This is a genomic window from Amycolatopsis sp. NPDC049688 (genome assembly GCF_040674975.1).
In the GTDB taxonomy this organism is placed as follows: Bacteria; Actinomycetota; Actinomycetes; order Mycobacteriales; family Pseudonocardiaceae; genus Amycolatopsis.
In genome coordinates this window covers 1293294-1350964 of sequence record NZ_JBFANY010000001.1, presented here as the reverse complement: position 1 = coordinate 1350964, position 57671 = coordinate 1293294, and the positions used below count along the sequence as shown (strand labels likewise).

Below are 57671 nucleotides of genomic sequence, written 5' to 3'. Positions count from 1 at the left end.
CGGGCACCACAGGGACACCGAAAGGCGTGCTGGTCCCGCACCAGGCGACGGCCCGGCTGTTCCGGCCGGGCACCTTCGCCCGCTTCTCGGCGGACACCGTGATGCCGCTGGCCGCGCCGGTGCCCTGGGACGCGTTCTCGCTCGAGCTGTGGTCGGTGCTGCTCAACGGCGGGACGAGCGTCATCGTCGACGAGCCGTTCCTGTCGGCGGCTTCGCTGCGCGACGGGATCAGCCGCCACGGCGTCGACACGGTCTGGCTCACCAGCAGCCTGTTCAACATGATCGTCGACGAGTCCCCCGAAGCGTTCCGCGGGCTGGACCAGGTCATGATCGGCGGGGAGCGGCTCTCGCCGGGGCACGTCACCCGGTTCCTGCGGCGGCATCCCGGGATCACGCTGCTCAACGGCTACGGACCGGTCGAAAGCACGGTCTTCGCCACCACCCACCGCATCACGCCGGCCGACTGCGACCGGCCCGGCGGGATCCCGCTCGGCAAGCCGGTCCCGGGCACCGGGGTCCACGTGCTCGACGGCGTCCGTCCCTGCGCGGCCGGCGAGACCGGCGAAATCTGCCTCGCCGGCGACGGGCTGGCCCTGCGGTACCTGGGCCGGCCGGAACTCACCGAAGCGAAGTTCACCACCGTCCCGATCGCGGGCCGGCCGCTGCGGCTCTACCGGACCGGCGACCTGGGCGTGCAGGACGAGGACGGCGTGCTGCACTTCCGGGGCCGCGCCGACCGGCAGGTCAAGATCCGCGGGCACCGCGTCGAACCGGCCGAGGTGGAACGCCAGATCGAGCGGCTGCTGCCGTCCGTGCGCACCTGCCGCGTCCTGGCCCGCCGTGACGACGGTGGCAGCGTCCGGGAGCTGCTGGCGTTCTGCGTGCCCGCCGTGCCGGACGGGGCGATGGCGACGCTGCGAGCCGCCCTGCTCCCCCACCACCGGCCGGCGGCGGTGCTCGCCGTCGACGCCTTCCCGGTGACGCCCCAGGGCAAACTCGACGAGCGGGCGTTGCTCGCCATGGCCGGGAAGCCGGCCGAGGTGGAAATCGCCGCCGAGCACGACGACCCGCTCGTCCGCCTGGTGGCGGAAACCTTCGGCGCGGTCCTCGGCCGCCCGGCCGTGCCCGCCGAGGTGCCCTTCACCGACCTGGGTGGCGGCTCGCTGGACGCCGGCCGGGTGTGCGCCCGGCTGACCGGCCGGCTCGGCCGCGCGGTGCCGGTGTCCCGGCTCTACCAGCACCCGACCGCGCTCGCGCTCGCCGGCTGGCTCGGCTCGGACGAGCCGCCCGTACCGGCCCTTCCGGCCGACGCGGACGCCGGGACACCGCTGACACCGATGCAGCTGGTGTTCCTGACCCGGCAGCTGCGCGACCCCGACGACCGGACGTCGCACTGCCTGCTCACCTGGGTGCTCGAAGGCGAACTCGACCACGCGGCCCTGGAAGCGGCCATCGCCGAGGTCCACCGGCGGCACGAGCCGCTGCGGGCCGCCTACCTGCCCGACCCCCGGCCGGCCGCGCAGGTCGTCGACATCGAGCCGCCGCCACTGGAACTCCTGCCCCGCCAGCCCGGCGTCGAGGCGGCCGTCGACGCGCTGCGTGCCCTGCTCTCCGAACCCCTCGACCCGACGGACGGTGACGTCTGGCGGACCGCGCTGGCCGAAGTGGACGGTGGTGCCGCCGCCGTGTTCGGGTGCGTGGTCCACCACATCGCCTTCGACGGCCGGTCGGAATCGGTGCTCGCCCGCGACCTGGCGGCCGCCTACGAAGCCGCGCGGAGCGGAACTCGAGCCGCCGCACCGGAACCGGTGACCTTGGCGGCCGCGTACCGCGCCTACGCGGCCCGCCTCGACGGCGCCACGGCGCACCACGCGTACCTGCGCGAGGAATTCTCCGGCGCGCCCGACCTGCAGTGGCCGGCCGGCGCCACCGAACCCGCGGCCGGCTGCGTCGTGGAAATCCCCCTGTCCGCCACGGTCGTGGCCGGGGTGGACGCGCTGGCCGCCGCGTCCGGGGTCAGCCGGTTCGCCGTGCTGCTGACCTGCTACGCCACCAGCCTGGCCGAAGTGACCGGGCAGGACGACTTCGTCGTGGGCGTGCCGGTGGTCCAGCGCGACGCGCCGGTCCTGGAACGCGCCATCGGGTGTCACATCACGATGCTCGGCCTGCGGTTGCGCGGCACCACGCCGGACGGGGTCCAAGCGGTCGGGCGGCTCGCGGAGCGGGCCTTCGCCGCCCAGGACGTCCCGTTCCCGGACCTGCTGCGGATCGCCGGCACCCGGCCGGGCGACCGGCACCCGCTGTTCCAGACGGTGTTCGCACTGCAGGACAACCCGGCCCCGGAGCTCCGGCTCCCCGGGCTGAAGACGACGTTCGTGCGCCAGCCTTACCTCGACCTGCCGCTGGAACTGCACACCGAGCTCTGGCCCGCCCCCGGCGGCGGCCTGCTGGTGACCGTCCACTTCCGGCCCGAAGTGGTTCCGGAGGTCACGGCGCAGGAAATCGCCAAGCGCTTCGCCGACCGCACGCACACCCTCCGTTCAGGACAGGCGCAATGACGACGCTCACGGCCCACCCCGACGCCCTCGCCGACCCGCGGACCCACGCCGCGGGCGAAGCCCCCGCGATCTGGCAGTGGATGCGCGAACACGCCCCGGTGCACTGGCACGAACCCGGCCGCCTGCCGGGGTTCTGGTCGCTGACCCGCTACGACGACGTCCGCGCCGCCTACCGCGACCCGCAGACCTTCAGTTCCCGCAGCGGGGTGCTGCTGCGGCCGGCCGAGCTGGGCCAGGACCCCGGTGGCGGGATGACGCTGGCCCTCACCGATCCCCCGCGGCACAAGCAGCTGCGGGCGATCGTCGCCGACTGGTTCACCGCACGTTCGGTCCGCGGGCTGGAGGACGCGATGCGGCAGGCGGCCGGGGCCGTCCTCGACCGGGCGCTCGAACACGGCGAATGCGACGTGGTGCACGACATCGCGGGCCGGCTGTCGATCTACGTCATCGGGCACATCATGGGCGTGCCCGAAGAGGACCACGAAACGCTCTTCCGGTGGACCAACGAGGCGTTCGCGGCGCACATTTCCCTGGCCGCGCACCAGGAGCTGATGCGGTACTTCATCGCGCTGATGGACCGGCGGATGGCGGACCCGGGCGACGACCTGGTGAGCATGCTCATCGGCGGCACGATCGACGACCGGCTGCTCACCGAAGAAGAGATCCTGCTCAACTGCGAGAACCTGGTCGGCGCCACGGAAAACGGCCGGCTCGCCCTGGCCGGCGGCATCCTCGCGCTGCTCCGGTACCCCGGGCAGTGGCAGCGGCTGGTCGCCGACCCGGGGCTGCTGCCCACCGCGGTCGAAGAGATCCTGCGGTGGACGTCCAGCGCGACCCACAGCATGCGCACCGCGACGGCGCCGGTCGAGGTCGGCGGCCAGCGCATCGAAGCCGGCGACCGGGTGGTGCTGTGGGTGCCGTCGGCCAACCGCGACGAGACGGTCTTCCCCGAACCGGACCGGTTCGACATCGCGCGCAAACCCAACCGCCACCTGGCTTTCGGCGGCGGCGAGCACTTCTGCCTCGGCGCCGTCCTGGCCCGCGCGGAGATGCGGATCCTGTTCGGCGAATTCCTCGCCCGCGTGGCGGAGTTCGAGCCGGCGGGCCCGGTGCAGCCGGTGGCCTCGATCAACGTGGGCGGCCCGGAGACCCTGCCGGTCCGGCTCACCGGGAAATAGCCGCCGGCCCGGGCGCCCCACGGGGCTCCCGGGCCCGGCCGCCGTCAGAGGAACTGGCCGCTGGCCAGGTAAGGCGCCGGTTCCGGCAGGCCCCGCAGCGCGAGGTAGCCCTCCTGGCCGATGTCCAGCCGCGCGGCCAGGCCGACGTCGACCGCCCACTCGTTGGCCGTCGTGATGCAGTTGACCAGGGTCTCCCCCGAGGACGACGCCAGGCTTTCCCACAGCAGCTTTTCCGCCGTCTCGCGGTCGGCCGCCGCGAGGAGGGCCGGGCGTCCGCTGCCGTCGATGTACACGTACCCGCGGTTCCGCGAGACGACCAGGCGGTTGTTGTCCAGCAGGTACTTGTGGTCCGGGCCGTGGCCGGCGCCACGGCGCTGCTCGTCCAGCTCGTCCATCCAGCCGAAGTCGCCTTCGCCGCCCTCGTGCAGGCCGGTGACCGCCGGGAGGGTGGCGCGGTCGACCGTGCCGACCATGCGCATCTGCGGGTACAGCGAGAAGCCGGCCAGCCGGTAGCGGCGGGTCGCCCCCGGGTGCACGGTCGAGGAGAACAGGCCGGCGCGGTCGCCGGCGTGCGCCAGCGTGGCGTCGATCAGCCGCTTGCCGATGCCCTGCCCCTGGTGGCCCGGCAGCACGCCGTAGGTCGCGAGGTACCACACGCGGCCCCGGTTCTGGGAAATCGCGAACCCGACGATTTCGCCGCCGTCTTCCGCGACCCAGCAGCCTTCCGGATCGACCTCGAGGAAGTAGCGCATCCGGTCGATCCACTTCTTCGTGCCCTCTTCCGACCGCGGTTCCGGTTCGGGTTCGCTGACCCGGCGGTCACGCGCGTCCGCTTCGAGGAAGACGGCATCGGAAGTGCGTTCGGCTTTCGGCAGATCTTCGACCCGCAGCAATCGCACCGCTGGCTGATTCACGCGCGCAGCTCCTCATTCCGGTCGGCCGGCCGGTCGGGGAAATCCCGCACCGTGCGGATCGGGCCCCACAACAGGATCAGCGAGCAGCATACCAGCGCGCCGGTCATGATCCACATGGTCGGGCGGAGGCCGATCCGGTCACCGAGGAAACCACCCAGAATCGCGCCGACCGGGATCGTGCTGTATTTGATGAAAGTCGTCGTCGCCACCACCCGGCCGAGCAGGTGCGGCGGGCAGTACGCCTGCCGGAAACTGTCCAGGGAGATGTTTCCCGCCACCAGGCTGCCGTCCACGGCGAGCAGGCCGACGAAGAAGAAAAGAACACCCAGATCGGGGCTTGCCAAGGGCATCAGCAAGCCGAACGGCGTGGCGACGAACCGGCCGATCAGGAATCCGCGCGCGCTCCCGAACCGCCGCACCAGCGGCCGGACGACGAACGCGCCGAGGATGCCGCCGACCCCGCCCGCGGCCACCAGCAGGCCGACGACGCCGGGGCTGACCCCCACCGTCCGGATGAGGAACGCGACGTAGATCGACTGGTACCCGTCCAGGGCGAGGTTCGCCATGGCGCCGTACAGCACGATCGGCTTGAAGTACTCGTCCTTGAGGACGAAGTGAAGTCCCTCCCGCATTTCCGTGCGGAGCCCGGTGCGCGGCCGGCTGCGGGTGTCCTCGGGCACCGGCGTGCGGATCCGTGTCATGCACAGCGCCGACAGCAGGTACGCGCCCGCGTTGACCAGCACGCCGGTGGCCGCGCCGAACGCCTGGGCGATGAGCCCGCCCGCGCTCGGCCCGACCATCAGCATCGCCGACTCGCTGCCCTGCAGCTTCGCGTTGCCCTCCATCAGGTCGCGTTCCCCGACCAGCAGCGGGAAGTAGGCGTGGTAGGCGGTGACGAAGAAGACCGTGGCGCCGCCGGTCACCAGCGCCACCACGAGCAGCTGGCCGATCGTCAGCGCGTCCGCGTACCACGCCAGGGGAACGCTGATCAGCAGCGCGGCCGACAGCAGGCCGCACGTGATCATCACCGGCCGCTTCGGCAGCCGGTCGACCCAGGCGCCGGCGGGCAGCCCGATGAGCAGCCACGGCAGCCACACGGCGGCGGCGAGGAAGCCGAGCATCAGCGGGCTCGAATCCAGCACCGTCACCGCGACCAGCGGCAGCGCCAGCCCGGTCGCGTTGCTCGCGAAGACACTGCTGGTCTCGCCCGCCCAGAAAAACCGGAAATCCCGTTGCGCGAACAGGCTCCGGCGCGGCGCGCCGCCGTCGCCCGGTTCCCCCGCCCGGTCGGCCGTTTCATGCATGAACAGACACCTTAGCCGGGGAATTCCCGGTTCGCCGCGGATTCAGGGACGGTCGATGCTGGCCGGCCACTTCGCCGGCTCGTCGACCCGGGAAACGAGCGGGATGTCCCGGATGTCGCCGTGTTTCAGCACCCACAGCAGGAAGCGCTCGACACCCATGCCGAACCCGGCCGTGCGCAACGGCTTTTCGTACTTCATCTGCACGTACCAGGAATACTCGTTTTCCGGGACGTCGTGCATGGCCAGCGCCTTGCGCACCTGTTCGCCGGTCGCGTGCCGTTCCCCGGAACCGACGACCTCGCCGATGCCGAACAGCAGGTCGGCGTTGCGCGCGCTGCGGTGCCGGTCGTCTTCGAAAGCCTGGTAGAACGGCACCACGAGGTGGTCGAAGTGGGTCACCCAGGTGAATTCGCCGACCTGCCGCATCAGTTCCAGTTCGCCGGCCCGGGTGAGGTTCCGCCCGGCGTCGCCGGTGACGACGTACCGCGGGTCGTTGCCCAGCACGCGGACCGCTTCGTCGAACGTGACGCGCGCGAACCGGTCGTGGGCCACCATCCGCTCGAGGTGCGAAACGTCGCCGCGGCCGGCCGCCAGCCGGCCGCCGTGCCGGTCGAGGATCGCCGCCGCCAGCGCCTTGACGTACCCCTCGACGTAGTCGATGAGGTCCTCCAGGCCGCCGGGGATTTCGGCTTCGCTGTGGGTGAACTGGCCCAGGTGCGTCGGGTCCGGGACCTCCCGGCGGAACGACGGCATGATCGTGTACCCGCCGCGCGCGGTCAGCTGGCAGCCGTACTCGAGCAGGAACTGCATGGAGTCCGGCAGGTAGGTGTCGACGCCGTTGACCGTCACCGGGACCGGGTTCGTGTCGCTGCCCAGCCCGGACGGGCAGGTGATCGTCCGGGTGGTCAGGGGCAGGTACAACGCCTTGAGCCCGCGGGACCCCGCGTACTCCACCGTGGCGGTGAGGATCGTGTCGTGCAGGTCGGTGACGAGCCGGTACCACGGTGAGCGCACGGCTTCGAGGAACGCGCCGTAGGTGTTGCCGTAGGTGCCCGGAGGCGTCAGTGCGGTGTCCGTGATCGACAGAGACAAGGCAGGTACTCCTGTCGTGTGGTTCATACCGGCTGCTGGCTGCGCGGGCGGATGTTCTGGTTCGCCCGGAAGACGTTGCCCGGGTCGTAGCGCGCCTTGACCTCCGCCAGTTTCGCGTAGCGGACGTCGCCGTAGACGTCGAGCACTTTGCCGTCGGGCTCGTCCTGGAGGTAGTTGACGTAGGCGCCGCCGCGGCCGGGTTCCGCGACGCGGGCGATCGATTCCCGGGCCCAGGCGGTGTTTTCCGCGTCCTGGGCCGGATCCAGCCAGTGCGCCGACACCGTGCAGATGTACGGCGCGTCCCGGCCGGGGAACGCGGACTCGGCGTCGGGGACGTCGAGGATGGCACCGCGCAGGTATTCGAAGTCGATGGCGGACAACGGCGACCGGATGTCCGCGCAGGCGGCGGCCAGCCCGGCGGCCGGGAGCTGCCCGAGGTAGCAGGACTTCGTGTAGTACCGGTGGCCGTGCGGCTCGCTGTGGTCGCCGAGGGCCTGCAGCTGCGCGTAGGAGAGCACGCGCTCCCGGGACGCGGCCGGGCGCACGGGTTCGAACAGCGCCGCGTTCGCGGCCGGGCCGTCGCCCGGGTCGCCGAGCCACGCCGCCGTGAGCGCGAGGACGGGCGTACGCCGCAGTCCGGCCGGGATCCAGTCGTCGTCACCCGCGATCTTCAGGCATCCGACGGCGTGCTGGTCCGGCCCCTGCGCTTCGGCGAACCCCGCGTACCGGCCGAGCGCCGCGACGGCGTCGTCCAGCGGGTAGAGGCCGACCCTGTGGTGGACGGGCCCCACCGGCCGCAGCCGCAGGGTGAACCGGGTGACGACGCCGAAGTTGCCGCCCCCGCCGCGCAACGCCCACAGCAGGTCCGGGTGCTGCGCGGTCTCGACCACGCTGCCGTCGGCCAGGACCACTTCGGCCGCGAGGACGTGGTCGCAGGTGAGCCCCCACTTGCGCGCGAGCCAGCCGTAGCCGCCGCCGAGCGCCAGCCCGGCGAGCCCGGTGTGCGAGACGACCCCGGCGGGGCACGCCAGGCCGTGGGGTGTGGTGGCGGCGTCGACGTCCCGCAGCAGCGCTCCGCCCTGCGCGTGCGCCACGCGGTCTCCGGGCTCGACGACGACCTGCCGCATCAGCGAAAGGTCGATCAGCACGGCGTCGTCCGCGACCGCGGTGCCGGCGACGTTGTGGCCGCCGCCGCGGACGGTCACCGGCAGGCCGGCGGCCCCCGCGAAGCGCAGGGCCGCGCGCACGTCCGCGGTGCGGGTGCACCGGACGATCACCGCGGGTTCGCGCAGGTGCATCGCGTTCCAGACGCGGCGCACTTCGTCGTAGGAGGGATCTTCGGAGGTCAGGACCGGGCCGTCGCAGTCCGCGCGCAGGCCGGCCACGCCGGGGGTTCGTCCCGCCACCGCCGTCACCCGACCGGCCGGGGCTCGGGGGCGCGGCCGTTGACGCGGTGGCCCGCTTCGTGGATCCCCGTCATGATCTCGATGACCCGCTCGGTGAGGTGACGCCGGTGGTCTTCCGGGGCCGGGTACCAGCCGGGGCAGTTGTTGAACTCGATGATCTTGTGGCCGTCGGGGGTGGGCAGGAAGTCCAGCCCCGCCATGGTGACCCCCATGACGCGGGCCGCGCGCGTGCTGACCTCGACCAGCTCGGGCGGCGGCGTGACCATGTGCACGGTGGCGCCCTGCTTGGCGTTGCTCTTCCAGCCCGTCGCCCGGGGCACCCGCCGCATGTTCAGCGGGGCCTCGTCGCCGACGACCGTCACCCGCAGGTCGCCGTCGGGGTGCGGGTAGTACGGCTGGCAGACCAGCCGCTCGTACTTCGCCAGCAGGCCGTCGACGAGGGCGCCGTCGTGGCCGAGGTCCCGCACGCGTTCCACGTCCGCGCCGCCGAGGCCGAACGACGGCTTGACCACGACCTCACCCCAGTCGGCCAGCGCGGCGGCGACGTCGGCCGGGTTCCGGCAGCACCGCGTCGGCGCGATGGGCAGCCCGGCGGCACCGAGCCGCTGCAGCGCCAGGAGCTTGCTCTCGGCGTTGAGGTAGACGTCGGCGGGGTCGAGCACGGTCACCCCGGGCACCTGGCACAGCAGCCCGTAGCGCTCGTGGTCGGACTGCGCCTGCTCGTACCGGATCTGCGCCCGCGAGATGATCAGGTCGAACGCGGCCGCCGGTTCGCCGTCGATCGTCGTTTCGACGGCGCCGGCGGTGAGGTCGCAGGACACGTCGTCGAGGAAGAACACGCTCGTGTCGTGCCCGAGGTCCCGCCCGGTCCGGGCGAGCTCGGGAGAATCGGGATCCTCCTGATCCCACGCCACGATTCCGATGCGCATCGACTGCCCCCTTGACCAGGTAGCGCACATTTGGCAATTAGTTGCCAAGATTGTGCCATCAGTTTGTCACGCTTGCGGGCCGGTTGGCAAGCGGACCGGCCGTCGTTCGGCGACGGCGCTGATCGCGACGATGACCACGGTGATCGCACCCCCGAAGCCGATCGCCGCGGCGGGCGAAAGGGCGCGCAGCGCGAGCGCCGACGCGGCGGCGACCACGCTGTAGCCGATGCCGGTGGCGGCGTACATGATCGAGTAGCCGGCGGCGTGCGCGACCGCGGGCAGCCGTTCCCGCAGCGACAGGTTCCGCGTCACCAGCACCGCGGCCTGGAACAGCCCGCCGACCGCGAGGGTGGCGCCGATGCCGGCGACGCCCGGCAGGACCGCCACCGCGCTCAGCGCGGCCGTGGTGACCACCAGGCACACCAGGCTCTGCCGGGACGCGCTGCCGGGCCACCGCCGCCTGCCGTAGACCACCCCGCCGGCCACGCTGCTCACCCAGAACACCACCAGCAGCGGGCCGACCGTGGCGACGCTCAGCCCGCGCGACTCGATCAGCGCGGGCAGGACGAGTTCGATCGTGGACACCATGGCCATCGACGCGGCCGCGGTGAGGTAGACCGGCCACGGCGCGGCGAGCGTCTTCGCCGTCACGCGCACGGCCGGGCCGGTGTCGTCCGGGACGCCCTCCGGCAGCCGGAAGACGACCAGGCCGAACGCGAGCAGGTTCAGCGCCCCGGCGACCGCCATCGGCGCACCCGGACCGGCGCCGACGGCCAGGAACGCCACCACCGCCGGCGCGCCCGCCCAGATCAGGCCGTTGAGCATCACCTCGGCGCTGAGCACCTTGGCGACGTCGTCCTCGGGCACCAGCCGGGTCAGCAGCGCCCGCAGCCCGCCGGGCGACGCCGCGGGCGCGAAGCCCGCGACGAAGGTGAGGGCCACGACGACGGCCGTCGGCAGGGCCGGCCCGAAAGCCAGCCCCAGGTAGCAGGCGGCGGCGACACCGAAGGCGAGCAGCAGGTGCGCCTTCGTCCGCTCGGCCCGCAGCCACAGCCCGAGCACGGGTGCGCCGATCACCTCGGCCAGCACCCAGACCGCGGCCAGGGTGGCCCCGAAGGCGTAGCCGCCGGGCAGGCCGCGGGCCAGGAACACCAGCGCCAGCGGGGCCATGGCGATCGGCAGCCGGGCCGCCACCGCGGTCCCGGCCCAGACGAGCACCGGCGCGGTCGCGATGCTGCGGTATCCGGTCGTGCCCATCCGCGCTCAGTGCGGGAAGAGCTCGGCCACGGCCTGCTCCAACCGCTCGGCCTCGGCGAGGTCCCGGCCGACCAGGCACGCTTCCCCGCCCGTGCCGTCCGCGTGGGTGCCGTGGACGGGGACGATCACCCCGGTGCGCGTCGCGGGGTCGTACGCCAGCCCGGCGGCGGCCAGTTCGCGCTGGGCGACGGCGAAGGCCGGGAACGCGCATTCGCGTTGCTCGACCAGGCAGCGGTCGGTCAGGTAGTCCCGGCCCACGACCCGTTCCCCGATCGCGAACAGGTGCGTCGACCCGCCGTACCGGCCGTTGAACTCGTTGAACAGCACCCGGCCGTCCGGGGTCAGGATCGCGTCGACGTTGACCAGGCCGCGGTATCCCATCGCCCGCATCGTCCCGGCCAGCGCTTCCAGGTGCACCAGGAACGCGCCGAACGCCTCGGTGCCGGAGTCGGGCGGCGGCACCGGGATGATCACGCCGTCGCAGACGGGGTTCATCCGGATCCGGCCGTACCCGAAGATCCGCACGGACTCCTCGGTGATCGCCGCCTCGCCCCAGATCGGCACCGAGCCCGCCGCGTACTCCTCGAACACCGCGCGCCGGCGCTGCCCGCCGGTGTACCACGGCCAGCGCCGCGTCAGGTGCTCTTCCAGCGCCGCGCGGTCGGCGACGACTTCGTGGTGGGCCGCGCCGATCGCCTCGACGCCGGCCGCGCTCAGCACCTCGTTGCCCAGCCCGCCGCTGCTCACGTCCTGCTTGGCGATGGCTGCCCGGCCGGTGCGGAGCAGGTCCCAGACGAAGTCCACCGCCTCGGCCGGCGTCTCGGTGACGATCCCTTCGGGGATCGGCAGGCTCGTCCCGGCGGCGACCGCGCGGAAGGTGACCTTGCTGTTGAGCAGCTCGTTGCCGCCCTGGTCCATGAACCCGAAGCCGGGCGTGCCCTTGTCGAGCCCGAGCTGCCGGATCAGCCGGTTGACGTAGCCGTCGAGGTAGAACGGCTCGGCCCGGTCGATGCCCCGGTCGCGGACGATCCCGCGCAGCCGCTCGACGAAGTCGGCGTTTTCGAACCGGTCGCGGGTCAGGACGTCGCCGCCGCGGCCCGGCGGGGGCACGACGATCTCCAGCGCTCCCGCGGCCAGGCCGGCGAGTTCCGTGGCGTAGGCGAGGAAGTCCGGGTCGGGCTCGACCGCGAGGACGACGACGTCGCCGGGTTCCGCGCCCCAGATCATGCGTTGCGCCTGGCTGCCGGCGTGCCGCAGCGCCTCCGGCGGGATGTTCGCCAGTTCCGCTTCGTTGCCCCAGTTGCCGATCACCAGCCTGGCCATGGCCGACCCCCTGTTTGCCGTGCCGCCGAACCCGTCGCGCTGATCGACCCTGCCACAGGTTGCCAGCATTGGCAATTCCCGGGCCGGGCGGTCGCGCCGGAAACTTGCCATCGTGTTGCCAAGGAGGCAATCTGGATTCCGCATCCCCGAGCCGCACCGGAGGAAAACCCGTGTCGAAACTCCTCGTCGGCAACTGGTCCCACGAAGCCGAGCTGGCGAACCTGGCCGTCCCCGAGCGCTCGCACATCGGGAGCCAGGGGCAGCGGATGCTGTGGAGCGCCCGCCCCGGTGACGTCGTGGTGCTGCCCAGCGCGCCGGACGCCCGGTTCCTGTCCTACGTCACCGGCCTGCTCGGCTTCCCGGCCGAAGCGCTGCACGTGGTGGTTCCGCCCGCGGGGCACCTCGGCCCCGTGCTGACGCGGGATCGCCTGACCGGCACCGCGTTCCTCGCGGAACTGGCCGAGGTGGCCCGCGACCGCGGGGTCGACCGCGTCGAAGCGTTCTACTTCGACGGCTACGTCAACCGGCTGGTCCGGCAGCTCGGGCTGGAGAAGGGCACCCCCGGCTTCGGGTTCCTGGAGCAGGGCGGGCACGAGCTGCTCAACAGCAAGGTGGCCTTCCGCGCGGTCGCGGCCGGGATCGGGCTGCCGGTCCCGGACGGCGTCGTGACCGACCGGCCCGAGGACGCCGTGGCCTACCTCGCGGACCTCTTCGCCGCGGGACGCCCGGCGATCGTGAAGAAGGACGTCCACGTGGCCGGGATGGGCAACGAGGTCCTCACCCCGGTCGGCGACGTCGAAGCCGTCGGCACCCGGCACCGCACCGTGCTCACCGGGCACGAGGCGCTCGTGGCGCACGTGCACCGGCGCTGGCCCTGGTACACCGACGGGAACCGCCGCCGGGTGGTGCTCGAGGAGTACGTGCCGGAGTCGGCGTCGCTGTGGGGCGAAGCCGAGATCACCGAGGACGGCGCCGAGGTCTACGGCTACGGCCAGGTCCGGATGAAGCCGGTGATCGACGGCGTGGTCATCCCGGCGACGCGGCGCAGCCCCGACGACCCGTTCCTGACCGCGCTGGGAACGCTCGCCGGGGTCATGGGTGCGATGGGGTACCGCGGACCGGTCAACATCGACGCGATGCTGACCCCCGGCGGCCGCCTGCTCTTCAACGAGTTCAACGCCCGTTTCGGCGGCTCCACGCACCTGTTCCGGATCGGGCAGCGGGTGGTCGGCGGCCGCTACCTCGAAGACCGCTGCCTGGTCGAGCGGCGCAGCTGCGCCGTTCCCGCCTTCGAGCAGGCGATGGCCGAGCTCACCCGGCGAGGTCTCGCCTACGACCCGGCGACCCGGACCGGCGTGGTGATCCCGGTCTACGGCACCGATCCCGGCGGGACCGGCGGCGAGGCGTGCCTGATCGCCGAGGACGCCGGCGCCGCCCAGGCACTCGAACACGAACTGACGGCCGCGTTCCCGGGCTGACCCGGGCGCTTCCCGCCGATCGAACCGGAGGTTCGCCGTGTACTGCACCGCCATCGCCGATCTCGCCGCCCTCGGCCGCCGGCTGCCCGACTACCTGCGGGTGACGTGCACCGACCGGACCGTGCTCGTCGACGTCCCCGAAGCCGAGTTCCGGATCAGGATCATCCGCGCCGGGGCCGAAAAGATCGCGAAGTTCTTCGCCATCTTCCGCGAGGACGCCCCGGCGGGCGGCACCTGGTGGTCGGAGTGGACGGCCACGCTGCCGCCGGGCGCGCCCGCCGCGGAGGTGAGCGAGGCGCTCGCCGCGCACATCACCCGGCAGCGCCGGCACTTCACGCGGTTGCTGCTGGAGGCCGCGCCGGTCAGCGGATCGGCCCCGTGACGCCTTCGACGTGGTGCCGGTGCCACAGGGCGAAGCAGATCAGCACCCACAGCCGGCGCCAGTCGAAGTCCGCGCCACGCCGGTAGTCGCGCAGCATGGCCAGGGCCGCGTCCCGGTGGACGTAGGCCCCGATCTGCGCTTCTCCGAGCACGGTTTCCGCGAAGTCGTACAGCTCGTCGCGGAGCCAGAACCGGATCGGCACCGGGAACCCGAGCTTGGCGCGGCCGGCGACGGCGGGCGGGACGAGGTCCGCGACCGCTTCCCGCAGGGCCACCTTGGTCGTGTCCGGGCCGATCTTTTCGCCCGGGGTCAGTGGGGCGGCCGCGGCCAGCACCCGCCGGTCGAGGAAGGGCACCCGCAGTTCGAGGCCGTGGGCCATCGTCATCCGGTCGGCCTTGGTGAGGATGTCCCCGGGCAGCCAGAGCGCGAGGTCGACCGACTGGCGGACCGCCACCGGGTCCAGGCCCGCCTCGGCCGCCCGCCGGCGCAGCGGCCCGGCCAGGTCCTCGGCCGAACCGTCGGTCAACGGCGTGATCGACGCGAGTTCCGCGGGCGCGTAGACCTGGTCCGCGCCCAGGTAACCCGGTCCCGCCTCGCGGTAGACGTGGTAGCCGCCGAACAGCTCGTCGGCGCCTTCGCCGGAGAGCACGACCTTCACCTGCTTGCGGGCTTCCCGGGCCAGGAACCACAACGCGACCGCGGCGGCGTCGGCGAACGGCTCGTCGAACTGCGCCAGGATGCCCGGCAGGTGGGCGGCGAACTCGTCGGCCCCGATGACGTAGGGGTTGGCCTTCAGCCCGAGCGCGTCCGCGGTGGCGAGCGCGTGTTCGATCTCGCTGTAGCCTTCGCGGCCGAACCCCACCGTGAACGTCTGCAGGTCGCTGCGGTGGGCCGACGCGAGGGCGCACACCGCAGCCGAGTCGACCCCGCCGGACAGGAACGAGCCCAGCGGGACGTCGCTGCGCAGGTGCGCGGCCACCGAGTCCGCCAGCGCGTCGCGGATGCGCCGCGCCCGGTCCGGTTTCGCCCGGGATTCCGGGCGCAGCACGGGTTCGGCGTACCGCTGCACCCGGAGCCCGTCATCCGCGCCGAAGGTGAGGTGGTGGCCCGGCGGCAGCACGCTGATCGCGGGCGAGAGCGTTTCGGGGCCGGGAACGAACTGCAGCGTCAGATACCGGCGGACGGCGGCGGTGCCGACCGGGCCGTGCGCGCCGGGCCGGGTGAACGCTTTCTTCTCCGAAGCGAACCGCAGCAGCCGGCCGTCGAGGTGGTAGAGGAACGGCTTGATGCCGAAGGGATCCCGGGCGGCGAACAGCGTGCGGTCCTGGGTATCCCACACGGCGAAGGCGAACATCCCGCGCAGCCGGTCCAGGCACGCCGGCCCGTGCGCGGCGAACAGTTCCAGCAGCACTTCGGTGTCACAAGCGGACTTGAGCGTCACCCCGGCGTCCGCGAGTTCCCGGGCGAGCGCCGGGGCGTTGTAGATCTCGCCGTTGAAGACGATCCGGTAGCGGCCGTCCGCCGAGGTCATCGGCTGGTGCCCGGCGGGCGACGGGTCGACGATCGCCAGCCGGCGGAAGCCGAGTACCACGCCGTCGCCGGTGTAGCGGCCTTCGTCGTCCGGGCCGCGGTGGGCCAGCCGCCGGGTCGCCTCGCTCACCCACGTCTCCTCCGCCGCCGCCAGCGGCGCCGGACCGGTCACCCCGCTGAAACCGCACATGTCCCCTCCTGTGTCGTCAGGTCGCGGAACCGACCAGGCCGGCCCGCACGGCCGGCAGCAGCTCGCCGACGCCGTAGCGCAGCACGTCCGTGGCGGGCAGGCCGGTTTCGCCGGTCAGGCGCCGCAACGCGGCCCGGGCCTCGTCGTCGCCGAGCCCGGCGGTCACCACCGACAGCCCGATCACCCGCGGCGCACGGTCCGGATCGGCCCACCGGGCCGCTTCCTCGTTGATTTCGATGGCCCGCCGCAGCGAAGGCAGCGCGACCTGGGGCAGCAGCCCGAGCGCGGTGCGCCGCAGGTCGTGGCACAGCACCATGGCGTCGGGCCGGGTGCCGTGCAGCAATCCGAGCGTCACGCCCGAGTAGCGGGGGTGGTTGAGCGCGCCCTGGCCTTCCACCAGCACGACGTCGTGCTCCTCGGTGGCCCGGAAGACGGCGTCCTCGACGGTGCTGTTGAGGAAGTCGGCCATCAGGCCGTCGACGGCGACCCCGCCGCCCGAGATCATCATCCCCACCTGGCCGGTGGCGAGGAAGGCGGCATCCGTGCCGCCGGCCCGCAACGCCCGCTCCAGCTCGAGCATCGTCGTCATCTTCCCGCTGGAGCAGTCGGTGCCCACGGCCAGCAGTGTGCGGCTGCCGGGGCGGTGCTCCCGCAGGTGCACGATCGGGCGGCCGTCGGCGTCGAACGGCGTGAAGTACTTGTCCTCCGGCGCTTTCCGCAGGTCGTGCACCACCGCGCCGGTGCGCCGCGCGACGGCGGCGAGGTCCGGGTCCGCGGAGATCAGGAAGTGCATCCCGTTGACGACGTCCACCCCCGCCTCGAGCGCGAGCCTGACCTGCTCGCGCCAGTACGGCGCCATGGCCGCGCCCACCGGTTCGTCGGCGAGCAGCACCGCGTCGGGCCGGTACCCGGCCAGCGCGGCGGGCACGTCCGGGACCACCGGGATCCCCAGCTCGCCGGGGAAACCGGCGACGGTGGCCGCGTCCCGGCCCGCGGTGACCCGGTCGATCACCGCCACGATGCGTTCGGGCCGGTACCGCAGCAACGCCGTCAGCGTCTTCGACGGCTCGGGCAGGATCTCGTCGTCGGCGAGCACGGCGATGCGGCTCAGGTCGTCCATTTCGGCTCCTCACACAGCTTCCGCGCGCACCGGGTGGTGCACGCCCGGACCGCCGCGGCCGGCGAGCCGGCGCACGGCGAGACCCACGACCGCGAAGCCGGCGCCGATCCCGGCCCAGCCCCAGAACCCGTGGGAGAGGGCGACGGTGGTGCACAGGATCGGCCCCGCGAGCACCCCGATGCCCGACGTCATCTCGAACACGCCCTGGTACTGGCCGTGGGCCCGCGGGTCGGCCAGGTCGTAGCTCAGCGTCCAGCTGCTCGCCGACGTCCACATCTCGCCGAGGGTCAGCGCCACCGCGCCGGCCAGCAGGACCGCCACCGTCGCCGCTCCCCCGGTGTCGCCGGCCAGCCCGAACGCCGCGCAGCTCGCGGCCAGCGCGAACCCGCCGGCCCGCATGACCCGGGCGGCGCCGGGCACCGTGGCCGCCCCGGCCGACGCCCGCACCTGCAGGGCGATCACCATGGCGGTGTTGACGAACAGCAGCGCCGAGACCAGCGGCCTCGGCGCGTCGGTGTGCGTGGTGACCCACAGCGGCAGGCCGACGGTGAGCACGCTGTCGCGGACCTCCATGAGCCCGCACAGCAGGCCGACCACCACGTACCGGCGGTCCCGCAGCGCCAGGCGCCCCGTCCGCTCCCGGCTCCGGGCGGGCACCCGCGGGCCGGGCACCGCCCGCACCAGCAGCGCGGCGACCACGATCACGGCGGCGTTGCCGAGGATCACCACCAGGTAGGCCGGCCGGGTGTCGAGGTACAGCGGGACGGCCGCGGCCACCGTGCCCAGCGAGATCCCGATGTTCTGCACGGACCGCTGGTAGGCGCGGAACTTCGCGCGGGCGTCGACCAGGTGCGCGATGAGCGCGCTCTCGCCGATCTGCCGCCCGGTGCGCAGCGACGCCACGAGCAGGTGCACGACGGCGAAACCGGCGAGGCCGGACACCAGCGCGTAGGCGGCCACGGCGCCGGCCAGCGCCAGCCCGAGCCGGACCGCGACCGGGCGGGCGCCGTACCGGTCCACCAGCGGGCCGACCACCACGGCCAGCGCCATCGACGTCAGGGCGGCCGCGCTCTGCACGGTCCCGACGGCGCTCGGCGCCAGCCCGACGACCCGGACGAAGAACACGGCGTTGCACGCCATCGCGGCGCCCTGGCCGACCGACTGGGCGAGGGTGGCGCCGAGCAGGTACCCGCCGCCGGAGGTGGCGAGTTCGCGCCGGAGCGCCGCCAGCCGGGCGCGCGGCGCCGGTTCGTCGGTCACGCGGGCGTTTCCCGGACCCGGCCGCGTGACCGAGGGACCGCCCTGATGCTCCGGGTCGCGGAGTCGATCGCGAAGGCGGTGAGCTGCGCGGCCGCCCGGGCGACGTGCGCGGCCCCGGACGGCCCGTGGTGGCCGCCGTCCCCGAGTTCGGTGCGGAGCAGGATCACGTTGCCGTGCGTGTCGGCCTGCCGCAGCGCCGCGGTCCAGCGGGCGGGCTCGTGCACCAGCACCCGTGGGTCGTTGGCGTAGGCGGTCACCAGCAGCGGCGGCCGGGGCCGGTCGGAGACGTTTTCGTAGGCGACGTACTGCCGCATGCTCCGGTGGATCGCCGGGTCGCGCGGGTCGCCCCACTCCTCCCACTCGTTGATCGTGAGCGGCAGCTTCTCGTCCAGCATGGCGTTGAGCAGGTCGACCGCCGGGGCTTCGGCGATGATGCCCGCCCACTTGCCCGGCTCGTCGGTGTAGGCCTGGCCCACCGCCACGCCGCCGGCGCAGCTGCCGCTGGCGACCACCCCGGCCGGGTGCGCCCAGCCGGTCGCCACCAGGTGGTCGCGGACGGCGACCAGGTCGTGGAACGACGCCGGCGTGGCAGCCATGCTGCCGTCGAACCAGCCGCGCCGGCCCAGTTCGCCGCCGCCGCGGACGTGCGCGATGGCGTACACGAACCCGCGGTCCAGCAGGCTGAGCACGTCCTGGGAGAAGGACGGCTCCCAGGGGCGTTCGTAGGCGCCGTAACAGGTTATGACGGCGGGGTTGGCGCCGTCGGGCCGCACGTCGGCGCGGTGGGCGAGGGTCACCGGCACGACCGTGCCGTCCGCGGACCCGGCGAACACCTTCGTGGTGCGGAACCGGGCGGGGTCGAACCCGGTCACCGCCGCCGGCGGCAGGAGCTCGTGCGCGCCGGTGCGCAGGGAAAGCCGGTGGTGCCGCGGCGGTGCGCACAGCGTGTGCTCGGCGAGCTCGATCTCGTCGGCCTCGTAATGGGTCCGCTGGTCCATCTGGACCCGCAGGGCGTCGCGCCTGCCCTCGAAGACCAGGCAGCCGCCGGGACTGTCCGGGGTGATGTCGCGGGTGCCGCCGTCCGGGCCCAGCAGGGTGAACACCGTCGTCCCCCGCCGGTACCCGCTGAGCAGCAGCCCGGCGGCGAAGACGTCGAGCCGCTGCCAGGCCGTGTCCGGGTCGCGCGGCAGGATTTCCTGCCACCGCTGGGATTCCAGCTCGGCGAGCGGAAGCCCGACGAGCCGCCGCTCTTCGCGTCCCTCGGCGACCAGCGCGACGAGCCGGTCCTGCCCGGCGGTGCGCTGGTGGTCGGCGAAGTACACCTGCCCGTGGCGCCGCGGCATGACCGGCCGCGGCGGGGCGGTCAGGTCGCCGGCGGGCAGCAGGAGTTCTTCGGTGGTGGTGCGGCTCTGGTTGGTGACGACCAGCCAGTCGCGGGTGCGGGTGGCGCGGACGGTCGTGGTGAAGTGCTCGTCCCGTTCGTCCCACAGCACCGCGTCCGGGGCGCCGGGATCGGCGGTGAGGTCGTGCGCGAGCACCCGGTACGGGCGCATGGCGGCGTCGTGGACGACGTAGCAGAACTTCGACGAGGACGCGTCCCACACGCCGGTGTAGTACGTCTCCTGCCGCGTGCGCGCCAGATCGGTCCCGGTGGCCAGATCCCGGAAGCGGAGTTCGTAGGACTCGTAGCCGACGTGGTCGACCGAATACGCCAGCAGGCGGCCGTCCGGGCTGGGCTCGAAGACGCCGATCCGGGTGAAGTCGTGGCCGCGGGCCAGTTCCCCGAGGTCCAGCACCACTTCCGGCTCGGCGGTCCCGCGCACGTCCCGGCGCAGGTAACGGGTGTAGCGGCCGCCCTCGTCGGGCGGCCGGGTGGTGTACTCGTGGTGCCCGATCCGCCAGGAGAAGGACCGGCCGGCCGCCGTGCGCCGCGCGGCCTCCGCCACCAGCTCGCCGACGAGCGGGTCGAGGCCCTCGGCGTAGCGGTCGAAGTAGTCGCGTTCGGCCACCAGGTACGCCCGCAGCCGGGGGTCGGCGTGGTCGCGCATCCAGCCGAAGTCGTCCACGACCGTCTCGCCGTGCAGGGTCCGTTCGGTCGGCTGCACCGGGGCGGACGGCGGGGGCGTGTCGGAGCCGGTGGTGTTCACAGTGCCTCCCTCGGGGCGGGGCTCGCCGTGGTGGTCGGGCCGAACCGGCGCCACCACGAGGTTTCCCCGCGGGCGCCGGCCCAGCTGAACGAGATGTGCACGTGGTCGGTGTGCGGGTGCGGCCCGGTGTACGGGCGCCAGCCCTGGGCGGCGGCGTACGCACCCCAGATGCGGGAATCCCAGATGAGGTACATGATCCCGAAGCGGCGGGCCGCCGCGAACGGGTTGCCGTGCCAGTCGGGCGCCAGCAGCCACGACAGCAGCGCGTCCGCCAGGTCGCCCTGGGTGTCGCGGCACACCTTCCAGTCCCAGGCGCGGCCTTCCTTGTGCTCGCTGCGGCCGGCGAGGTGCGGTGCCCGCACGATGCCGAGGCTCCCGGTGCCCGGGAACGCTTCGAGGACGAGGTCGCGGAAGGCGAGGACGCCCGGCTGGGGTACCGGCGAGGAGCCGGTCTGCGGGTCGTAGGCGGCGGGTTCGTCGATGGCGGGCCCGAACTCTCGCAGCGCCGCGGCCAGTCCCTCGATGGTGCCGGCCCGCCGGCCCGGCCCCGGCCACGTCGTGGCGGTGACAGTGCTGATGGCTACCTCCCTGGCGACAGGACCGGGCCGCGGCGCCCGGCGAGGCGCCCGTTCCCCCTCGGTGTTTCGCTTGCCGGACACGGAAAGCGCCGCAGCCTCGCCGTCTCCTGCGGGCCGGGGCGGACGCGCTCGGGATCCGCCGGCCGGGAACGGACGGGGGTCGGAGGTGATCACCCGGCGCCCCCCTCGGCACCGGAACCCTTCCCCGCCAGGATGGCAATAGTTGGCAACCCTTGTCAAATGGTGATTTGTGCGCCGTTGCCGGATCCTGGGGAAGATCGCCTTCACCAGAGCGGGCACCCACTCGGCGGCGCCCCCGTTCGGCCACCCGTCGGCAGGGATCTGCTCCGTCCGCCCTGCGACTTCGCAAATGTGCAGCGCCTGGCCTTTGTCGAACTTCGACCGGTTTGCCGCGCAGTTCATGAATCGTTTTTGGCGGGGCGCCGCCACCAGGCGTACGAGGTCTTCATCCGGCTGCACACCGTTACGCCGGCATTCGTATCGAAATCCGACCGTTATCAAAACCGGGGGTCCGGGATGAAACGTCCGGGCCGGGCACACCGACTAGTACAGCGGGTGACCATCCCGCTACGGGAAACGGAGCAGCCGGCTGGGCTACCCGCACGAGAGCTGGTTCGCCGGAATGCGGCCGGGGGGCCAGGCCACTTTTGGGGACGGGGAGAAGATGCGCCGGACATTCGTCGTCGCCGACATCGTTCGTCCTGCCGGGTACGAAGACCGGCTCAAACGGGTGCTCACCGACCTGCACGACGGCCTGGGGCCGACACTCACCGCCGCGGTGCTCGGGCTGCGCGCGACCCGCGACCTGATCGCCCGCGACCGGGCGGCGGCCGAGCGCCTGCTGGCCCGGCTCGAGGAAGAGCTCCACAGCGCGATCACCGATCTGCGCCGCATCGTGGCCGACGCACGCCCGCCGGCGCTCGACGACGCCGGGCTCGTCCTGGCGGTGCGCCGGTACGCCACGACGCTCACCGACCGGGTGCCCGCCGAGCACGGCCCGCTGCGGGTCGAGGTCGAGGTGCGCGGCGAACTGCCGCCGTTGTCGGCGGAGGTGGAGGTCACCGCGTACCGGATCATCCGCGAGGCGCTGGTGAACGTGGCCCGCCACTCCGGGGCCCGGCAGTGCACGGTGCACCTGTGGCCCCTGGACGGCGATCTGCACGTGGAGATCGTCGACGACGGCGTGGGCACGGACGGGGAAGCGCTGCCCGCGGTCGGCGGCACCGGGCTGCGGTCGATGCGGGAACGCGCCGGCGACCTCGGCGGCGGCTGCCGGGTCGAGCCGGTTTCCTCCGGTGGCACGCGGATCGCCGCGTGGCTCCCGATCGCCGCCGGGAAGTGAGCGATGTTCGGCACCCTGCGCGTTCTCGTGGTGGACGACCACCCCGTTTTCCGGGCCGCGCTCTGCGCGATGCTCGACGCCACCGACGGCATGGAGGTCGCCGGTGAAGCCGCCGACGGCCTGACCGCGGTCGCCGACGCGCGCCGGCTCGAACCCGACGTCGTGCTGATGGACCTGAACCTCCCCGACCTCGACGGGGTCGAAGCGACGCGGCGGATCGTGAGCGCGAGCCCGCACACCGGCGTGCTCATGCTGACCATGTTCGAGAACGAGGCGGCGGTGTTCGCCGCCATGCGCGCCGGCGCCCGCGGTTACCTGCTCAAGGGCGCCCGCAACGAGCAGATCATCCGCGCGGTCCGGGTGATCGGCGACGGCGAAGCCATCTTCAGCCCGGCGATCGCCACCCGGGTGCTGTCCCTGCTGGGCACGGCGATCCCGCGCGACGAGTCGTTCCCGCGGCTCACCCTGCGGGAGAAGGAGATCCTGCGGCTCGTCGCGCGGGGCATGGGCAACGCGTCGATCGCCGAAGAGCTGGTGCTGAGCCAGAAGACCGTGCGCAACCACGTGTCGCACATCTTCCGCAAGCTCCGGGTCACCGACCGCACCCAGGCCATCGCGAAGGCCCGGGAGGCCGGCATTGCCCGATCGGAGTAAGGAAAGCGGGACAGATCGGGACTCCATGTCCCTGTTCGCCGGCCGCCCGTGGCCCGATCCTTGGTGGGGGAACCGACGTCGTTCGAGGGAGGGCTTCGCCGATGATCACCGACCAGGTCCCGGTGCTGCTGCACGCCACCGACACCATCACCCACGCGGGAGTCACCGCCGCGCTGCGGTCACGCCCCGAAATCCGCCTGGCCGACGGCGACCCCGGTGAGCCGGCCGTCGTGCTGGTCATCGTGGAACGGCTCAACGACGAGGCGCGGCAGCTGCTGCGCAGCCTCCAGTGCGCCAACCACGCGGGCATCGTCCTGGTCGCCGGCGAGGTGGAGGACTCGGAGCTGCTCGACGTCGTGGGAACCGGCGTGTCGGCGATCATCCGCCGGGCCGACGCCACCCCCGACACGCTGGTGCGGCTCGTCAAGGCCGCCGCCGTCGGCGAAGGCGCGCTGCCGCCCGACCTGCTGGGCCGGCTGCTGTCCCGGGTGTCCCGGCTGCAGCGCGACGTGCTGCACCCGAACGGCTGGGACCTCGCCGGGATGTCCCAGCGGGAGACCCGGGTGCTGAAGCTGGTCGCCGACGGGTTCGAGACCAAGGAGATCGCCGACCAGCTGAGCTACTCCGAGCGGACGGTGAAGTCGATCCTGCACGACATCACCAACCGCTTCCAGCTCCGCAACCGCGCCCACGCGGTCGCGTTCGCCATGCGCGAAGGGCTGATCTAGCCCGGTTCACTCGACCCGGCCGGAGAAGGAGACCGACGGCGTGCAGTGGCCCCGGTCGCCCGGGTTCTGGCAGCTGACCGCGAGCACGACCTTCTCCCCCGGCTGGAACCGCCAGGCCTGCAGCCAGTGGTGGTCGAGGTCGCGGAAGTTGGCCAGGCCGACCTCCAGCAGGACGCTCTTGGTGCCGTTGGAATCCCGCAGCAGGCGCAGGGTTCCGGTGTCACCACGGGGGTTCTGCAGCACGAGGTCGGTGATCACCAGGGTCTTGCCCGGATCCGGCAGCGTGTAGGGGAATTCGGCGAACCGGTTGACGTTCGAGTCGATGTTCGCGTCGGCGGCCACCCGGAAGTCCGTCGGTGTCCCGTCGGCGGTGTTGTTCGCCGCACGGGACGGCGGGGCCCCGGGACCGGAGCCGGGCGCGGGGTTGTCGCCCGGCGGCGTCAGGCCGACGGCCTTCATCGCCTGCTCGGAGTTCTGCTTGGCCTGGTCGGCGTTCTTCTTCGCCTGGTCCGCGCCGGCCCCGGCGTCCTGCGCGGCCTTGACGATCTCCTGGTTCTGTTCCGCGGCCGCCTCCCGGGCGGCCGACTTCACGGCGGGCCGCAGCACGGTGAACCACAGCGTCACCAGGGCCAGCAGGAGGACGAGCAGCGCGGCGAGAGCGGGCAGCAGCCACTTGGGCAGCAGCTGCCGCTGCACCATGGTGCCTTCGGCTTTGAGGGGCTCGGCCTCTTCGGCGGTGACGAACACCTGGAAGCGGTGCCGGATCGCCTGCCCGCGCAGGAACCGCTTCCGCGGCCGGGTGCGCATCCGGATGAACGCGGCCGTCCCCGGCGCGAGCTCGGCCCGGTCGCGTTCGAGCCGGAAGTCCAGCTCGTCCTCCGGGTCGAGCGGGCTCAGCTCCACCGCGACCGGCCGGTTGCCCCGGTTGTCCACGGCGACTTCGAAGTCGGCCTTGGACGCGCCTTCCACCTTGGCCGGCACGAGTTCGGCGGTCACCTCGGTGAAGGCACCGAGCTCGACGGTGCCCTCTTCGACGACCGAGCCGGCGGGGTCCTCGCTCGAGAACACCCGGACACCGAACGGGATCGTCCCGGCCCGCACGTCGGAGGACCGCGGGGGCGCGAACCGGACGGTGACCGTCCCGGTCTCCCCCGGCAACAGGTTGATCGTCGCCGGTTCCGCGGTGGCCCAGCCACTCGCGTCGCCCACCACGTCGATGGTGAACTGGTCGACGACCTGCCCGGCGTTCCGGACGGTCACCGAGCAGCTCGTCTCCTGACCCGGTTCCGCGACCAGGCCGGCCTCGGACAGCGTCGCCGTAGCTCCCATGCCCGGAAGTCTCCGCGCCCGGCGTGGCTTGCGGCACCAGCGGACGGGTGTGCGGCCGTGCGCCTGTGGTTGCCCGTACGGGCAGCGGTCGCGGCCGCGGAGGTTCCCGGCCGCCGGCCCAGCCGGCTGGGGCCCGGACCGGCGCGTCCCGGGCCCCAGCCGGCCGCTGCTCAGCCTCGCGTGATGAACGGGGGCTGCTCCGTCCGCAGCACCACCAGGATCGGGTTCGACTCCACCGTTCCGAACTTCGGCCCGCTCACCGACGTCACCGACAGCGTGCGCGGCCCGATCAGATCGTGGTGGAACAACAGGAACTGCGCCTGGAAGGTCCCGTCCACGCCCACCGTGACCAGGCCCGGGGTCGCGGAGATGCCCGCCGACCAGGCCAGCCGGACCGTCGCTCCCGGCGGGAAGCCGGTGCCCGTCACGCGGGGCACGAAGCCGAGGGCGCCGATCGCCGGGTCCACCGTCACCACCGGCCGGCGGACCACCACCCGTGCGGTCGCCGTGTTGTCCCGGGCGTCGGTGTCCGGGCCGCTCGTGCTGACCGTGCCGGACACCGGCGCGTCGACGGCCGCCTTGGCCGCCAGGGTGATCCGGACCTCGACCGTCTGGCCGGGCGTCAGCGTCCCGAGCGCGCAGCTGCCGCCGCCCGGTGTGCAGCCCGTCGGCACCGAGGTCGCCGGCAGCTGCGGGGGCAGCTGGGTGACCAGCCGGACGTCCGGCATCGGGGCCCCGGAACCGTTGTGCACCAGGAAGGTCAGCCCGACGTCGTCCCCGCCGGTGAACAGCGGCACCGCCGACACGGCCATGCCGACCGACAACGACCCCGGCGTGACCGGCGGCAGCGGCTTCTCGGCGACCTTGACCACCGCCGTGTCGGTGTTGTCGCGCGCGTCGGCGTCCTGGCCGGCGGTGGTGATCGTGCCCGTCGCGGCCTGTGCCCCGGCGACCACGCCGGCGGCGCTGAACCGCACCCGCACGGTTTCGCCCGGCGCCAGCGTGCCGAGCACGCAGACGAGGTCCGCGGCGCAGGCGCCCTTGGTCGTGATGGGCGTCTGCGGCTGCAGTCCCGCGGTCAGCCGGACGAACAGCCCCACCCCGGGCGAGGCCGCGATGCCGTGGTTGGTGACGACGAACTCGAACGTCGTCAGCCCGCCGAACTGGATCGCGGCCGGGACGGCGGTGGCGGTCACGGCGACGTCCGCGATCCGCTGGAACGCCGGTTCCGCGGCGCCGCCGGGGCCGCGGATCAGGGGCACGGACGGCCCACCGGCCGCCGGCACCACCAGCACGCTCGGCTGGGACTCACCGGGAGCGCTGTCGAACGCGACGAGCCTACCGTCCGGCGACCAGGCCGGGTTGTCGACGGCCCCGGCGTCCGCGGCCAGGACCCGCGCCGGCCCGCTGTCCGCGGGCGCCACGCAGATCTGCCGGCGGTCGTTCTGGAACGCCAGCGCGGTGCCGTCCGGCGAGACGTCGGCCGAGCCCTGCCGTCCGGTGCCGCACGGCGGCCCGAACGACGGCGAGAGGTTCCGCTGGGTCCCCGCGACGACGCTGTCCGTGCCGAAGGCCAGCGACACCTGCCACAGTTCCTGCCGGAACTCCCCGCCGGGGTCGACCGCCATCACGGCGGTCTCGGTGGCGGTGCCGTTCCGCCCGGTCGCCGTGCACGTCACGGTGGTGGCGCCGACCGGGAACAGACTGCCGGAGGACGGCGTGCAGAACGGCGTGATGGCGGTTTCGCGGTCGGCGTCGACCGCGGTCGCCGGGTATTCGACGACCGTCGGCGCGGTGCCGGTCACGGTCTTGTCGTGCACCGTGATCAGCGGCAGCCGCGGATCCTTGACCCGCACGGTGATGTTCTCGGTGTAGCCGGGCCGTGCGGTGGGTTCGCCGTCCAGCCGGAACTCCACCTGGCAGTGCAGGAGCGCCCCGATCGGCGCGGTGGGCGAGACGGTGGCGGTTTCGACGAAGTCCGCCTTGGTCCCGCCCGGAACCTGCTGGGTCCCCTCCGGGCTGAAGGTCATCGTCAGGCCCGTGTCGCAGTACGGCACCGGCTGCACCTTCACCTTGAGTTCGGTGATCCCGCGGATGATCGCCTGGCTGATCTGGCCGACGTCGGTGCTGTCGGTCAGGACGCCTTCGGTGCCCTTCGTGACCTTGGTGGCCTGGCCACGCCCGTCGAGGGCCGCGTCCGTGTCCACCTCGAAGCTTTCCCCCGATCCGTCACCGCCGCCGGTGCTGGTCACCGCGGGCACCGCGACCACCCGGATCTTCGCGTCCGTCAGCGCGTGGACCACCGCATCGGTGGTCGGGAACGCGCCGCGCTTGTCGTCCGCCGGTGACTCGTGGCTGGCGGCGTCGCCGACCAGCACGACGATCCGGTTGCTCGTATCGCGGAAGTTGACGGCGCCGGTGGCAAGCTTCTGCAGGGCGACGTACCAGTCTTCGGCGGTGTCGTCGCCGCCGGTCGCGGTGATCCGGCCGAAGGCGTCGGTGAGCAGCTGCCGCTGGCCGGCGTTCTCGACCGGGGTGAGCGGCTGCTGCACGTGGAACGACCGCGGCGGGTTCGGCGGCGGGCCGGTCTTCGGGTGGTCGTCCACCAGGTCGCCGTACGCGGCGACGGCGAAGTGCGCCGACGGCTGCACCTTCAGCACCTCGTCGATGACGTGGCCGAGGTTCGTCTTGACGTCGCCGATGACCTTGTCCATCGAGCCCGTCTGGTCCATGAGCAGCACGATGTCCGGGTCCGGCGGGACCCGGTCGGTCTCCACCGTCTTGGGGACCGAGCCCGACGAGCCCTGCCCGACCGGCATGTCCACCACCGCGGGGTCCACTCTGGACGGCCCAGGGGGCGCGGTGCGGGCGGCCGCCCTGGTCAGCGTGATCTTCGTGCCGTCCGCGGACCACACCGGTTGCGAGTCGCGGGCCCGCAGGTACGGCGGCATCGGGATCTCCCCGAGCAGCCTGCCGTCCGCGACGCGCGCGATCCGCACGCTGTCGACGCGGCTTTCGTTGCGGATGGCGGAGTGGGTGAAGGCGATCATCGTGCCGTCCGGTGACCACGCGGGGTGCTGTTCGCCCTTCGGCCCGTCCACCGGGCCGGTCAGCGAGCGGGGCGCGCCGCCGTCGGCGTTCGCGACGATGATCTCGTTGTCCGGGGACTCGCCGGTACCGGTTTGGGTGTAGGCCAGCAGCGAGCCGTCGCCGGAGAAGGCCGGGTCGGACTCGTCGGCGTCCGGGCGGTTGGTGAGGTCCCGGCGGTCGCCGCCGGTCGCGTCGGCACTCCAGATGTCCGTGGTGTCGCCCGAGCGCAGCTCGGTGAAGACCGGCTGCCCGTTCGGGCGGAACGTCGGCTCGGATTCGCCGGTGCCGGACAGCGCCGAGACGACCGAGACCTTGCCGCCGGAGATCTCCTTGACGTCGCCGAGCGGGTCCTGCGCGCGGGTGGTGAACGCCAGCCGCGTGCCGTCCGCCGACCAGGCGGGTTCGGCCGAGTCGCCGGGGTCGGGCACCGCACGGGTGACCGCGCCGCCGGTCTCGGCCATCAGGACCACGTCGCCGGCCGGGTGGAAGCGCGTGGTGGTGAAGGCGATCCGGCCCGGTCCCCAGGCCGGCTGGGTGTCGGCGGCGGGGTCGGTGGTCAGCCGCACCGGCGCGCCCCCGGCGGCCGGGACGGTGTAGATGTCCCCGGCCGGGTCGTCGCGGGTGCTGCTGAACGCGAGGCGGGTGCCGTCGGGCGACCAGCTCGGCGAGTCGTCGGCGGCCGGCCCGGACGTCAGCTGGCGCAGGCCGCGGCCGTCCACGCCGATGACGAACAGGTCCCGGTTGCCGGTGCGGTCCGAGGCGAACGCGACCGTCCTGCCGTCCGGCGACAACGCCGGGTGCACGTCGGCGGTGTCGTCGTTCGTCAGCCGCACCGGGGCCCGGGCGCCGTCGCGCAGGTACCAGAGCTCGCCGTCGCGTTCGGCGCCGCCGGGGGTGGCGGCGCGGTGGCTCACCCAGACGATGCCGCCGGTGCCCGCGGACGCGTCGGAGTCGGCACCGGCGGCCGCCGCGGGCAGCGCGGTTTGGGCGCCTTCCCCGGTGGCCTGGTACAGGCCGGTCGTGGCGGCGCTGACGTACCCGACGCGGTAGGGCGCCGGTCCCGGTGCGGGTGCCTGCGCCGCGGTCGGTGCCTGCGCTCCGGTGAGCGCCCAGCCGCCGAGCAGCGCGACGACCGCGACACCCGCCACCGCTCGGTTCGCGCGCATGGTCGGTCCTCCCCAAAGGTTTCCCGCGGCTCAGCCGGCTTCGAACAGCTCGATCTCGGAGATCGCGACGTCCGTGCCGTTGAGCGAGCGGTGCAGCCCGACGACGTGCAGCTCGACGCTGGTCGCGCCTTCGCTGTTCTCGATCGGGACTTCCTGGGCGTCCGGCGTGTCGGCCAGCGCCATGTCGTAGGTCTTGCCGGTGGAGAACACCAGGTGCAGTTTCTGCGGCCGGTGCTCGGCCTGGAAGTTCGCGGCGTCACCGGAGTAGACGATCGCCTTCCGCAGGTCCGCCGGGTGGTCGAAGGTGAACACCAGTGCCTGTTCCCGGTCGGCCGGGGCGGCCCAGAAGGTGTTCTTGGCGTTGTCGGTGACCAGGGGGGCCGCGTGCCCGTTCGCTTGCGCGGTCGCGGTCACCTTCACCGGGTGGACCGGGTTCAGCTTGGCCTCGAAGATGCCGGTGACCTGGCTCCACAGCCCGGTGGCCGCCGTGTTGATCGCCCCGCGGAACGGCTGGTACAACGCGTAGACCAGCGCGGAGAGCACCAGGAACACCGCGATGGCCCGGCGGATGACCTTGCCGACGGCCCGGCGCGCGCCCCGGGCCCGGCCGGTCCGGCGGCGGACGCCGTCCTTGCCCGGCCGCTCCCCCGCCCGGTGCTGCTTCGGCTTGCGGCCGAACAGCCGGCGCCACCACGACGTCTTGACGGTTTCGGACTCGGCCAGCGAGGCGCCGCAGCGGCTGCAGAAGTTCCGGGTGGGCGCGTTGCCCTTGCCGCACCGGCCGCAGATCAGGTCGCCGGGATTGAGCACCTGGTCCTCGACGGTCTGCTGCACCGGCTGCCGGACCGGCGCGATCGGCTCGGCGGGCTGCACGACCTGCTGCTGCACGACCGGCTGCGGCCGCACGGCGACCGGTTGCTCGTCGTCCCACTTCAGGTACCGGCCGCATTCGCCGCAGAACTCGACTTCGGCGGGCCCCTGGTGCCCGCATTCGGTGTAGATGACCATCCGCTAGCCCTCCAGGACTTCCACCGCGACCCGCACGTGGGCGGGTACCGCGTCCACGACCGTCGCCGTCAGCCGCCGCACGTCGACGCGCGCCGGATCGGGCACCCGCACCCGCACCTGCACCCAGGGCGGCCCCGGGTCCGGCAGCGGCGCGCCGGGCTGGGGCGATTCGACCACCCCGCCGCTGTCGGTCACCTCGACGGCGCCTCCGGTCAGCAGCCGCACGTGTTCGGCGAGCCCGCGCTGCGTCCCGCGCCACCGGTGCAGCTCGACCGAGCTCGTCACCAGCTGCCGCAGCTGAGCGGGGCTCCAGCTCTCGTCGACGCGCAGCGCAACCCAGTTCGCCAGCCACCCGACGAAGTCTTCGGGCGCGAGGCCCGGGTCCAGGTAGCCGGCGAAGTTGTCCAAAGTGGACAGCACGGGGGCGAGGACCTCGTCGAGCGCGCCGGTGAAGCCTTGGACGAACCGGTCTTCGGCGTAGACGGCGGGCAGTTGCTCGCCGATCGGGTGCGGGCTCGGCAGCCCGCGAATGCCCGCCCTCATGCGCCCGCCTCCCGCACCCGCACCTGGTGCCCGAACGAGAACGCGAGCGCGTTGGGCGGCAGGTCGAGCCGGTCGACCTGGTCTCCTCGCTCCCGGGTGATCGGGTTCGCCGCGAACAGCCGGACGTCCTCCACCAGCTCGACGCCCGGAAGCCGTTGCAGCACCGCGAACACCTCGCCCGACTGAACCGGCCGCCCGAACGGCCAGCCTTCGCCGTCCGGGCCGCCGCTGAGCGGGTTGAAGTAGTCGTACAGCGCCTGGGTCGCCCGCGCCCCGAGCGTGCCCGGGGTCGTGCGGCGCCGGGCACGCAACCGGGCCACCACCGTGACGCCCTGGTAGAACGGCGGTTCCACCGACACCAGCGCGCCGACGCAGCGCCGTTCGTCCAGGGACCGCTCGATCCGGCCGCGCATGCCCGGGTCGAGCATCAGGGTCGCGAAGGCGAGCTCGCCGGTGTCGGGCACCGCAGGCACCACGAGGACCCGGATCGCGCCGGTCTCGCGGCCGTCCGGGCCGTGCGCCGGGATGCAGCGGACGCGGGCCGCTTCCGGTGCCGCTTCGCGGGCGAGCTGCTCGTAGTCCTCGGCGGTGACCGCGCGGTCGCGGGTGCGCAGCAGCAGCGGGCCGCGGACCTGCGCGTCCCGGACCGACTCGCCGTCCACCCCGCCGATCGCCGGCCGCCGGTTGACCACGCTGCTGACGAACGGGATCGGGTCCCGCTGCACCTCGAGGACCTCGCGGGCGACGTTGCCGCGCCGCCCGCCGCCGGAGCGGTACTCCGGCACGCGGATCGCGGCGGACTTGGCCGGGAAGGCCCCGTAGTACCGGAGGCCGCCCTCGGGCTGGCGCACCGCGGGGCCGAACGCGATCTCCCCGCCGACCCGGTCGAGCATGACGTGCCGGTCGTCCGGCCCGGAGTCGGCGAACGAGCGCACCTCGGTCCACTGCTGCCAGCCGTCCGGTCCCGAGACCTCGACGACCAGCTCGCCGTCGCCGACGACCACCGGCGGACGGCCGAGCGGGAACCGCTGGCCCGGCGTGCCGTCCGACGTGCCGACGATCTCGTTGCGGATCACCTCGGCGTGCACCGCGGGGGCCGTGCCGCCGATGGTCGAGGCCTCGACGGTGTGCAGCCGCGGCGGACGCTGGTAGAACGGCTGGTTCGGCCTGGCCTCGGCCAGGCGGCACCGCAGCCAGCCGGCGCGGCGGCGGGCGAGCACCGACATGGCGTGCCCGGGCGGGACGTGCACCACGATGTCCCCGGCCCGGTTGAACGCGCCGGTGCTGTCCCGGTCGACCTCGCAGGCCGCCCAGCCGGTGCCGTCCCACGCCTCCCACAGCCACGGCGGGTCCCGCGGGTCGACGCCCTGACCTTCGACTTCGCAGTTCATCCGCAGCAGCACCGCGCAGCCGGGCACGGCGTCCGACAGCCCGAAGCAGACCGCGTCGCCCGGCGCGGGGGTTTCGCCGAACGCGGCGGGCCCGCCGCCGACGAGCAGCTCGTCGGTGCGGTCGACCGGCGGCAGGGCGGTGTCGGCGGTGGTGGTCACCAGGTGCTCGAGCGAGCACGGCACGATGGTGAGCGTGCGCTCGACGGTGAACACCACCGGGTCCTCGACCTCGTTGCGGGCGCTGGCCACCTGCTTGCCCGCGGCCACGACCACCGGGACGTCCCGGGCGGCCGAGAGCCAGAACGTCACGTCGGCGTGCGCCGCGGCGGGCGGGAACAGCCGGACGCCGATCAGGTCGAGGAAGCGCAGGTAGTGCAGGTCCGGCACCCGGTTGAGCCGGTAGAGCAGCTGGTCGACCATCTGCGCGAACGTCTCGATCAGCGTGACGCCGGGGTCGGAGACGTTGTGGTCCGTCCACTCCGGACAGTTGCGCTGGACGAGGAACTTGGCTTCGTCGACCAGGTCCTGGAACGTGCGGTCGTCGAGGTTCGGTTTGGGCAGCGACATCACGCACCGTCCTCTGCGGACTCGTGGGGCGGGATGACGTAGAACGGGAAGACGAGGTTGCGCGGGTCGTTCGTGCCGCGCAGGGTGTAGCGGATGTCGATCAGCAGCGTCCCCCGGTCGGCTTCGGCGAAGCTGACCACGACGTCGGTGAGGTCGATACGCGGTTCCCAGCGTTCCAGCGAAGCCCTTACCTCGTAGGCGATCTGGCCGGCGGTCGCGGCGTCGGCCGGGGCGAACACGAGGTCGTGCACCGCGCAGCCGAACTCGGGACGCATCGGCCGTTCGCCCGGTGCGGTCGCGAGGATCAGCCGGATGCTTTCGACGATCTCGCGCTCGCCGCCGACCAGCGCGATCGAGCCGGTCGCGTCGGTGTGCACCGGGAACGCCAGTCCCCGGCCGAGGAAGTCCTTCATCGGCACAGTCACGTCAGCCTCCGATCAGGACGGTCGGGCAGCCCATGACGATCGGCGCGCCGCAGGCGGCCAGGTCGCCCATCCGGGCCGCCGGCATGCCGCCGATCAGCACCGTCGGGCAGCCCGGCGGCGCGATCGGCGACGGCGGGTGCACCGCGGGCGGCGGGAACGAACACGTGTGCAGGGTCCCGACGTTCGCGGCGGGCATCCCGCCGATGAGCACGGTCGGCACCCCGGGCCCGGCGATGACGCCCGGGTGCCCGGTCGGGTCGCCGACCCTCGCGGCTGGTGGCATGCGCACTCCCCCGTCAGTTGATCTTGACCACGCTGCCGCGCACGGTGACGACACCGCTGGCGGTCAGCTCCGTCTGGCCCTGGCCCGCGACCGAAACGGTGGCGCCTTCGAGCTTCGCGCCCGCGGTGCCGTTGAGTTTCAGCTGCGCGCCCGCCTCGACGCTGGCGTCGGTCTGGGATTTCACCGTGACCTTCTGGCCCTTGAGTTCCAGCGGCCCGGTGCCGGCGTCGATGCTGACGCCGTTCTGGGCTTTGACCGTGACGCTCTTGCCGCTGGTCACCTCGATGACCTGGTTCTTCTGGTCGATCTTGACCACGAACTTCGCGTCGCCGGAGGACAGGATGATCCCGTCCTCCTCGGCGAACTCCAGCTTGTGGCCCTTGCGCGAGACGAACCCGCGCAGGGTCGCCTCCCCGCTGTTGCCGTCGACGGGGGCCTTCGTGAACTTCGGCGCGGTGTCCTTGCCGTTGTAGAGCCCGCCGAGCACGTAGGGCGCCTCGAAGTCGCCGTGCTCGAAGCCGACCAGGACCTCGTCGCCGACCTCGGGCAGCACCATCGCACCCCGGTCCTTGCCGGCACCGGGCTGGACCGTGCGGGCCCAGGTGCTGGTGAAGTCCTTGTCCAGCCAGGGGAACGTGAGCTTGACGCGGCCGAGCTTCGCCGGGTCACGCAGATCGGTCACCTGCGCGGGGACGAGCCCCGGCCACGACGAGCCGGGCGCGCCGCCGGCGACCAGGCCGTAGAGCGAGCGTTCCTGGCGTCCGGACACGGTGAACTCGGTGGTGTAGCCGACTTCGGCGTTGAACAGGTGCCGGGTGCTGGTCAGCGTGTACTTGCCCGCGAAAGGCTGGCCGACGCCGGCGAGCGTGACCGCGGTGCCCGCGCGCAGCTTCGGGTTGCCCTTCGCGACGCCGTCGAGTTCGGCGCAGGCGCTGCCGAGCTTGTCGGCCAGCGCCTTCGCGGTCGCGTCGGCCTCGCCCTGGGCCCGCCGGGGCGAGGCGGCGTCGAGGAACGGCGGGCTGGCGAACTTCCCGGCGAGCGCCACCGGGTCCAGGCCCGGCACGTCCGTGCCGGCGGTCTTCGGGGTCGCGGTGGCGGTGATCGCCTGCTTGTTCTCGTAGTCCCAGCCGGTGGCCCGCACCTCGGGGACCTGCTCGGCCGCGGTGACACTGGCGCGCAGGCTGACCAGCGTCCCGTGCGCCTCCAGGACGAGCGGGTCGGCGGTCGCCTTGGTGCGGGTCGAGGGCGCGCCGGAGGGTTTCTCCGGGAGTTCGAAGTTGAGCTTGCCCTCCCGCACGGCGATCTGGGCGCCCACCGCGTCGGCCAGCCGGGTCAGGAACTCCCAGTCGCTGACGTTGTCCTGGCTGAGCTGGGTGTTCGGCCGGCCGCCGAAGCCGCGGACGTTGTCGATCTTGCCGGCGGGGATTTCCGCGCGCTGGGCGACCTTGCGCACGACGTCCGCGACGGTCATGTTCGGGTAGGCCGCGACCCGGCGGCCGCGGAACAGCCGGTGCGCGTGGTCGTACCCGCGGACCTCGGTGAACGTGCCGTGCCGGTCCAGGTCGACCGCGACCGCGGTGACCTCGCCCGAGAGCAGGTCCTGCGGGCCGCCGGGGTCGGACGTCTGGACCTTCAGCTTGATCTTCGCCCCGACCTTGAACTTGCCCTTCTCCAGCACGACGTACCCCGGGTCGCGGAACCGCAGCACGAAGGTGTCCGGCAGGTTCCGGCTGTCGTCGACGTAGGCGTAGGCGAGCATCACCTTGACGTCGTCGGGCAGCGCGGTGCCTTCGACCTCGACCATGAGGGTGTTCGTGAAGGTTTCGTTAGCCATCGAGCTCCTCCAGCGCGGGCACCAGGAGCCGGGTGCCGGGCCGCAGCCGCATCGGGTCGTCGATGTCGTTCGCGTCGGCGATCTCGCGCCACTTCCCGGCGTCGCCGTAGGCGCGGAAGGCCACCGACGCCAGGGAGTCCCCGGCGACGAGCACGTGGGTGTCCCGGGCCGCGAGCGCGCCGGACGTCGGGTTCTGGCCGCCGAGTTCGCCCGAGATCTCCTCCAGGTTCACGGTGCAGACCGCGCGCACCGGCGTCCCCGACGGCGTGAACAGCGTGTACTTGGCCGTGACGGAGGAGACGTAGGCGGGGAAGCCGGTCATGCCGCCCCACTTGAAGATCACCCACGGCGGCGACGGTTTCCGGCTGTTGCGGCTGTCCTCGGTGGCGACGCAGCAGGTGAACAGCTGCTCGACCTTCTTGACGACGGCGTCGTCCATCTTGTCGGTGGCGTCGAGGAACATCTCCAGCGCGAGCTTGGCCGGGTCGGAGCCCTTGAACTGCGGCGGTGCGCTCTTCTTGGCGTTCGGCTGCGCGTCGCGGCCCCACTTGGCGTTCTTGCTGAGCGAGAGTTCCTTGGGGTTGAACTGGAACTTGATGTCGAACAGCTTGTCGCCGGGCGGCTGCCCGGTCCCCCCGGACTGCGGCGGCTTGCGGACCTCCAGCAGGGCGCGCTGCAGGTTGTTCGGCGCCGGTTCGCCGGAGCCGTAGGCGGCCGGGGGCGCCGAGCCGGCCGAGGTGAAGGTGACGGGTGAGGAGGCCATGGCTAGCCCTTCTTCGCCGGGCTGAGGAAGCCGTGGTGGGCCAGTTCGAGGGTCTCGGTGGCGACCTTGGGCGAGTCGGGCGAGAGCTGCGGGCCGCTCCAGCGCACCGGGACGACGCCTTCGAGGGCCCAGCTGGCGATCACCTTGCCTTCGAGGGTGCGGGCCTCGATGGTGGCGGTCTTGCGTTCGATCCCGCTCGCCAGGCTGGCGAACCACTTGGTGATCTGCGAGCTGGCCTCGGTGACCGGGCGCGAAAGCTTGATGTTCGAGTACTTGATCCGGGTCGGCAGCTGCCAGACCATGCCGTTGTTGCCGCCCTCTTCCCGCTGTTCCATGACGAATTCGCAGCCGAGCCCGTCACAGCTGGAGAACGCGCCGAGGTTCCCGAGGTTCTTGTCGTCCAGCTTGACGACGTAACAGACGGCGACGGCCTCTTCGGTGTCCGGCATCGGCATCTCCTTCAGTGCGGGCGATCGGTGAGCGCGCCCCGGCGCTCACGGTCGAGACGGAGTTCGGTCTTGAGGCGCCGCAGCAGTGGGTCGAACAGCTTCCTGACGAGCTCATCGGTTTCGGGCGCCGCGGCGGCGGGCGCGGGATCACGGGGTGCGGCGGAAACTTCCGGCGGCGGGACGACCGGAGCCGGTTCATCGGCGGTCCGCTGGATCGTCCGGGTGGCCTGGACCGCCTGCGGCGTCTCGGCGGAGGGCGTCGGGGTGTGGTCAGCGAGGCGGGCGACGGGCAGGGGGTCTGCTGTGGGTGGCCCGTCTTCGGCTCGCACTGCCGGGAGGGGGAGGTCCCCGATCAGGCGAGGCAGGGGAAGGGCGGGGGCCTCGGTGGCCCGGGTGATCGGCCGGGATTGCGTCACCAGGGGTGCGGAGGTTTCGCTGGCCCGGGACACCGGGAGGGGTCCGGGTGCGCGGGTGATCGGGAGGACCGGCTCGTGGGCCGGTTGGGCCACCGGGAGTTCCTCCGTGCGTCGGGTGCTGGGAGGTGCGGAAGCCTCGGGCTGTGCGGTGTGAGCCACGAGCAGGTTCGGAATGTCAGCCACCCGGCTCACCGGCAGCGGCGGTTGCTGCGCCACGCGGGCGACGGCCAGGGTCTCGGTCACGCTGCTCACGGGGAGGGCGGACTCGGACGCGCGGTGAACCGCCGGCGAGGGTGGTTCTTGCGCCGGTTGGGTCACCCGGACGTCGGGGGTCTCGATCGCCCGGCTCACCGGAAGGAGGGATTCCCGCACCGGTTGAGCCATCGGAAGGGGTGCGGTCTCGATCGCCCGGCTCACTGAAAGGGCAGGCTGCTGTGCGGTTTGTGCCACCGGCAGGGTCGAAGTTTCGCTGATCGAAAGGGGCGGCTCTTTCACCGGGAGTGCGGACGTCTCGACCGCCCGGCCCACCGGGAGAGCCGGCTGCTGCAGGGTTTGCGCCACCGGCAGGGCCGAAGTCTCGACGGCCCGGCTCACCGAAAGTGCGGGCTCCGGTGCGGTTTGCGCCACCCGGAGGTCGGGAGCCTCGGCCGCCCGGCTCACCGGCAGCGCGGAGTCCGGGGCCGTCTGCCCCACCGGCCGGGCCGAAGTCTCTTTGCTCGGAAGGAGCGGCTCTTTCACCGGGAGCGCGGGACTCTCGACCGCCCGGCTCACCGCCAGGGGCTCCTGCGCCCCTCGGGGCACCGCAAGCGTCGGGGCCTCGATCGCCGGTGTCTCGTCACGCACCGCCGGAGCGGCCGGCGCCTCGACCGCACGGGCCACCGGCAGGGAAACGCTCGTCGAGCCGCCCGGTGTCCCGGGCGGCTCCGTGGGCCCCGCCGTCTCGAGCGGGCGGAACGTGTTGACCGGCGACGACCGGCCCGCCTCCTGCGCCACCGGCACGGTGTCCTCCGCGAGGCGCGACACCGGAAGCGGTGCCGGTTCCGGCAGGATCGGGGCACCCAGCCCCAGCCGCCGTGGCGCCGGCTCAGCCCGCTGGACGACCGGCAACACCGGAGGCGCGGCCACCGGCTCCGGCAGCACGGGATCGGGTGTGGCCGCCCGGGCCGGGACGTCCTCCGCGATCGCCTGGACGGTCCGCATCGGCGGGACGACCGTGGCCGACATCAGCGGCCGCACGACCTCGGGCGACGCTACTGTCGGCAGCACCAGCGAGGGCGCGGGCCTCTCGCCCACCGCCCCGGACGGCACCACCGGCATCGAAGAAACCGCACGCGAGACCGAAAGCTCCGTCGGGGCTGCGCCCTTCGAGGAGACAGCCTGCACCGACGGGATCACGGACATCGACGGATCCGCACCCACCGGCGCGACCGCAGCCTCCGACGAATCCGCCCCCACCGGCGAAGCGGCACCCTCAGGCGAAACGGCACCCTCCGACGAATCCGTACCCATCGGTGCAACCGCAGCCATCGACGAGCCCGCCCCCGGCGAGCCCGAAGACTCCGACGGGACTGCCGCCACCGGCAGAACCCCCGCCTCCGACGAGTTCCCACCCACCGGCGACCCCGAAGCCTCCGATCGCACGGCGGCCACCGGCAGAACCCCGGCCTCCGACGAGCCCGCACCCACCGGCGAAACCGCAGAATCCGACCGCACCGCAGCCACCGGCAGCGCCCCGGCGTCCGACGAGCCCTCACCGACCGGCGAAACCGCAGAATCCGACCGCACCGCAGCCACCGGCAGAACCCCAGCGTCGGACAAGCCCGGCCTGCCCGCAGCATCCGGCGAGACCCCACCATCCGCCGAAACCCCAGCCACCTCACCCTCCGGCGAAGCGTCCCGCTGCACCGAAGCGCCCCACAACCGCCCCAGCCCGCTCCGCTTGCGGGTCTCCCGCTGCACCACCGGCATGGCCGGCACCGGAGCCTCCACAGCCCGCGGCCGGGCCAATCCGTCGATGACGCCGGCCGGCTCGTCCGGGCCCACCCGGTGGCCGAGGGGCTCGAGGTAGGCCGGGCTCTGCCAGGACGTCAGCGAGGCGCTGAACCGCTGCACCGGGTTGACCAGCGGGTGCTCGGCGAGAACAGGCCGGATCGGCGGCACGGTCCGCCACTCCGCGCGCGAGACCGGCAATGCCGCCGGGGCAGGCGCGGGGGCCGCGCCCGCCTCCTTCCTGCGAAACCACATTCCAGCGTCACCGTCCCTGGCTCATCCGGGTGTTGATCCGGGCGATCTCGGCGACGTAGGTCAACCGGTCGGGGTGTTCGAGGTCGAGGATGTCGTCGAGGGACCAGTGCAGGTGGTAGGCGACGTACGCGACTTCCTCGTGCAGCCGGTCGGCCGCGTACGTCACGATTCCCCCAGGCGCCCACCGGCGACGTCGACGACGAAGCTGTGGCCGCACTCGGGGCACGCCACGCCCGCCCTGGTGTGCCCCTCGCTGTTGATCCGGCGGTACATGTCCTGCAGGAACGCCAGGTCCGAGGCGAACAGGTTCTCGATGATCCCGGCGTGCACGTCGGTGATGTCGCCGATCCGGGTGACGACCCGGGCCAGCAGCACCACCGTGAGGAACGCCGAGTTCTCGCGCACGCGGTCGTCCCGCAGCGGGATCAGCTCGTCCCGCGCGGTCGCCAGCCGCATCACCCCGGAGTGGTGCACCTTGCCTTCGTCGTCGACGTACCCGCGCGGGAGCTCGAACGCGAACTCCGTCCTCAGCTTCGGCCGGGCTTCCTCCGCCGTCGCGGCGGGGGCCTCCTCGACCGGAGCCGACGCCATCACCCTGCGCATCGGTTCACTCGACTTCCATCTGCTCGTAGGTGATCACGAGCTTCTCGGTGAGCACGCTGGTGTCGCCGGCCTTGAGCGAGCCGATCTCCAGGCTCTTCGGCCACGCGTTGGTCAGCTTGTAGCGCTTGAGCGGGGTGCCCTCGTAGTCGTAGACGATGATGGCGCCGCCCTTGCGCGCGGAGGCCATCTTGCCGAAGTGGGCGTCCTTGACCCACTTCTCGAAGCTGTTGTCGTCGGTCAGGCCGCGGGTCAGCGTGACCTCGCCGGCCTTGGGGCGGCCGGGCAGCTTCTTGATGACGTACTTGCCGTCCACGGTGTTCTGCTTGAGCTCGATGACGTCCTGTTCCATCTTCAGTCCGGAGACCTCGGAGATCTGCTTGATCTGGACGCCGTCGATCTCGAGCCCGAAGGAGTGGCCTACCGCCTTGTCGAGATCGGGAAGTGCCATTTCTGTGGAGTCCCTTCACTTACTCGTTGACGAGGCTGGTGCCGCCGGACATCTGGGCCAGCCGGAAGATCACGAACTCCGCCGGTTTCACCGGGGCGATGCCGACTTCGCAGATCACCTGGCCGAGGTCGATGCCCTCGGCCGGGTTGGTCTCCCGGTCGCACTTGACGAAGAAGGCCTCGTCCGGGGTGAGCCCGAACAACGCGCCCTTGCGCCACTCCATGACCAGGAACGCGCTGATCGTGCGCCGGATCCGCGCCCACAGCGCGTCGTCGTTGGGCTCGAACACGACCCACTGCGTGCCGACGAGGATCGACTCCTCGAGGTAGTTGAACAGCCGCCGGACGTTGAGGTAGCGCCAGGCCGCGTCGCTCGACAGCGTCCGCGCGCCCCAGACCCGGATGCCCTTGCCCGAGAACGACCGCACGCAGTTGATGCCGATCGGGTTGAGCAGTTCCTGCTCGGCCTTGGTCAGGTGGGTTTCGAGGGCGAGCGCGCCGCGGACGACCTCGTTGGCCGGTGCCTTGTGGACGCCGCGGGTGGCGTCGGTGCGGGCCCACACCCCGGCCATGTGGCCGCTGGGCGGGATGAACGTGTTCGTCCCGGTGGCGGGGTCGAGCACCTGGACCCAGGGGTAGTAGAGGGCCGCGTACTTCGAGTCGTAGCCGGCCACGTCCTGCCGCCAGTTGCGGACTTCCTGCGGGTTGAGCGACGGCGGCGGGTCGATGATCGCCATCCGGTTGCCCATCAGCTCGCAGTGGGCGATCATCGCCAGCTGCACGGCCTTGACCCCGTCGAGGTCGAGCAGCTCGCGCTGGTAGGCGGCCATCAGGTCCGGGGCCGCGACCATGGTGATCTCGTCGATCGCCTCCAGGCCGCCGAACCCGGTGCGGTCGGCGACGTCGCCGACGTAGTCGTCGGCCCCGACCCGGCGCGGCACCGGCGGCGCCTGCGGCGTCTGCGGCGGTTCGGTGAGCACCGCGGCGCCCTTGTCGGGCTTGGTGACCGCGCCGCCGGTGGCGACCTCCTCGACGGTGACGAAGCTGGACTTCTCCCGCACCGCCGTGACGACGTTCTCCTTGGTGCGCTTGGTCGTCACGTTGTGGGTTTCGACGACCTTGCCGTCCTGCTTGACGAGCACGGTGAACCGGTCTTCGGCGGGGTTGTCCCCGGACGGCTCGGCGACCTCGACGGTGATCTCGCCGGCCTGCTTGCCTTCCGGCAGTTCCTTCGCGACGAACCGGTAGCCGCCGAGCACGGCCTGGCGGGCGGAGATCTGCTTCGGCGCGGAGCCGTTGTCGTGGGCGCGCGGCCCGCCGATCCGGACGACGTAGCAGTTCGCCCCACCGTTGAGGAAGTAGCCGTAGACCGACTGCGCCAGGTAGCAGCCCTCGAGGAAGTCGCCGAAGGTCTGGGTGAACTGGCCCCAGTTGGACACCAGCGTCGGGGTGTTGAAGGGACCGTCCGCCGCGAAGCCGACGAAGGCGGCAACGGCGGTGCCCACGCCCTCGATCGGCCGTGCGCCCGCCTCGATCTCCTCGACGTACACCCCCGGCGTGAGATAGGTGGGCATGCGGGCCTCCCTTGTCGACGCACAAGTCTTGTCTTCGGCGATGCTGCTGCCCGCGGGTTCTCCGCGGAACGACCGTGCGGCTAGGCCCGCGGGAACCGATCTCTGCCCTTAAAGGCAACTGCCCGTTCGGGCAGCGCTGCTCGCCCCTCCGGTCGTTGGCAACCGGCCAGGAAGGGCCGACAGTGAACCCATGCCGACCGGGCGGGACCAGGCGCCACGGGAGCCGTCCACGCCGACGGCGCGGGCGGCCCGGCCCGCGCGCCGGACGACGCCGCCGGCCCTGCTGCGCCTGCAGGCGGCCGCGGGCAACGCGGCGGTGGCGGAACTGGTCGCACTGCAGCGGCAGGGGTGCCCCGCTCCCCCGGTGGCGCCACCCGGGGTGACCCCGGAGACCGACCCGAAGTTCCGGTCGCTGAAGCAGGACGTCGGCGACCGGGCGAGGTCGGCGAAGGCGCATCCCCCGGCCGGTGCGGAGGTCAAGCAGGCGCAGGACGCGGCGGTCGCCCCCGCCGACGACAAGGACGCGCAGGCCAAGGCCGCCCAGGCGGACAAGATGGCCGCGGCGAAGCCGGCCGGGTTCGACAAGGTGGCCTTCATCGCGGCGGTGAACGCCGCGATCGCCAAGCAGGCGCCGAAGAACCTCGACGAGGCCGACAAGTTCGCCGGTTCCGGCAAGGCCGACCAGGTCAAGGCGGAGGTGCTGGGCAAGGTCACCAGCGGCAAGGACGCCTCGGCCAAGGACGTCACCGACCGGACGAAGGAGGCACCGGATCCCGGCCGGGCGGTGGAGAAGCCGGTGACGCCGTTGCCGCCGGCACCCCCGGCACCGGCCCTGGCCCCGCCCGACCCGCGCAAGGCGACGCCGGACAAGGCGCCGCCCGAGCAGACCGACCTGCGCGCCGACCAGTGCGAGACGCATTCGGCGATGGCGTCGGCGGGGGTCACGGACCAGCAGCTGGCCCAGTCCAACGAGCCGGAGTTCACCGGCGCGCTGGCGGCGAAGCAGGAAGGCGAGCAGCACACGGCTTCGGCGCCCGCCGCGGTCCGCGAGTCCGAGGCCGGGCAGCTGGCTGCCGTGACCGGCGCGGCCCAGGCGTCCGGGCAGGCCGCGATGGCGGGCATGACAGGAGCGCGGGCGTCGTCGGCCCAGAAGGGCCACGGGGCGAAGTCGGCCACGAAGGCCAAGGACGAGCAGGACCGGGCCCGGATCACCGGCGAGATCAAGGCGATCTTCGACGAGACCAAGACGAAGGTCGAGGGCGTGCTGGGCTCCCTCGACAGCGAGGTCACCCAGCGGTTCGAGGCCGGCGAGGCGCAGGCCAAGGCGGCCTTCACGGCCGACCACCAGGCCCGGATGAAGCGCTACAAGGACGAGCGCTACGACGGGATCACCGGCGCCGCGCGCTGGGCGTACGACCTCTTCGCCGACCTGCCTGCCGAGGCGAACAACCTCTTCCTCGAGGCCAAGAAGGTCTACGAGGCGAAGATGCAGGCGGTCATCGGTGACATCGCGGACTTCGTCGGCCGCAAGCTGGGCGAAGCGAAACAGCTGATCGCGGACGGCCGCACGCGGGTGCAGCAGAAGGTCGCGTCCCAGTCGCCGGCCCTGCGCAAGATCGCGGGCGAAGCGGCCAAGGAGCTCGGGAGCCAGTTCGACGACCTCGAGAAGTCGGTCGACGAGAAGCAGGAGTCGCTGGTCGAGGACCTGGCCCAGAAGTACACCGAGGCCCGCACCGCCGTCGACGAGGAGATCAAGGCGCTGCAGGCGGAGAACAAGGGCCTGTGGAGCAAGGCGAAGGAGGCGGTCGGCGGCGCGATCGAGACGATCCTCAAGCTCAAGGACATGCTGCTCGGGGTGCTGGCGCGGGCGGCGAACGCGGTCGAGCTGATCATCAGGAAGCCGATCGAGTTCCTCGGCAACCTCGTCAACGCGGTCAAGACCGGCGTGCTGAACTTCGGTTCGAACATCGTCCAGCACCTCAAGGACGGGCTGAAGGGCTGGCTGCTGGGCAATCTGGCGAGCGCGGGCATCGAGCTCCCCGACGCGCTGGACGCCAAGGGCATCCTGAAGATGGCGCTGTCGATCCTGGGGCTGACCTGGGCGAGCGTGCGCGCGCGGATCCTGCGGTTCATCCCGGAGCCGGTGCTGGCCAAGCTGGAGCAGACGTTCGAGGTGGTCAAGATCCTGATCACCGAGGGCGTCCCCGGCCTGTGGCGGTGGGTGGTCACGAAGCTGGGCGACCTGAAGGAGATGGTGCTCGGCCAGATCAAGGACTTCGTGATCGAGAAGATCGTCAAGGCGGGCATCACCTGGATCATCTCGATGCTGAACCCGGCGGCGGCGTTCATCAAGGCCTGCAAGGCGATCTACGACATCGTCCTGTTCTTCGTGGACAAGGCGGCCCAGATCAAGGAGTTCGTGGACTCGGTGCTCGACTCGGTGGAGTCGATCGCCCGCGGCGGCGCCGGCGCGGTGGCGGGGCTGATCGAACGGACACTGGCCAAGGCGTTGCCGATGGTGCTGGGGTTCCTGGCGAGCCTGCTGGGGCTGGGCGGGATTTCGGAGAAGATCAAGGCGATCCTGGAGAAGGTCCAGGCCCCGGTGGGCAAGGTGATCGACTCCGTCGTGGGGACGATCGTCAAGGCGGGGAAGAAGGTCTGGTCGAAGCTCAAGCGCGGGGGTTCGAAGGTCGTCGAGGGGGTCAAGGGCCTCAAGGACGCGCTGCTCCGGAAGCTGAAGGCGAAGACGCCCGTCACCATGATGGGCAACAGCCACTCGATCTACCTCCAGGATCGAGGCGGCCGGCCGACCCTCATGATGGCCAGCCATCCCGACCCGCTGATCGACAAGATCGACCGGGCTCTCGCGCACGACGCGGTGAAGAGCAAACCCGCCGTCGCCGGGCAGCTGTCCACCATGCGCGGCATGGTCGTGGCCCACGAGACCAAGCTGAAGAACGCCCTCGCCACGAGCGCGAAGGAGGAGATCCAGAACGCGGAAGCCGAGATCTGGCAGGAGCGTCAGCTGATCGCGGCCACCCTCCAGGCGGTCGGGAAGGAGATCGACCTCGAGCTCCTCAAGGAGTCGACCTACGTGCTGGGCGGCGAAATCCGGGCGGAGTACCGGCGGGACGGCAAGTTCCGCCCGACGTTCTACGGCGGCTTCAACGGTGCCGCGGAGGCGAAACGCGGCCGCGAACTGAGCCGCCTGATGACCTTGAAGTTCAAGGAAGCCGCGAAGTGGCGCAGCGACCCGGTCTACGCGATGAGTTCGTCCTACGTGTGCCCGGGCAAGGACTACAACTCACCGCACCTGGTGCCCGGCATCGGCAACACGGCGATCAACCTCGACCACCGGAACCCGAGCGTCATCCAGCACTGGAACGGCACCGGCCGGAAGTCGGACCAGGCCGCCCGGATCGCGTTCTTCAACCAGCTCGACAACCTGCACGGCATGTGCGGCACCTGCAACAAGTCCAACGGCGCAGCCGAAAGCGGCACCGGGATCTGGACCGTCGAGCCGGGGTTCAAGGGCCCGGACGGAACCTAGGCCTCTTCTTCGCCCTCTTCCTCGCGCTGCACGTACGTCTGCGCCATCTTTTCCTCTTCGCCTTCTTCGGCCGCCGGAGCTTCCTCCCGCTGGACGGCCGCGGAGTCGTCCGAGGCGTGCCCGCCGTCCTCGCACCGCTGGACCCCCGCTGCCGGTGCCGGTGCCGACATCAGCCGGTCCGCGTTCGCCACCGCTTCGCGCTCGAAGCGGTCCGACGGATCCGACACCTTGACCCCGCCGCCGGCGTCGGTCCCGTCCACCGGCCCGCTGCGCTGCTGGACGACGTGCGTCAGCTCGTGCGCCAGCATGTGCTTCCCGCCTTCGGACCCCGGGTCGTACTTGTCGCGCTGGAAGACGATGTTCGACCCCACGGTGTACGCCTGCGCGTTCACCGACTTCGCCGACTCGTGGGCGGCCCCGTCGGTGTGCACCCGGACGTCCGAGAAGTCGGCGCCGAAGCGGCTCTCCATGTCCGTGCGCGTCGCCGCGTCCAGCGGCGCTCCGCCGCCGGAGCCGACGACGTCGTGGACCGGCGAACGCTCCTCCTCGATCAGGGATCCCGTGCCCGCGTTGCCGACCGCGCGCTGGAGGCCCAGCATGCCCGCCGGGCCGAGGACGTCCGTGCGGCCCGCCGCGGCCGCGCGGCCCAGCAGGTCCGTGTCGTCGCGCTCGATCCGGTCGCCGCGTGGTCGCAGAGCCGGTTCGAAGTCGTGGTCGTGACTGTGCCCGCGCATGCTCGCTCCCTCCGCCACAGGTCAAGCTTGCCCGTCCGGCGCGCCGCGCACCAGACTGGCGTGCGCGTCCGAAAGGGCGGCGAACGCTGCCCGAAGGGGCAGCTCAGCCGTCGGTCACCATGGCCAGGTAGGGCCCGAACTCGCGGTCGAGGCAGAGCCGGCCCAGCTTGCGGTACTCCCGCGCCACCGCGCCGACCAGGTCGCTCATCGCCACCGGACGGCCCGCCTCGGCCGCCAGGTACGCGCCGGTGACCGCGGCCGACCGGATGTGGCCGCCGGCCAGCTCGAACGCTTCGGCGAGGAAGGCGAGGTCCAGGTCCGGGCTGCGCGGCATCCGGGAGCCCAGGCAGCGGTCCCACAGCCGGTGGCGGAGTTCGACGTCCGGCAGCGGGAAGTCCACGATCACGTCGAGCCGCCGGGTGAACGCCTCGTCGAGGTTGGCCCGCAGGTTGGTCGCCAGCACCGCGATGCCGTCGAAGGTCTCCATCCGCTGCAGCAGGTACGCGCTTTCGATGTTGGCGTACCGGTCGTGCGCGTCGCGGACCTCCGACCGCTTGCCGAAGATCGCGTCCGCCTCGTCGAACAGCAGGACGCCGTTGACGCCGGAGGCTTCGGTGAAGATCCGTTCGAGGTTCTTCTCCGTCTCGCCGACGTACTTGTCGACCACCGTCGCCAGGTTCACCGTGTAGAGGTCCAGCCCCAGCGACGCGGCGATGACCTCGGCGGACATCGTCTTGCCGGTCCCCGAGTCCCCGGCGAACAACCCGGTCACGCCGCGCCCGCGCCCGCCGCCGGGGCGCATCCGCCACTCGTCGAGCACCTGGTCGCGGTAGCGGGCCCGCGCGGCCAGTTCGTCCAAAAGGGACAGTACGCCGGCCGGCAGCACCAGGTCGGGCCAGCCGACCGCCGGCTCGATCCGCCGCGCGAGCCGTTGCAGCCCGGCGGCGTTCTGGCTGCGCGCGCCCGCCCGGACGTGGGACGTGCGGACCAGCCCGTCGTCGGCCAGCGCGGTCACCGACGCCGCTTTCGCCGCGCGGGCGATCTGGCCGGGCCCGAGCACGAAGTGCGCGGTCGCCTCCCCCGGGTCGACGTCCGGGGCGAGCCGGCCGTCGAGGCGGCTGCGCCACAGCGCCGCGCGGTCCGCGCCGGACAGCGGCAACGCGTCGAGCTGCAACGGCGGCGTCCCGCTCCACCGCGGGTCCCACGCCCCGGTGCCGTGCACCACCAGCGGGATCGCCGGGTGCGCCAGCTCGTCGAGCCGCGGGTCGTCCACCGGCCCCAGCACGATCCCGGCGCCGCGCAGCAACGCTTCGCGCCGCAGGGACGCGGTCAGCTCGGAGTGGCCGGGGTCGGCTTGCCAGCGCGCCGCGTCGACCACCAGCGCCGGGCACCCGGCCGCGGCCAGCGCGCCGACGCCGAGGTCCTCGGCCCCGCCACCGGGGTACTCCTTCAGGTAGACCAGCCCGACCCGGCCCTCGATCGCGCGGGCGAGCCGGTCGCGGCCCGGGACTTCGACGAGCTCGGTGCCCAGGTGCGCGCAGCCGGCGAGCTCGGGCGCGAGCCGGTCGTCGCCGAGGAGGTGGTTCACCACGCGGTCGGGGACGCGCAGCGTGCGCGAGAGGAACGGCCGTTCGTCGTCGCCCACGGTGAGCAGGCCGCAGCTGATCAGCGGGGAGCCGGCGTCGAGCCGCGCGCGGCCGGCGGCCGAGGCCTCGGGGATGCCGCACAGGCGCAGGGCGAGCCCGGCGGTCGCGCGGCGGCGGGTCACGTCGTCGTTGAGGTAGCCGTAGAACTGCTCGAACCGGCTGTCGAGGTCGGGGGCGAGCGCGACCAGCAGCAGCTCGACGTCGACGCCGGTGAGGTCCGCGCGCTCGGCGAGCGGGCGCAGCCGCCCGTCCGGGACGGAGTCCGTGAACGGCGCGTACGGCTCGCGGTGGCCTTCCAGCAGCGCGTCGATCGTCTCGTTCGACAGGTACAGGCCGCGGAACGGGTCGTCGGGGTTCGGATCGCCCGCGCGCCGGACGTCGACCGCGTCGCGGATCCGCTGTTCGAGCCGCGCCAGCCGGCCGAACAGGTACTCCAGGCTCACCGGGGCTTCCGGTGCGTCCGCGCCATCGCGACCCGGCGCTGCCCGCCGACCGCCCCGGTTTCGGACACCCGGTGCCCGACGAGCTCGCCGTCGCCGGTGTCGAGCTTGAGGCCCTCCTTCGCCGGCGGCCCGGCCGGGTACACGCGCCCGGTGTGGATCGGCGCGGAGACCACGACGTCCAGCGACGGTTTGAGCTCGCCGCCGAGCGCGGTCCAGACGTCGGCGAACGCGCGGTCTTCCGGCGGCGGCAGCGCGACGGTCATCGGCACCGGCAGCCCGGTTTCGGCCAGCGACCCGGTGAGCACCTCGGCCGGCACGGCCTCGTAGCGCAGCAGGCCGAGCAGCAGGTCCGACAGCACGCGGTGTTCGTCTTCCGGCCGCTGGGTCCACGCGGTGACCAGGTAGGACAGCTTGACGTGCTTGGGCGGCAGGTGCCGGGCGGCGACCTCGCCACGCTGGTCGTACTCGTTGAGCAGCCCCCGCGACCGGCGGCGCATGTCCTCGCGCACGTCGTAGAGGTAGACGTTCACCGTGGGAGCGTTGCGCCGGGCCGCCCAGTCCTTGGTGGGAGCATCGAAGGCGACTTCGACCTCGCTGCCGCGCAGCGCTTCGTCCTTCACCAGCCTCCGCAGCGCCTCGTCGACCTCGTGGATCACCGGCGGACCTCCTCGCACTGGCGGTCCTCCCACGATGATCGGGCGGCGCCGCACCGGCCAGCCGCGCAGCGGCAAACCTTCGGGTACGCCCGGCTGCCCGTATGGGCAGTCGCGGTCAGCTCAGCCGCGTGAAGACGAAGCTGGCCTCGCGGCCTTGGTCATCGCTCCACTGGCCTTCGTACCGGAGCTGGGGATCGGCCGAGACGAGCTCCCCGCGGAAGGTCTGGTGGCGGTCGGCGTCGGAGTCGGTGGCGGAGAAGCCGGTGGCATCCGGCCTGGCGACGAAGTTGCTGCTGCCCGCCGAGCCGTCGGCCATCCACTGGCCCCCGTAGCAGGGCGCCGGGCCACCGCACCGGCTTTCGCCGAGCCGGTGCAAGGTGATCGTGGCCGTGTCCGGATCGGTCCAGTACCGGCCGTTGACCCGCCGCTGCGAAAAGACGATCCGCCATGGCCCGGTCAGATCGGGAGTGGCGGTGGGGCGGGGGCCCGGGGCCCTGGTGCCGTCGGTGGAAGCACCGAACTTCCCGCCGGGGCCGGAACCGGGCGGCGGCGACGGCCGGGCTGCCGGGCCGGGCGACGGAGCCGCCGGAGGGGATGCCGGCGGAGGCGGTGGCGGTGAGGCGCTCGGAGGCGCCCCGGCCGACGGCCGCGCGCTGGTTTCCGGAGGAGCCATCGGCGCCGCGAGCCCGGACGGCGAGCTCGGCGCGCCGGTGGCCCGGGCAGGCGGGCCGGCGGAAGCGGGCAGCCCGAACAGCACGCCGGCCAGCAGCAGGAGCCCGGCGACGGCCTTGCGCAGCACGCCCGGGTACTCCTGCACCAGCCTGAACGCCGCGGTGTCGAGGAACGGCGCCCGCAGCATCAGCTGGGAGACCGTCTCCGCGCCCCGGCCGAGCAGCCCGGGCGTCCGGGTGACCAGCCCGTCGCGCAGGGCGCCGGCCCGGTCGGCGAGCCGCCGGTCGCCGTCCTCCCGGGCCGAGCCGATCAGCGCCGTGAGGAGCTCGACCGCCTCCGCCACCCGGTCGCTGTCGGCCCGGCGCGCGGCCAGCGCGTAGGTGAAGTAGGCGATGTCGGTGCGGGAGCCCGCGCGCCGGGCCGCACGGAGCCCGAGGCCGAGTACCTCGTCGCCGCGGTCCCACCACGGCGTCGGCAGGAGCTTCACCGACACGATCCGCGCGAGCACCAGGGCGTCCCACGGCCGGTCGTGCGCCAGCAACCGGCGCAGGGCGCGTTCGAGGACGCCCAGTTCGGCCGCGAGCTGCCCGGCATCGGCGTCCTCGTGGGCCCAGGAGGTGATGCGGGCGAACAGCGGCCACGGTTCGGCCGGAGCCACCGCTTCGGAGACGTGCGGGCGCACCCGGTACCGCCCCGAATCGTGCTCGGCCAAGCCCGCCTCTTCGAGCTTGCGCAGGCCGGCGGTGACCAGCAGCGGGCCTCCCCAGGACACGTCGGGGAAGACCAGCAGCTCCTTCAGCGTCGTCACCGCGGGCTCGCCGAGCCGGGCGAGCGCCCGGCCGACGACCATGGCGCAGGCGTCCGGATCGGCCACGTCGGGCGCGATTCCCTGCACGCCCGCGGTGCGCAACGCAGCGGCGAACTGCGCCAGCCTGCCGGGGTTGCCGCCGAAACTGTCGTGGATACGCCGGGCACGGCGTTTTTCCGCAGGCGAAAGCGGGCTCCCGAGCTCGTTTTCCCACAATTCGAGACCGTCGGCGAAGTTCAGGCCGGCCAGCGGGAGCGTTTTGATCCCCAGGTCGGAATCGGTGCGCCGGGAAGCGATGACGAACACGCTGCCCGGCATCGCGTCGAGCAGCAGCCGGATTTCCCCGGCCGGCCAATCGACCCCGTCCAGCACCACCAGGGCCCGGAGGTGGGCGAGCAGGCGCCGCGGGGAAACCGGCGCCGACGGCTCGGCGTCGTAACACTCCAGCGCCAGCTCGTGCAGCACGTCATCGGGGGTCATCCCGGGAACGAGCACCTGCCGCAGCACCCCTTCGCAGCGGGGAACCGTGCCGGCGGCCAGCACCCCTTCGGCGGTGGCGTGCTGCAGCAACAGGGTCTTCCCGATGCCCGCGGGGCCGCCGACCAGCACGTGCCGCCCGGCGGCGAGCTGCGCGCGCAGCTCCGCCAGTTCGCGGCTCCGTCCCAGGCACGCGGTCGCCTGCGCCCACGGCAATGACGGTGGCAGGCTTTTCCGCCGGACGGCGCCGGCGGTCCCCTGCTTCTTGTCAATGGCGTCGAGCAGCAGTTCCAGCACCCACTCGTCCAGCCCGTGCACGTGGACGACATGGCCGGCCTGGTGCACCTCACCGTGATTGTGGTGGACGATGTTCGTGATCTTCGCGGGTTCGGGTGCGGCCGGGTCGCCGGACTCCGTGGGCTCCACTCAGCGTGCTCCTCTGCCAAAAGAGGAGAGCAGAATAGCGCAATTCGGGAATCATCCCGCGGTGAACCCGCGGTGTCATTCTTTTGTCCGGGAATCGGCGCGCTCAGCAGTGCGGCATCACGTCGTCGAAGGAGGCGCAGTTGTCCTGGTCCCACGGCGTCGTCTGCCACTGCTCCGCGGTCAGGATCCGGGACGTGTCGCCCGCCACGAACTTCCAGGGGCCGTAGTAGGCGTTGCTGAACCAGTAGTTGCCCTGGTCGTGGGTGATGGCGTCCTGGACGAGCGTGCCCTTGTACGGGGACCAGGTCGGGTACGTTCCCCAGTTGGAGAGCAAGGCCATCTTGCCGCAGACGCCGTTCGTGCAGCCGGCGCGGGCCGGGTCGAAGCGGAACGTGTTGTCGTGGACCTCGACCAGCTGGGTCTTCCAGCGGCAGTCGTCGAACAGCGGCTCGGACTCGATGCCCGGCGCCGCGCACTGCGTGCGGTCGGTGACGAGCTTGGTGCACGTGTTGATCGAGGTGTTGGCCGGGCTGTTGCAGAACCGGTCGGCGTTCTCCCAGGCGGTGATGCCCGACCAGTTGTCCTCGAAGGTGTTGTCGTAGATGTCGATCAGGTGCGTGCGGGCCGGTACCCGGGGTTCGCCACCCGACTCGGACAGGTAGACGCTCGCCACCGGGAAGTTGTCGCCCTTGTCGGCGCGGCGCTTGCCCGCGACCAGGCTGTTGCGGCGCAGGACGTTGTCGCGGAACACGAGGTTGTAGCTGATCTCGTAGAACAGCGCCTCGGCGTCGTTGTCCTCGATGAGGTTGTTCTCGATCAGGAAGTCGTTGTTGTCGGTGTCGGCCCACAGCCCGGCGCCGTGGTTGTGGTGGATCCAGTTGCCGCGGACGTCGGCCTTGTCGACCACCCAGAACTTGACCCCGCCACTGCACCCGCAGCCGGGACTGCGCGTTTCCCAATCGTCGGTGTTGTTCCCGGCGATCTCGTTGCCCTCGATGATCAATGCGGTGATCGTGCTGTCGGACCGGTAGGCGTTCATGCCGTACTGGCCGTTGTCGCGCAGGCAGCTGTGCCGCACCTCCTGGCGGGCACCCGCCATGATTCCGGCGCCTTTGTTGTTCTGCACCGTGGTGTTTTCGATGATCCAGTGTTCGCCGGAATCGTGGTTCACCACGCCCTGGTCCTGCGGGGCGACGAAGTTCTGGATCGTGAGCCCGCGGATGACGACGTCCTTCGCCTGCTGGGTGAACGCCGCCCGGTTGATGCCCTGCCCGTCGAGCACCGCGCCCGGGGCACCGAGGTAGACGTCGCCGTCCTTGGGGATGATCTGGCCGAACGGGTCCGCGGCCAGCGTGTGCGTGCCCGCCGGCAGCCAGAACGTCGTGCCCGGCGGCGAGTCCTGCGACTTGCGGTAGAGGTCGCCGGGCACGGCGGCGTCGACGGTGACGGCTCCGGCGGGCGCGGTCGTGTTGGCCACCGGCTGGTGGTCGCACACCGGACCGGGCGTCACCTCGGCAGCCGCCGACGATCCGGTCGGGACGACGAACGCGGCCAGCAGAACGACGGCAAGAATCGGTCTCAGGTGCGACATGCCGTGAACCTACGCAACATCTTCGCGAAATGCTTTGGGCCGAACGTGTCAATTCACCGGCTTTTCGGGTGTACCAGGTAACCGAAAAAGCAGTGATTACTCCACGACTGTGAATACCGTGGGAACAATCGGTGGACGGTTCTGTTATCGTGGCCCGGCGACGCCCATCGGCCGGAATTCCCCGCCGGCGGGCGGCCCGGGCGGCCCAGCCGGTGCGGCCGTCTGCCGCAGCCCCCCGGCCGCCGGGTGGCGGGCCGCCCCCGGCCCGCCCCGGCGGCGACGGCGGCGTTGATCGTTCCTTTGCCGTCGTCGGCCACCGGCCGGGTCGTCACCGCGGCCGCCGGAGCCCCGTCCCGCGCCCCCCCCGATTCTCCCCGTTAAACAGAGCACTACCTGAGCGAGTGATTTCCCGCCATTCATTCCGGCCGTCCCCGCGGCGGCGGCCTAGGCTGGTCCGACCCCCTTCCGGATCTGTCCTCCACTCGGCGGTTCTCGCCCACCGATCGGGTATTTGCGCAGTTCAAAGGCCTACCAGGGGCGGTAACGTCCATACCGGACAGAGCTTCTGCCCCGACGTCCGGACCCCGAATGAAACCGGAGTCGCACTCAGGAAGGGAACCCCGAGAAATCATGTCCACATTGCGACGACTGGCTGTCGCCGGCGCTTTCGCGCTGCCGCTTTCCCTCGTCATCGCCGGCCCGGCGACCGCTCATCCGCTCGGCTGGCCGAACGACTCGTGGAGCGCCGAAAGCTCCAGCGCCTGGGCCGGTATCGGTGGTGCGGGCACGACCGACACCGACGAAGGCGGCACCTGGTGGGGCCACACCTGGCACGGGTCGGACTCCGCCGTGGCCGGCGTCGGCGGCGCCTCGGTCACCGAAACCGAGGAGACCGGCGACCACCACGACTGGAACCAGCCGTGGCACCACCACGCCAACCACGACGGCTGGTACGGCCACGACCACGACTACGGCTGTGGCTGCGACGACTACGACGCGGACGACAACCACCCCGCGAACCACCACGTCATGGGCCACCCCGACCCGGTCGAGGAGGCACCGGTGGTCCACAGCCACCCGGTGTACCACGACAACGACAACGACTACGACCACGACGCCAGCTACGTCGCCGAGCTGCACTCGGCCGGCATCGACGGCGCGACCTCGGGGCACGTGTACAGCCACGCGGGTGAGCACTACGCCACCTACGACGCCGAGAAGCTGACGGCGGGCCCGTACGGTGCTTCGTCCGAGGGTGCGTACTCGGTGGCCGTGCCGGACTACGCGGGTCACCACTCGTGGTACACCGCGGCGGGCATCGACGGTGCCGCGGCGCACTCGGTCACCGCTGAGGCCAACGCCTCGGACGACGACGCGTGGGCCTACCACGACGCCGACGACGACTACGACTACGACCAGGGCTGACGCCCACCGGCCGGAGCCGAAGCTGAGCGAGCCGGGACCGCGCGAAGCGGTCCCGGCTCGCTCAGCTTCCGGCCAGCAGTTCCCGCACCACGGCCGACCTGGCCTCGTCGAGGAACCGCAGGCCCATGAAGTTGTCGCCGGGTGTGAAGCCGGGCAGTGCCCAGATCGCTTCGTACGGCAGCCCGACGCGCCGGTAGCGCCGCAGGCTGTAGACGTTGCTGAACAGGCACTTGCCCGGGTCCGGGCGCCAGAGGCGGCGGGCGAAACCGGGGTTGCGGAACGCGTGCCCGACCTCCGCGGTGGCCTGGACGTGCCTGCGGCCGGTGAACAGCACGACGTCGCCGGTGGCGACGGTGTCCATCCGGCGGTCGTACTTGTCCTTGGCGCCCCAGAACCGGGCCCGGCCGCCCGGGTGCAGGGTGTTCAGGCGGGCGAGGTCCGCGGGGTCGAGCAGGTCGGCGAACTCGCCGAAGGCGACGGTCCGCTCGAGGGATTCCGCGCCGTACCGGCGGGCGTCGGCGGTGCCGTAGGCGGGCTGGACGAAAACCTGGACCACGGACGGCAACGGTAGCTCAGCCGCCGTGGGTGCGGTCGCTCTGGTAGTCGGTGTAGGTGTACGGGTTGTCCAGGACCTTCGTCTCCGGGACGTCCGGGTTCATCCCCTGCCGCCAAGCCTCCTCCCCCAGCTGCGCGCGCAGGTACTCCACCGTGTCCTCGACGCGCCGCCGGACCGCGGCCAGGTCGACGCCGACCAGCCTCCCGTCGCGCTTGACCACCCGCCCGCCGACCAGCACGGTGTGGACGTCGCCGCGCTGGGCCTGGAAGGCGACGTGTCCGTAGGGGTTGAGCAGCGGGAACGACGCCGGGGACGCGTCGTTCTTCAGCAGCACGACGTCGGCCTTCTTGCCCACCTCGAGGCAGCCCAGGTCCGAGCGGCCCAGTGCCGCGGCGCCGCCGCGGGTGGCCCACTCGACGACCTGTTCCGCCCGCAGCGCCGCGTGCGTCACGGTGTCGCCCTTGGCGTGGGCCTCCAGGTGCTCGCGGGACCGGTCGGCGCCGAGGGTGGCGCGCATGGCGGAGAACAGGTCGCCGCTCCACCACACCGACGTGTCCATCGACAGCGACACCGGGATGCCGTACTTGCGCAGCGCCCAGGTGGGCGGATAGCCCTGGCCGGCGCTCTGCTCGCTTTCGGTGGAGACCGACACCGACCCGCCGGTGGCGGCGATCCGGTGGTAGGAGTCGGCCGACAGCGACGCGCCGTGCACGTAGATCGTCTCCGGGGTCATGAACCCGTGGTCGTGCATCAGCCGGATGCCGTCGTCGCCGGTGGCGCCCCAGACGCCGGCGTGCGTGGTCACCGGGACGCCGAGTTCGCGGGCCGCCTCGAATGCGGGCTTCTCGGGGAAGGCCGGGTCGCCGGTGACGTCGAAGGCGAGCTGGAAGCCGAGGTCGCCACCCGTGCGCCGCGAGACGAAGTCGCGGAACTCCGGCGTGGCCGTCCAGTTCGCCGGGGCGTCCTGGATGTTGCCGTAGGCCAGCACGAACCGGCCGGGGACGGCTTCGAGCGCGTCGGCGGCGGCGTCGGCGTGCTGGGTCGTCTGCAGGCCGTGGGACCAGTCGACCGTGGTGGTGACGCCGGCTTCCAGGGCTTCCAGGGCGCCGAGCAGGTTGCCGGCGTAGATGTCCTCGGGGCGGAACACCTTGCCCCACTCGAGGTAGTACCAGACGAAGTACTGGGTCAGCGTCCAGTCGGCGCCGTAGCCGCGCATGGCGGTCTGCCACAGGTGGCGGTGGGTGTCGATCATGCCGGGCAGGACCAGGCCGCCGGTGGCGTCGATCTCGGTCGTGCCGGGCGGGACGTCGAGCGCGGGCCCGATCGCGGTGATCCGGTCGCCCTCGACGAGGACGTCTTCGCCGGGCAGGACGCGGCGAGCGTCGTCGAGGGTCAGCACCGTACCGCCGCGCAGGACGACCGGGCCGTCGGTGGACTGCGTCATCGCTGCCTCCGTACACTCGTCCGCTCTACGGACACTCAGCGGGCGCAGTCACCTTTGCCCAGTGCCGCGCCGGTGTCAATCCCCCCGGCTACGCTGCTGTGACAACCAGAGCTGCGCTCCGGGGCCGGGGGGCTCCGCCCACCCGGACCCCCCGAAAGAACAGCGGGCAGGACCATCGCAGAGGGAGGTCGCGCATGCCACGCGAGGGAACCGGTCCCGACTTCATCGAAGCGCTGGCGCGCGGGCTCGAGGTGATCACGGCGTTCGGGCCGCAGCGGCCGGAGATGACGCTCGCCGAGGTGGCGGCGGCCGCCGGCCTGGCCCGCCCGACCGCGCGCCGGATCCTCCTCACCCTCGAGGAGCTCGGCTACGTCCGCAGCGACGGGCGGGGCTACGCGCTGACCCCGCGGGTGCTCGACCTCGGCGTGGCCTACGTGCGCTCGATGGGACTGTGGGAGGTCGCGCGGCCGCACCTGGAACGCCTGGTCGCCCGCACGAACGAGTCGTGTTCGATCGCCCAGCTCGACGGGTCGGACATCGTCTACGTCGCCCGGGTCGCGGTGCCGAAGATCGTGGGGCTGAGCGTTCAGGTCGGCACCCGCTTCCCCGCCCTGCCGACGTCGCTGGGCAAGGTGCAGCTCGCCGCGCTGCCGCCGGACGAGCTGGAGGCGGTGCTGGCCCAGCCGACCCGCTCGGGGCTGGTGCCGCGCTGGCAGCCGGACCGCGCCGAGCGCGACGCGGTGCTGCGCGAGGTCCGTGCCCGCGGCTGGGCCCTCACCGACGAGCAGCTCGCCCTGGGCATCCGGTCGGTGGCGGCGCCGCTGCGCGACGGGTCCGGCCGGGTGATCGCCGGGGTCAACGTCAACTGCCACGCCGCCGAAACCCCGGTCGAGACGCTGCTCGACCACCACCTGCCGCTGCTGCTGCAGACCGCCGGGGACATCAGCGCGGACTTCGCCCGGCTCGACGACGTCCCGCACGTCACCGTTCCGGCCGTGTCTTGACCGCGAGCGACCTCCGGAGCAGACTGCGGACATAAGTCCGGCAGGCGGACACGAGTGGAGGCGTTGCGTGGAACCACCCCCCGGCCCGCTGTCCGGGCTGCTGGTCGCGGACTTCTCCCGGGTGCTGGCCGGCCCGTACGCCACGATGCTGCTCGCCGACCTGGGCGCCGACGTCGTCAAGGTGGAGGGCCCGCAGGGCGACGAAACGCGCACGTGGATGCCACCGGTGCGCGGGGACGTCTCGACCTACTACCTCGGCGTCAACCGCGGGAAGCGGTCCATCGCGCTCGACCTGCGCGACGAGGCCGACGCCGCCGTCGCCCGCGAACTGGCGGCCCGCGCGGACGTGCTGATCGAGAACTTCAAGCCGGGCGGCCTGGCCAAGTACGGGCTGGACTACGCGGCGGTCAGCCGGGCCAACCCGGGCTGCGTCTACGCCTCGATCAGCGGGTTCGGGGCCGGCGAGGGCGCGCACGTGCCCGGCTACGACCTGATGGTGCAGGCGATCTCGGGCCTGATGAGCCTGACCGGCGATCCGGACGGCCCGCCGTACCGGGCCGGGATCTCGGTGTTCGACGTCATGGCCGGCAATCACGCGGTGATCGGCATCCTGGCCGCGCTGCGCCACCGCGACGCGGCCGGCGAGGGCCAGCACGTCGAGGTCAACCTGCTGTCCTCGGCGCTGACCGGGCTGGTCAACCACAGCTCGGCCTACG

The 57671-nt window shown here is 72.5% G+C and carries 46 protein-coding genes (2 of these 46 cut by a window edge); 12 read left to right on the top strand and 34 right to left on the bottom strand.

Going from position 1 to position 57671, the window contains the following annotated elements; all coding sequences use genetic code 11:
- Both AB0J55_RS05805 and AB0J55_RS05800 read left to right on the top strand, forming a co-directional pair.
- Positions 1 to 2558 carry the 3' portion of an amino acid adenylation domain-containing protein gene (locus AB0J55_RS05805; RefSeq protein WP_364243316.1) on the top strand. It extends 460 nt beyond the left edge of the window, so the window shows 2558 of its 3018 coding nt (coding positions 461–3018); its start codon lies off the left edge, out of view; its stop codon occupies positions 2556 to 2558.
- Positions 2555 to 3736 carry a cytochrome P450 gene (locus AB0J55_RS05800; RefSeq protein WP_364243313.1) on the top strand — a complete coding sequence of 394 codons (1182 nt, stop codon included), beginning with the start codon at positions 2555 to 2557 and terminating at the stop codon, positions 3734 to 3736. The genes AB0J55_RS05805 and AB0J55_RS05800 overlap by 4 nt, the downstream gene beginning before the upstream one ends.
- A 44-nt stretch (positions 3737 to 3780) precedes the next feature.
- On the opposite strand, the gene AB0J55_RS05795 is transcribed toward AB0J55_RS05800, so the two are convergent.
- From AB0J55_RS05795 to AB0J55_RS05765, 7 genes are all read right to left on the bottom strand, one after another.
- On the bottom strand, positions 3781 to 4650 hold the full coding sequence (locus tag AB0J55_RS05795; RefSeq protein WP_364243311.1) for a GNAT family N-acetyltransferase: 870 nt from the start codon (positions 4648 to 4650) through the stop codon (positions 3781 to 3783).
- A complete protein-coding gene (locus tag AB0J55_RS05790) occupies positions 4647 to 5954 on the bottom strand; it encodes an MFS transporter (RefSeq protein WP_364243308.1) in 1308 nt (435 codons plus the stop codon). The genes AB0J55_RS05795 and AB0J55_RS05790 overlap by 4 nt, the downstream gene beginning before the upstream one ends.
- Positions 5955 to 5996: 42 nt before the next feature.
- Positions 5997 to 7046 (bottom strand): amino acid--tRNA ligase-related protein, encoded by a 1050-nt coding sequence (locus AB0J55_RS05785; protein WP_364243305.1) that lies wholly within the window; start codon positions 7044 to 7046, stop codon positions 5997 to 5999.
- Positions 7047 to 7069: 23 nt separating this feature from the next.
- The gene (locus tag AB0J55_RS05780) at positions 7070 to 8452 is read right to left on the bottom strand and encodes an FAD-binding oxidoreductase (RefSeq protein WP_364243302.1); all 1383 of its coding nucleotides are present in this window, start codon (positions 8450 to 8452) and stop codon (positions 7070 to 7072) included.
- 5 nt (positions 8453 to 8457) lie between these two features.
- Positions 8458 to 9381: a hypothetical protein gene (locus AB0J55_RS05775; protein WP_364243299.1), complete on the bottom strand. Its 924-nt coding sequence runs from the start codon at positions 9379 to 9381 to the stop codon at positions 8458 to 8460.
- Between the two features lie 66 nt (positions 9382 to 9447).
- Entirely contained in the window at positions 9448 to 10638 is a 1191-nt protein-coding gene (locus tag AB0J55_RS05770) for an MFS transporter (protein ID WP_364243296.1), read from the bottom strand.
- Positions 10639 to 10644: 6 nt separating this feature from the next.
- Positions 10645 to 11961 carry a peptide ligase PGM1-related protein gene (locus AB0J55_RS05765; RefSeq protein WP_364243293.1) on the bottom strand — a complete coding sequence of 439 codons (1317 nt, stop codon included), beginning with the start codon at positions 11959 to 11961 and terminating at the stop codon, positions 10645 to 10647.
- 170 nt (positions 11962 to 12131) lie between these two features.
- On the opposite strand from AB0J55_RS05765, the gene AB0J55_RS05760 reads away from it, so the two are divergent.
- Together AB0J55_RS05760 and AB0J55_RS05755 are read left to right on the top strand one after the other, a co-directional pair.
- Positions 12132 to 13439 (top strand): peptide ligase PGM1-related protein, encoded by a 1308-nt coding sequence (locus tag AB0J55_RS05760; RefSeq protein ID WP_364243290.1) that lies wholly within the window; start codon positions 12132 to 12134, stop codon positions 13437 to 13439.
- Positions 13440 to 13476: 37 nt separating this feature from the next.
- Positions 13477 to 13821, top strand: a complete 345-nt coding sequence (locus AB0J55_RS05755; protein WP_364243287.1) for a hypothetical protein — start codon at positions 13477 to 13479, stop codon at positions 13819 to 13821.
- On the opposite strand, the gene asnB is transcribed toward AB0J55_RS05755, so the two are convergent.
- The 5 genes from asnB to AB0J55_RS05730 are packed head-to-tail and all read right to left on the bottom strand — an operon-like array spanning position 13802 to position 20727.
- Entirely contained in the window at positions 13802 to 15541 is a 1740-nt protein-coding gene (gene asnB, locus AB0J55_RS05750; RefSeq protein ID WP_364243284.1) for an asparagine synthase (glutamine-hydrolyzing), read from the bottom strand. The two genes, AB0J55_RS05755 and asnB, sit on opposite strands and share 20 nt — an antisense overlap.
- 16 nt (positions 15542 to 15557) lie before the next feature.
- Entirely contained in the window at positions 15558 to 16661 is a 1104-nt protein-coding gene (locus AB0J55_RS05745; protein WP_364243281.1) for a DUF1611 domain-containing protein, read from the bottom strand.
- Between the two features lie 9 nt (positions 16662 to 16670).
- Positions 16671 to 17921 carry an MFS transporter gene (locus AB0J55_RS05740; protein WP_364243278.1) on the bottom strand — a complete coding sequence of 417 codons (1251 nt, stop codon included), beginning with the start codon at positions 17919 to 17921 and terminating at the stop codon, positions 16671 to 16673.
- Positions 17918 to 20068, bottom strand: a complete 2151-nt coding sequence (locus AB0J55_RS05735) for a prolyl oligopeptidase family serine peptidase (RefSeq protein WP_364243275.1) — start codon at positions 20066 to 20068, stop codon at positions 17918 to 17920. Before AB0J55_RS05735 ends, AB0J55_RS05740 begins: the two co-directional genes overlap by 4 nt.
- Positions 20065 to 20727, bottom strand: coding sequence for a hypothetical protein (locus AB0J55_RS05730; RefSeq protein ID WP_364243272.1), 663 nt, complete (start codon positions 20725 to 20727; stop codon positions 20065 to 20067). The genes AB0J55_RS05735 and AB0J55_RS05730 overlap by 4 nt, the downstream gene beginning before the upstream one ends.
- Positions 20728 to 21331: 604 nt before the next feature.
- Between AB0J55_RS05730 and AB0J55_RS05725 the strand changes: the two genes are divergently transcribed.
- The 3 genes from AB0J55_RS05725 to AB0J55_RS05715 all read left to right on the top strand — a co-directional run bounded on the left by AB0J55_RS05725 (position 21332) and on the right by AB0J55_RS05715 (position 23391).
- On the top strand, positions 21332 to 22009 hold the full coding sequence (locus AB0J55_RS05725; RefSeq protein WP_364243269.1) for a sensor histidine kinase: 678 nt from the start codon (positions 21332 to 21334) through the stop codon (positions 22007 to 22009).
- A gap of 3 nt (positions 22010 to 22012) precedes the next feature.
- Positions 22013 to 22663 carry a response regulator transcription factor gene (locus AB0J55_RS05720; protein WP_364243266.1) on the top strand — a complete coding sequence of 217 codons (651 nt, stop codon included), beginning with the start codon at positions 22013 to 22015 and terminating at the stop codon, positions 22661 to 22663.
- A 101-nt stretch (positions 22664 to 22764) separates the two neighbouring features.
- Entirely contained in the window at positions 22765 to 23391 is a 627-nt protein-coding gene (locus AB0J55_RS05715; protein ID WP_364243263.1) for a response regulator transcription factor, read from the top strand.
- Positions 23392 to 23397: 6 nt separating this feature from the next.
- Here the strand turns inward: AB0J55_RS05715 and AB0J55_RS05710 are convergent, their stop codons facing one another.
- The 11 genes from AB0J55_RS05710 to AB0J55_RS05660 form a co-directional block, all read right to left on the bottom strand.
- Positions 23398 to 24720 carry a hypothetical protein gene (locus AB0J55_RS05710; protein WP_364243260.1) on the bottom strand — a complete coding sequence of 441 codons (1323 nt, stop codon included), beginning with the start codon at positions 24718 to 24720 and terminating at the stop codon, positions 23398 to 23400.
- Between the two features lie 170 nt (positions 24721 to 24890).
- The gene (locus AB0J55_RS05705; protein ID WP_364243258.1) at positions 24891 to 28976 is read right to left on the bottom strand and encodes a translocation protein TolB; all 4086 of its coding nucleotides are present in this window, start codon (positions 28974 to 28976) and stop codon (positions 24891 to 24893) included.
- A 30-nt stretch (positions 28977 to 29006) separates the two neighbouring features.
- On the bottom strand, positions 29007 to 29984 hold the full coding sequence (locus AB0J55_RS05700) for a zinc ribbon domain-containing protein (RefSeq protein ID WP_364243255.1): 978 nt from the start codon (positions 29982 to 29984) through the stop codon (positions 29007 to 29009).
- Between the two features lie 3 nt (positions 29985 to 29987).
- Complete coding sequence (locus tag AB0J55_RS05695; RefSeq protein ID WP_364243252.1) at positions 29988 to 30527, bottom strand: phage tail protein; 540 nt, start codon at positions 30525 to 30527, stop codon at positions 29988 to 29990.
- On the bottom strand, positions 30524 to 32485 hold the full coding sequence (locus AB0J55_RS05690; protein ID WP_364243249.1) for a putative baseplate assembly protein: 1962 nt from the start codon (positions 32483 to 32485) through the stop codon (positions 30524 to 30526). The genes AB0J55_RS05695 and AB0J55_RS05690 overlap by 4 nt, the downstream gene beginning before the upstream one ends.
- Positions 32485 to 32898 carry a GPW/gp25 family protein gene (locus AB0J55_RS05685; RefSeq protein ID WP_364243432.1) on the bottom strand — a complete coding sequence of 138 codons (414 nt, stop codon included), beginning with the start codon at positions 32896 to 32898 and terminating at the stop codon, positions 32485 to 32487. Before AB0J55_RS05685 ends, AB0J55_RS05690 begins: the two co-directional genes overlap by 1 nt.
- Positions 32899 to 32911: 13 nt before the next feature.
- Positions 32912 to 33193 (bottom strand): PAAR domain-containing protein, encoded by a 282-nt coding sequence (locus AB0J55_RS05680; protein WP_364243247.1) that lies wholly within the window; start codon positions 33191 to 33193, stop codon positions 32912 to 32914.
- Between the two features lie 13 nt (positions 33194 to 33206).
- On the bottom strand, positions 33207 to 35027 hold the full coding sequence (locus AB0J55_RS05675; protein ID WP_364243244.1) for a VgrG-related protein: 1821 nt from the start codon (positions 35025 to 35027) through the stop codon (positions 33207 to 33209).
- Positions 35020 to 35790: a LysM peptidoglycan-binding domain-containing protein gene (locus AB0J55_RS05670; protein WP_003098525.1), complete on the bottom strand. Its 771-nt coding sequence runs from the start codon at positions 35788 to 35790 to the stop codon at positions 35020 to 35022. The genes AB0J55_RS05675 and AB0J55_RS05670 overlap by 8 nt, the downstream gene beginning before the upstream one ends.
- A gap of 2 nt (positions 35791 to 35792) precedes the next feature.
- A complete protein-coding gene (locus AB0J55_RS05665; protein WP_003098522.1) occupies positions 35793 to 36239 on the bottom strand; it encodes a phage tail protein in 447 nt (148 codons plus the stop codon).
- Between the two features lie 11 nt (positions 36240 to 36250).
- On the bottom strand, positions 36251 to 37534 hold the full coding sequence (locus AB0J55_RS05660; RefSeq protein ID WP_364243240.1) for a hypothetical protein: 1284 nt from the start codon (positions 37532 to 37534) through the stop codon (positions 36251 to 36253).
- Between the two features lie 79 nt (positions 37535 to 37613).
- On the opposite strand from AB0J55_RS05660, the gene AB0J55_RS05655 reads away from it, so the two are divergent.
- Positions 37614 to 38723, top strand: coding sequence for a hypothetical protein (locus AB0J55_RS05655; protein ID WP_364243237.1), 1110 nt, complete (start codon positions 37614 to 37616; stop codon positions 38721 to 38723).
- 183 nt (positions 38724 to 38906) lie between these two features.
- Here AB0J55_RS05655 and AB0J55_RS05650 read toward each other — a convergent pair whose 3' ends face one another.
- From AB0J55_RS05650 to AB0J55_RS05635, 4 genes are read right to left on the bottom strand one after another with little or no spacing between them, the layout of a single operon-like run.
- Positions 38907 to 39065 carry a DUF6760 family protein gene (locus tag AB0J55_RS05650; protein WP_003098516.1) on the bottom strand — a complete coding sequence of 53 codons (159 nt, stop codon included), beginning with the start codon at positions 39063 to 39065 and terminating at the stop codon, positions 38907 to 38909.
- A complete protein-coding gene (locus AB0J55_RS05645) occupies positions 39062 to 39502 on the bottom strand; it encodes a hypothetical protein (protein WP_364243234.1) in 441 nt (146 codons plus the stop codon). Before AB0J55_RS05645 ends, AB0J55_RS05650 begins: the two co-directional genes overlap by 4 nt.
- Before the next feature lie 4 nt (positions 39503 to 39506).
- Complete coding sequence (locus AB0J55_RS05640) at positions 39507 to 39950, bottom strand: phage tail protein (RefSeq protein WP_003098512.1); 444 nt, start codon at positions 39948 to 39950, stop codon at positions 39507 to 39509.
- Positions 39951 to 39969: 19 nt separating this feature from the next.
- Positions 39970 to 41523: a phage tail sheath family protein gene (locus AB0J55_RS05635; protein ID WP_364243231.1), complete on the bottom strand. Its 1554-nt coding sequence runs from the start codon at positions 41521 to 41523 to the stop codon at positions 39970 to 39972.
- A 190-nt stretch (positions 41524 to 41713) separates the two neighbouring features.
- On the opposite strand from AB0J55_RS05635, the gene AB0J55_RS05630 reads away from it, so the two are divergent.
- Complete coding sequence (locus AB0J55_RS05630; RefSeq protein WP_364243229.1) at positions 41714 to 45073, top strand: hypothetical protein; 3360 nt, start codon at positions 41714 to 41716, stop codon at positions 45071 to 45073.
- Here the strand turns inward: AB0J55_RS05630 and AB0J55_RS05625 are convergent.
- The 5 genes from AB0J55_RS05625 to AB0J55_RS05605 all read right to left on the bottom strand — a co-directional run bounded on the left by AB0J55_RS05625 (position 45070) and on the right by AB0J55_RS05605 (position 52526).
- Entirely contained in the window at positions 45070 to 45807 is a 738-nt protein-coding gene (locus AB0J55_RS05625) for a DUF4157 domain-containing protein (protein ID WP_364243226.1), read from the bottom strand. The genes AB0J55_RS05630 and AB0J55_RS05625 overlap by 4 nt on opposite strands.
- A gap of 103 nt (positions 45808 to 45910) precedes the next feature.
- Complete coding sequence (locus AB0J55_RS05620) at positions 45911 to 47896, bottom strand: ATP-binding protein (protein WP_364243223.1); 1986 nt, start codon at positions 47894 to 47896, stop codon at positions 45911 to 45913.
- Positions 47893 to 48552 (bottom strand): DUF4255 domain-containing protein, encoded by a 660-nt coding sequence (locus AB0J55_RS05615; RefSeq protein WP_364243220.1) that lies wholly within the window; start codon positions 48550 to 48552, stop codon positions 47893 to 47895. Before AB0J55_RS05615 ends, AB0J55_RS05620 begins: the two co-directional genes overlap by 4 nt.
- A 115-nt stretch (positions 48553 to 48667) precedes the next feature.
- A complete protein-coding gene (locus AB0J55_RS05610) occupies positions 48668 to 50935 on the bottom strand; it encodes an ATP-binding protein (RefSeq protein ID WP_364243217.1) in 2268 nt (755 codons plus the stop codon).
- Positions 50936 to 51038: 103 nt separating this feature from the next.
- Positions 51039 to 52526 carry a right-handed parallel beta-helix repeat-containing protein gene (locus tag AB0J55_RS05605; protein ID WP_364243214.1) on the bottom strand — a complete coding sequence of 496 codons (1488 nt, stop codon included), beginning with the start codon at positions 52524 to 52526 and terminating at the stop codon, positions 51039 to 51041.
- A 630-nt stretch (positions 52527 to 53156) separates the two neighbouring features.
- On the opposite strand from AB0J55_RS05605, the gene AB0J55_RS05600 reads away from it, so the two are divergent.
- Positions 53157 to 53951: a hypothetical protein gene (locus AB0J55_RS05600; protein ID WP_364243211.1), complete on the top strand. Its 795-nt coding sequence runs from the start codon at positions 53157 to 53159 to the stop codon at positions 53949 to 53951.
- Positions 53952 to 54012: 61 nt separating this feature from the next.
- Here the strand turns inward: AB0J55_RS05600 and AB0J55_RS05595 are convergent, their stop codons facing one another.
- Together AB0J55_RS05595 and AB0J55_RS05590 are read right to left on the bottom strand one after the other, a co-directional pair.
- A complete protein-coding gene (locus AB0J55_RS05595; RefSeq protein WP_364243208.1) occupies positions 54013 to 54507 on the bottom strand; it encodes a hypothetical protein in 495 nt (164 codons plus the stop codon).
- 16 nt (positions 54508 to 54523) lie between these two features.
- Positions 54524 to 55951, bottom strand: coding sequence for an amidohydrolase family protein (locus AB0J55_RS05590; RefSeq protein WP_364243205.1), 1428 nt, complete (start codon positions 55949 to 55951; stop codon positions 54524 to 54526).
- 194 nt (positions 55952 to 56145) lie between these two features.
- Here AB0J55_RS05590 and AB0J55_RS05585 point away from each other — a divergent pair, with 194 nt between their 5' ends.
- Entirely contained in the window at positions 56146 to 56955 is an 810-nt protein-coding gene (locus AB0J55_RS05585; RefSeq protein WP_364243202.1) for an IclR family transcriptional regulator C-terminal domain-containing protein, read from the top strand.
- A gap of 67 nt (positions 56956 to 57022) precedes the next feature.
- Positions 57023 to 57671 carry the 5' portion of a CaiB/BaiF CoA-transferase family protein gene (locus tag AB0J55_RS05580; protein WP_364243199.1) on the top strand. The gene runs 509 nt beyond the window's last position, so 649 of the gene's 1158 nt are visible here — the first part of the coding sequence; the start codon lies at positions 57023 to 57025; the stop codon falls past the right edge of the window.

Coding starts and splice junctions, on each gene's coding strand:
- AB0J55_RS05765 (WP_364243293.1), bottom strand. CDS start 11,961: ATGGCCAGGCTGGTGATCGGCAACTGGGGCAACGAAGCGGAACTGGCG.
- AB0J55_RS05690 (WP_364243249.1), bottom strand. CDS start 32,485: ATGTCGCTGCCCAAACCGAACCTCGACGACCGCACGTTCCAGGACCTG.
- AB0J55_RS05745 (WP_364243281.1), bottom strand. CDS start 16,661: ATGGACGACCTGAGCCGCATCGCCGTGCTCGCCGACGACGAGATCCTG.
- AB0J55_RS05670 (WP_003098525.1), bottom strand. CDS start 35,790: ATGGCCTCCTCACCCGTCACCTTCACCTCGGCCGGCTCGGCGCCCCCG.
- AB0J55_RS05685 (WP_364243432.1), bottom strand. CDS start 32,898: ATGAAGGACTTCCTCGGCCGGGGACTGGCGTTCCCGGTGCACACCGAC.
- AB0J55_RS05725 (WP_364243269.1), top strand. CDS start 21,332: ATGCGCCGGACATTCGTCGTCGCCGACATCGTTCGTCCTGCCGGGTAC.
- AB0J55_RS05705 (WP_364243258.1), bottom strand. CDS start 28,976: ATGCGCGCGAACCGAGCGGTGGCGGGTGTCGCGGTCGTCGCGCTGCTC.
- AB0J55_RS05715 (WP_364243263.1), top strand. CDS start 22,765: ATGATCACCGACCAGGTCCCGGTGCTGCTGCACGCCACCGACACCATC.
- AB0J55_RS05630 (WP_364243229.1), top strand. CDS start 41,714: ATGCCGACCGGGCGGGACCAGGCGCCACGGGAGCCGTCCACGCCGACG.
- AB0J55_RS05680 (WP_364243247.1), bottom strand. CDS start 33,193: ATGCCACCAGCCGCGAGGGTCGGCGACCCGACCGGGCACCCGGGCGTC.
- AB0J55_RS05800 (WP_364243313.1), top strand. CDS start 2,555: ATGACGACGCTCACGGCCCACCCCGACGCCCTCGCCGACCCGCGGACC.
- AB0J55_RS05710 (WP_364243260.1), bottom strand. CDS start 24,720: ATGGGAGCTACGGCGACGCTGTCCGAGGCCGGCCTGGTCGCGGAACCG.
- AB0J55_RS05775 (WP_364243299.1), bottom strand. CDS start 9,381: ATGCGCATCGGAATCGTGGCGTGGGATCAGGAGGATCCCGATTCTCCC.
- asnB (WP_364243284.1), bottom strand. CDS start 15,541: ATGTGCGGTTTCAGCGGGGTGACCGGTCCGGCGCCGCTGGCGGCGGCG.
- AB0J55_RS05720 (WP_364243266.1), top strand. CDS start 22,013: ATGTTCGGCACCCTGCGCGTTCTCGTGGTGGACGACCACCCCGTTTTC.
- AB0J55_RS05600 (WP_364243211.1), top strand. CDS start 53,157: ATGTCCACATTGCGACGACTGGCTGTCGCCGGCGCTTTCGCGCTGCCG.
- AB0J55_RS05605 (WP_364243214.1), bottom strand. CDS start 52,526: ATGTCGCACCTGAGACCGATTCTTGCCGTCGTTCTGCTGGCCGCGTTC.
- AB0J55_RS05790 (WP_364243308.1), bottom strand. CDS start 5,954: ATGCATGAAACGGCCGACCGGGCGGGGGAACCGGGCGACGGCGGCGCG.
- AB0J55_RS05700 (WP_364243255.1), bottom strand. CDS start 29,984: ATGGTCATCTACACCGAATGCGGGCACCAGGGGCCCGCCGAAGTCGAG.
- AB0J55_RS05665 (WP_003098522.1), bottom strand. CDS start 36,239: ATGCCGGACACCGAAGAGGCCGTCGCCGTCTGTTACGTCGTCAAGCTG.
- AB0J55_RS05640 (WP_003098512.1), bottom strand. CDS start 39,950: ATGGCACTTCCCGATCTCGACAAGGCGGTAGGCCACTCCTTCGGGCTC.
- AB0J55_RS05645 (WP_364243234.1), bottom strand. CDS start 39,502: ATGCGCAGGGTGATGGCGTCGGCTCCGGTCGAGGAGGCCCCCGCCGCG.
- AB0J55_RS05590 (WP_364243205.1), bottom strand. CDS start 55,951: ATGACGCAGTCCACCGACGGCCCGGTCGTCCTGCGCGGCGGTACGGTG.
- AB0J55_RS05675 (WP_364243244.1), bottom strand. CDS start 35,027: ATGGCTAACGAAACCTTCACGAACACCCTCATGGTCGAGGTCGAAGGC.
- AB0J55_RS05695 (WP_364243252.1), bottom strand. CDS start 30,527: ATGAGGGCGGGCATTCGCGGGCTGCCGAGCCCGCACCCGATCGGCGAG.
- AB0J55_RS05625 (WP_364243226.1), bottom strand. CDS start 45,807: ATGCGCGGGCACAGTCACGACCACGACTTCGAACCGGCTCTGCGACCA.
- AB0J55_RS05635 (WP_364243231.1), bottom strand. CDS start 41,523: ATGCCCACCTATCTCACGCCGGGGGTGTACGTCGAGGAGATCGAGGCG.
- AB0J55_RS05585 (WP_364243202.1), top strand. CDS start 56,146: ATGCCACGCGAGGGAACCGGTCCCGACTTCATCGAAGCGCTGGCGCGC.
- AB0J55_RS05770 (WP_364243296.1), bottom strand. CDS start 10,638: ATGGGCACGACCGGATACCGCAGCATCGCGACCGCGCCGGTGCTCGTC.